Raw genomic sequence first — 56,550 nt, 5'->3', positions numbered from 1 at the left:
AGAGCTGTGGCAGCAAGCGCGCGACGAGGCGATTGACGCGGTACGGGACGATGTACCGCTGAACATTGCCGGCAGCGACATTGACCCGGCCGCGATCGAAATCGCTAAAGCCGCGGCCAAAAGCGCCGGGCTGGCGAACGAAATCCGGTTCGCCTGCATGCCTGCCGCCAAAGTCCAGCCGCAGGGCGATTACGGCGTGATGATCACCAACCCGCCATACGGTGAGCGGATTGGGGAAGAGAAGGAAGTGCGCAAGCTGATCGCCCAGCTCGGGAGAGTGATGGCCGGACTGCCGACGTGGTCTTTTTTCGCACTGACACCAACCAAGCAGTTCGAGCACGAGTTCCAGCGCAAAGCGGACAAGCGCCGCAAGCTGTTCAACGGGCGTATCGAATGCCAATATTTGCAGTATCTCGGGCCCCTTCCTCCGCGCCATTAGGTGCAGAGGGAGGGTCTCTCCCTTTTACACCTTAGCAAGGAAAGGAGCGAATAGGTCGTCATGCTGCGTTTGACATCTCATCGCGGTGGTTCCGGCAATCGATTCCGCCTTCGGCTGCAGTACCGCCATTTTGTTTATTTCTTTTTTGTGGCCGCGATTTTTATGAAACTGGTCATTTTGCATAATAATCTGCATGCCCGTTACATCGACATGAACCTGCTGGACGATCTGATCGCCATCGGTTCCATTCTGCTGGCTTCGTTCTGGACGTTATGGCTGCCCCCACAGGGAAGAAGTATCGCCTTGGGAGTGCTAAACGTGCTGCTCACCGTACTCATCTTCGCCGATTTGGTCTATTACCGCTATTTTGGCGATTTTCTCACTGTGCCCGTCCTGCTGCAAGCTGGACAAGTTGGGGATCTGGGCGGGAGCATCCGCGAGCTGATCCGCGTTGCCGATCTGTGGCTGATCGCCGATTGGGCGGTTTGGGCGGTGTTTATGGCTGTGCGCCGCATAAGACACGGAGGCGGTAACCGCCATCCTTCGGGTTGGCTCCGCAGCACCGGCAGATCCAACGCCTTGGGGCGCGGCTCCTTCTCGCCCATTTCCTTTAGCGGCACCTCTCGCCGCGCGCTCGGCTGGCGCAGATTCCGCCGCCTGTATACGGGGATCGGCATCTTTGTACTTGGCTTTGCGCTTACGTTGGGACCCATTCGCTTTTATACCCAAACCTGGGCGGTCGGGTTGTTCGAAAACAACTGGTGGAACGTCTCCTTATACAACGTGACCGGCTTGCTAGGCTTCCATTACTATGATGCAAGCCGTTACCTCAAGGAGCATCTCGGAGGCGGCCAAACGGTCAGCCCCGAGGAGCAGGAAGAGATCCGCCAGTGGTTCATCGAAGCTAGCCAGCGCCGCCAAGCGGACAATGCCCTGTTTGGGAAGTATGCTGGCAGCAATGTGATCGTCATTCAGGCCGAAGCCTTTATGAATTTCATGATCGGCAAAACCATAAGCGGCCAAGAAATCACGCCGAATTTCAACAAGCTGATGGGTGAGAGTCTCTATTTCTCGAATTTCTATCATCAAACCGGTCAAGGGCGCACCTCGGATGCGGACTTCTCCTCCAACAGTTCCTTGCATCCGTTGCCCACAGGCTCGGTCGCTGTCCGTTATCCGAACCATACGTTTGACGTGCTGCCGCAGATTCTGAAGACAGAAGCCAGCTATACTGCCGATGCTTTTCACGCGTACGAGGGCAGCTTCTGGAACCGGAACAATATGTATCAAGCGATGGGCTACGACCGGTTTTACAGCAAAAAAGACTTCCAGCTGGACGAGCCTCTGGGCTGGTCGCTGGGAGATAAATCCTTCTTCCGGCAGTCGCTCACGATCATGGCTCAGGAGAAACAGCCCTTTTATTCGTTTATGATCACCTTATCGAGTCATCATCCTTATACGCTGCCGGCTGGATTGCAGGAACTGGATACCGGCGAATTCAAGGGCACGATATTCGGCGATTATTTGCAGGCCGTGCATTACGTGGATGCCGCGCTTGGAGAGTTCGTGGAGGGCTTAAAGCAGGAAGGATTGTGGGATCATACGATTTTGGCCTTCTATGGGGATCACGACAACTCGATCACCGACAAAGCGGTGTATGAGCAGTTTTTTGGCGAATCGCTGAGCGAGCTTGATGTGCACCAGATCATGAATCAGGTGCCGCTGCTTATCCATCTGCCGGATGGTCAACATGCCGGTGTCTACGAGGAGCCTGCTGGTCAGCTTGACCTCACGCCGTCGTTGCTGCATCTGTTAGGTTTTTCCTCAGATTCCTACTACATGATGGGGAATAATCTATTTGCCGATCTGGGAAGTGAACGTGCAAGGGATCGGTTGGTCGTGCTGCGCTCCGGCGCGTATACAGACGGCGAGCGCTACTATATTCCATACGACGATAACTTGTTTACGAACGGCAGCTGCTACGACTTGACCAATCGGAAGATTACCGAGATCGAGGCATGCCGCGCGAAGCACGAAGAAGCGATGAAACGCCTGCGCTTCTCAGACGAAATCATCACTTCCGATTTGATTGCGGAGTTCCGCAAGGAGAACTAACGAGCAAGATGGGGGGAGACACTGGATTCGCGGCCGATGCATCCGATCGGCTTGAACCGTCAGTCCCGCACGTCATCTGTCAGTCTGGGCAAGGCGAAATGCTGCTTTGCATGTCATCCCCTCCTTTGGCTGGTTAGATGACTTCCAGCCCATCGTTATCCGGCAGCTGCGGGTAAGCGGCATGCGGCTCGGATTGATACCAGTAGCTGACGGAGGCGATGTCGTCTTGCAGCGGTAAATAGCGGCCGCCGGAGCGCCAGCCCAGCGCCTGAATCGTCACCCGCAAATCCGCTTCGAAGCGGATCGGGTCCATGACATGCCAGCGGTACATGCCAAAGCGCTGCTGGCTTCGGTACAGGCCGTCGGGCTTAATGATCTGATGAAGCCCTAAGTATGGCGTGGAGTAGGAGCCATATTCTCCTTTGGGTTGCTCGAAGTTCCATGCCCCGCCGAAATAGTCCTCCGTGCCAGTGCCGCAAATGGTCGGGAAATCCTGATCTCCATCCATGTAGAACTTGATCTCGCCTTCCCCCCACCAGCCATTATTGTTCACCTGCCACGCCAGATATGTACCGACGTAATGCCCTTTGCCGCATACGCCGTCTAACAGCACATGCACGTCCTTGTAGCAAACCGGGTTGCTTCTTCTCCATTGGGCGTGAAAATACGCAGCATCGTCCGGTACCTCGGTTAAGGTGTAGTCGATTTGGTAATACAAGACAACCGCCGAATCCATCCGGTTTTCGATGGTGATTTTGGCCTTCTTGCGGAACGGCATCACCCAGTAACTGTTCATCCCGCCGGCCGGATTCACCGCGATCGGCAGCGAACTGACGTTGCTGCGCTCGCACCAGCCGTTGCAGAAGAAGTCGCCCAGCGGTGTCTCCACGCTTGGGGTGTCCTCATCGTCCCAGTACATCCGCAAGATCATATGACGCCAGCTTTCTGGAAAACAGGTCAGCCAAATATGCTGAATCGCACCCGGCCCGTCGATCTCCGCCACCGTAAAGGTCTGGCCTGCCGCGATATTTACCGACGGGGAGACCTTCCAGCCTTGCCCAAGATCACTGGCGCACTCCGCCCCGGTTCCTTCTGTCGCCATGCCGCCTTGCCCTTTAGCGCCGGTAAAATTCTCCGCACTGATTGATCTTGTCTTCGCCGGCGACAACCGGTACAAGTTGCCTAATCCTAGATCTAGTCCGTTAAATGGGTTCATCATCGTCCCTCTCCTTCATTATTGATGGAACATATCTCTACGTACGCTTCGTGACTCAGTCCCTAGCCTCATCCGGCCTCAGGCTGTTCCTCTCGCTTCCACCATCTGCAGCCCCTTTCGGTTCGAATCAGATCATGTTATGATGTAAGCGATTTCATATCAAATTTTACATGATCCTATCTCCCGGTTTCCATGTTGGGATTTGTGATTTGTTATCCATTCTTGCTATTGTCCACACAGGAGGTACCGATGGACAATCCGACTTTGACTCCCTCGAACCTGATACATCGCCTGTCACCCAACGTTCGAAGAGCCTGGAACCACCGGGTGGACACGATGAAGCTGGCGCCTCGCATCATTTTTGACTATGAACTGTTGTATATGGAAAAAGGGGAACTCACCATTCGTGTGGAGAACGATACGTTTGTTGCGGTGCCCGGAGATATTTTACTGTTCAAACCGGGGGTGGAACATGAGTTCATAGACTCGCGGGGAGAATGTTGGATGCCGCACATTCATTTTGATGTGCTGTATCATGAGGATTTTGAGCAGGTACCAATCAATTTCAAAAATCGCAGCGAATGCACGGAGGCAGAGCTGGCTTGGCTTCGGCCTGACATACTGGGGCAGGCTTTCGGGTTTCCCAACGTCCTGCGGATCGGCAACCATGCCGAGGTACACAAGACGCTGATGCAAATCATTCATGCCTACGAGCGGCGTGATGCCGACTACCCGTTGATCCAGAAAGCGCTGGTGCTCCGCATCCTTTATTTGCTGCAAAAAGGGCTGAGGGCGAACAACAACGCGCATCTGGTCATGCATCAACGTGCCATGGAGCTGGCGGTCACCTACATCATGGAGCATTACAACGAAACGGTCCCGCTGAAGACGTTATCGAAGCTCGCTTGCCTCAGCGTGTTCCATTTCTCCCGTATTTTCAAGCAAACGTTCGACCTGACCCCTCATCAGTTTCAAATCCGCTACCGGATGGAGAAAGCCAAAGAACTGATGATCTTTCACCGCTTGTCCTTATCCACCATCGCTGAGAAAGTCGGCTACAGCAACATATACTCCTTCAGTAAAGCGTTTAAGCAGGTTGAAGGCATGTCCCCTCGCCAGTTCATGCGCTCGCATTCGAATTCGAGCTAGGCGGATGGGCCCGTCTGGATTTGCTGCACACTTGGCGACTCGATTCCCGGCAAGCTCAATGTCGGACGAGGGGTCCCCTTCATCTCTCCACATGCTATGGCTGCAAATGCTCCCCCAGGAAACCGTAGGCCTTCAACCGATGCTCGTCAGGGCCTTCTTCATGGCCCATAAACGGGTAGAGCAGCAGCTCCTTCCCCGGCGCAGGGTTTCGGTTATAAGCTGCTGCGATCGTTTCCGGCCAGCAGATCAGATCTTTAAAACCTGCGGAGTATAACACCGGGATGTTGATTTTTTCGGCCAAGTTCAGATTGTCAAAATAACTCAATGTCGTTAGGACTTGCTCCAACGATCCCGGGTTACGGGCGACAAATTCAGCGATTTCCGAGACGGAGCCGGTTGAATTCATCAACGCGAACTCCAAATGACACAGATTCGGGACGTTAGCAACTGCCGCCCGTGGTACCTTGCTTAACGCCGCCATCTGCAGCGCCAAGCCGCCGCCCTGGCTTGTTCCGTACACCCCAATTCGCTCTGCGTCGATTTCAGGTTGGGCACTCACCCATTGCAGCGCCTTCCAGGCGTCGATCGTCATCGCCAAGCCGTAGAAGTGCTCCGGCTCCAGCACACCTTGGGTCATCGACCCTTTGAAGATCCCTCGAGCAGAGGCTAAGCGATTCCCCGTTTCCCCTGTCTGGCCGCGCGTATCCACCGCAAAAACGGCATACCCCATCTGCAGCCAAACGGCATAATTTTCCGGAATCCCCCGATGACATTGATATCCTTGATAAATCACCACACACGGAACTTTCCGATTTTGCTCGTCCCCGCCCTTCGGGACCAAAAACCAGCCATACAGCGGCGTATCATCGTATCCCTCAAACTGCACACGCGCCGCAAGGGTTCCCTTCATCAACGTCGCTGCAGGTTCCCGGCGATCATTCAGCGGCTTGGCTGCAAACCGCTCTAACGTCTGACTCCAAAACGCATCAAAGTCCTCTCTTGCCGTACGAGCTGCCCGATAGTTTGCGACATCCTTCATCCGTTCCTGAATCGCTCCCATGATCTAACTCCTTTGTTTGGTGTTTAATCGATTGGCCGTTTTTCTTAAGAATACCCTACCAGAAACGGTTGTCCGAAGGAAGCTTTCAAAACAGCTGATCCCCTAAAAAAAACCGCCGGAGCTCCAGCTCCGACGGCTTCTCATTTCTAATTCTCTCACTTCGGTTTCTTCACAAAAGGCGCAGCCTTCGCCAGCACCTCGTCCTCTGTCGGTGCGCTGACGTATCTGCCGTTGATATATACGAACGCTCTTTTGCCGCACGGACCGCAATACGATTTGCAGCCGATTTTGATCTCGGCATCCGGCGCGAGCTTTTGCAGCTTCGGTACAAACGTCTTCATGCGGATATGATTGCATTTATCGCAAATCCGAATATCGTTAGCCATGCCAGGTCCCTTCTTTATCGTTAGCTAAAGCTTAGCTTAGTGATCCCCGTGATTGCCTTTGGAAGGGTTGGTAATCACGAAGCCTTCCTCCGGAAAATACAAATAATCGATCTTCACGCCATCCAACAACGGATCCGTTCCTTCCACGATGACATCGATGTCCTTATCGGTCTTGACGATTTGGTCGTTCTCGGTAGGCTTGACCAAATCCAGGCCGTAGTGAGCATGGTCGCCATGAGAATGGGTGATGAATACCTTCAGCGTCAACCCTTGGTTTTCTTCCTTGGCCAGTTCCTTTTGTATCACTTTCGCCGCATTGCGGGTAATTTTGACTCTCATATGATCTCTCCTATCGCACAAAATGGCTTCCCCTAACATTCCTATTGTAAAGAAACACAGCTCAACAAGCAAGGCTCAACGCTAAGCACCCGGATATTTCCGCTCTGCCCGGGTCACAAACCAATCCATCAGCAGCATCGTCACCGCCATGTCGTCGATCGGAATCCACGGCAGCACATCCGGCAGAACCCAATAAGCAAGCGCCGGCACGACCAGCAACAGCTTATCGGTAAGCGGAATGTTGCCCGAAGTGAGCAGCGGGAGAGTCCGGCGAAAAATATGGGACCAACGACGAAGCGACCACCAGCTTTTCCATTTCATTTCCATCCCTCCCGTTTCGGCGTAAGTGTTGCGCTGCTACTTAGGATACCCTATTGTACCATGGTTCATGGCCCAATAAAAAAAATCCGAGACAAACCCCGGATTTTTCCACCCCCAAACTTGGCTCCATTCTCTCTTTACAACAGGTACACCAAGATCGCCAGCACCACTAAATGCGCAGGATAAAAAGCTCTCCACACCCAGCGGGGCAGCCGCCAGGTTTCGAGCTTTCGCCACAGCCCCGGCCCGTAGGCAATCACCAGCGTCGGCAGGATGCTGGCCAGCTGAATCACCCAGCCGTAGGCGAACAGATACACGAGGTTCAGGAGCAAGTGCATCGCCACCGTTTTTCCTTGATTGGCAAATTTGAAGATCAGCACCAGCAGCAGACCGTAAGCACCATAATCAAACGGAAGCACCTCCATAATCACGCAGACAACAGCGATAATGATCGCGGACAGCGGCCCCGGCTTCGACGAATCCAGCATGCGTAGCACCAGTAAAGATACGAATAAGGTCGCCACGACGTTTAAACCGTTCGTATCGAAAGCCAGCTGGTAAGGAATTTGTGATAGCACAGCGATCAGTAGCAACCGTGATGCGTACTTCCGGTAATTGGAGGTGTGCTGATAACCCTGGACCAGTGCGTAGGCATAGATCGGGAAAGCAATTCGTCCGATTATCCGCCAGAGAACATCTCCGGGAAAAAACAGCAGCCCAACATGGTCGATCAGCATGGTGATCATGGCGATCAATTGCACGGCCTACACTCCTTTCGTTGATCAACGGGGTTTAAAAATTTTGATTTTCATTTTTTCTAATCTTCAGTAGACTGAAAATAAGCCAAATTAGCGTTGCCATCATAGATAGGGGAGTCATCATGTACTTGTTTATCGTCAATCCAAATGCGGGTAACGGCGAAGGTCGCCGGATTTGGAATAAAATCAGCAAAAAGCTGCAACGGCTTGGTATTCCTTACGAGCACGTCTACACCACAAGCGCCGAGCAAGCGCATACATTCCTTCAGGGCAAGCTAACCGGGGAAGTGTCTTGGCGCGCGGTGGGCGTGATCGGAGGCGACGGCACCATCCATAGCCTGCTGCCTGCGATGCACCAGTCCGGCGTGCCGCTGGCGGTCTTCTCCGCCGGATCAGGCAATGACACTGCCCGCGGATTCGGCATCCCGCGCCGGGTTGGCGGCGCGCTGAAGGTATTGCTGAGCGGCCGGTCAACGGCAGCTGATCTTATCTCCATCGATGGAGATCGCACGCTGACTGCACTGGCGGTCGGCTTTGACGCTCAAGTTGCCAGCAATGTCAATGACAGCCGCTACAAAAAAATATGCAATGCGTTGGGACTAGGCAGGTTAGCTTATATCATCGGTATTTTTCATACCCTTCTTACCTATCGTCCCGGACCGTTAACGCTCGACTGCGACGGAACCACTTACCATTTCGAGTCCGCCTGGCTGACGGCGATTAATAATGTTTCCAGTTATGGGGGAGGCATGACCATCTGTCCGGACGCCAAGCCGGACGACGGGGTGCTCGACCTGTGCGTCGTGCACGATTGCTCCAAGCTGAAGCTGCTCCTGTTGTTTCCTACCGTCTTGTTTGGAGGTCATACGAAGCTCTCCTTCGTCACGATGCTGAAGGGCCAAAACATTACGATTTCCAGCTCTCTGCCGCGTCTTGCTTTAGGTGACGGAGAGCACGTGGCTACTACGCCGCTTCGCGCTACCTTGGAACCCGGCTCTATTCGAATCATTCGTCCGTAACGAAAGACACATGTGCTGCGCGACAGTTTCTATGACGTGGTTCAAAAAAACCTTTGGGCGGGTTGTTAAGCTCCCCCAAAGGTTTTTTTGATTGTTACACCACAGGACTGGATACCTGCCAAACGATGGGACTCAGCTCGACTTGCTCACCCAACCACTGTCTGGCGATCTTGCGGAACATATCGGCTTCCCCGCTGCAGAAGAACTGATGCACGGGAGTACCGTTACCGCGAGCCAAACATCCCCGTTGATGTAGAATCGTGCTGATTTCGCGGGCAGTTTCATCCGCAGAACTAATTAACTTCACATTTGGCCCCATGACACGTTGAATGGGGTCTTTCAAGAACGGATAATGAGTACAGCCTAGAATTAAGCAGTCCATCGGCTGCTTCTTCATCTCCCGAAGAGATCGCTCCACCACATGCAGCGCTTCCTTCGTTTCATACAACCCATGCTCTACTAACGGAACAAATTCAGGACAAGCTTCGCTAACGATTTCGATTTGCGGATTTAACTCACGTAGCGCTACCGTATAGGCCCCGCTACGAATCGTGCCTACCGTCCCGATGACGCCAATCTTTCCGGTCTTCGTCGCGCTGATTGCTGCGCGGGCACCCGGATGAATGACGCCAATGACAGGGATATCCACCTTGGCCTTGATGAAATCGAGTGCAGCCGCTGTGGCGGTGTTGCAGGCAATCACAATCATTTTCGGATGGAACTGGATTAAATAATCGACGATTTGCTCGGTAAACAAGCGGACTTCCTCGGGCGACCTTGGGCCATAAGGAGCCCGGGCCGTATCGCCGAAGTAAATGATTTTCTCTCTGGGAAGCTGCCTCATCACTTCCTTGCAGACGGTGAGGCCTCCCACTCCCGAGTCTAATATGGCGATGGCTTGCTGCACGAACATACCGCTTCCTTTATGTTTAGTGTAAAATCCTTCTCATTACTTTATGACTTCGCACCACAGAGGGTACCTAAATCTTAACTCAATTTGTAGTGCAAGAAAACCCGCAAGGGCGGAGAAAACGGGAAAAAGACCCGGGAGCGGGTCTTTTTCGGGCGATCACTGTGGACAGCCGTTCGAATTATTGGCCTTCCTCTTTGTCGGAAGTTGCCGCTGCTTCCACAGCTGCAGTAGTCGCTTCAACGGCTTCCGTCGTTTCTTCTTCCGTTACGACGCCAAGGGCCACTGTCTCTTCTTCGGTCACCGTCTCCTCTTCTTCATCTGCAAATTCGGAGACTTGAGCAATGACCTCTTCTTCATCGGTGATCTTGTCGGAACGACGGCTTTGGATTTCACTGATCAACACTTCAGCGGCTTCCTTCACCTTGCCGACAAGAACGGTACTTTGCTCCGATACTTTTCCGGCAACCTCTTGCGTCTTCTCTCCGACTTGACGAGCCCCGTTGGCAATATCCTTACGCAGCTCTTTCCCGGCTTTGGGGGCAAATAACAACGCCGTTACCGCACCGGCAACCGTGCCGATGGCGGCCCCCCATATCCAACCTTTGTTTCCTTTGCTCACGACTCATCTCTCCTTTTTGGCTTTCTCCGCGAATGCCCATATCGATAATGTATTATAAGCAGCAAGGGTCTGTCCGGTCACACTTGTAAGGAAAAAAATTGGGCTTGTCTGTCTGAGATTAGACGCCTTCCTGTTCCAGGTACTTCAGCACATTGGCCGAAAAATCCTGCAAAGCCTCGGGCAACCGCCCCCTTAGCCCTTCGACCTCCTGGCGATCCCAAGCAAAATATTCCTGAACTAACGGTTTCCGCAGTCGAACCAGTTCGATGAGCGTAACGTGCAGTTTCGCATCGATGACCGTTTCATCCAAGAGGATGTCTACAATGTCCTCATAGCTGCTGGCGTCACGCATAATAAACCCGTCGATTAAATAGCTGCCGACGTCCGTTACGATTTCCAGCGCCAGATGCAATGCTCGTTCCTCTGCATAACGCCCCAGCAGGGAGGAGTTGGCCTCCGCCGCTTCACGAAGGGCCTGCAGCAATTCTGGCAGCATGTCCAGCCTGCGTTCGATTTGTTCCCGGTTTACATAATACAAGGGGATTCCCTCCTTTGGTCCAGTCTAAAATTCGAAATCGACTGCGACCTGACTCTCGCGTACTTCGCTCATATGCTCGATTACTTTCTTGTGCTCCGGATGAACTTGATATCCTTCCAAATCCGCAAGCGAATCAAAGGTAGCAATGAGCGCAATGTCATAGGAACGAGGGGAACGGATCACGTCGGTGCCCACCTCAAGGCTTCTGAGCTGCTCTACTTTACCCTGCATGCCGCGCAGTATCTCAACCGTACGTGCCACATTTTCCGGAGATGCATCCTTCAATTTAAACAATACGATATGCTTGATCATAATTCACCCTTCTCCTTCTTAACGATTCCGTATCTCATTTCAGCATAACATAAAGGGTATCTGCCGGAAAGTAAGGCACTCCCGAAACTCTATCAATCTAGTTTCATATGATATATTGTCTCATTTACTAGAGACGAGATTTAGAGGGAAAAGAGGTGAATCGCAATGACCCTCCTGCGCTTTCTGCTAAACGAACCGTTGCGAAGGCGAATTCGCCTGCTGCAAGCAGAACTTGAGCTGCTAGCCAGCCGAGTGGAGCATCTGGAGCATGCACTTGATGCCGCCTCCTTCCCGGATTCGGCGACCCGGCAGCAAATGAAAGCCTCGATCGGACTCAGCATCACTATTGAGACGACGGGCTCCGTCATACAAGGCACATTGGTCACCGTGCATAACGATGCCCTGGAAATGATCGATGAGTCAGGTCGGCAGGTGATCGTCCCGGTCGCCAAAATCACGAGCATCAAATTGTAAACCGCGTGAAACCGGCGTGGTCCTCCCATTCGGTAACCGGGATGGCTGGATGGGAGGAGGAACACATTTTTTTCGCTGAAGGGATATTGACAGCTTGACTACGTTTTTATACAATAAAGAAGTCGCTCATACGGGGCCTTAGCTCAGCTGGGAGAGCGCATCGCTGGCAGCGATGAGGTCAGGGGTTCGATCCCCCTAGGCTCCACCATACATACAAATATAACAGTCCATTCGGGGCTGTTTTTTTAATTCTGTGGCGAAAAACGCCCTGAGGATCCTGATTCACGATCAGGAATCCCGGGGCGTTTTTTTCCTCACTCCGTACGAAAGCGTGTTAGCGATTACCGCGCCATTGCCATAGAGTTTACTTCCCCTCAAAAGCCCGTTGCAACTCCGAGAGGTCAAACTTCTTCATCTTCAGAAACGCCTGCGTCACTCGATTCCGTTGTTCCAAGGTTCCCTGGGTCAGCATCTCATCCAAGGCGGACGGAGTGATTTGCCACGAGAGGCCATACCGGTCTTTGAGCCAACCGCATTGTTCGGCCTCAGGAACGGCGGAGAGACTTTCCCAATAATGATCAATTTCCTCCTGCGTGTCGCAATTCACCAAGAAGGAAATGGCTTCGTTGAAGACGAACCCATGAGCGTGCGCACTGTCCATCGCTGCAAACCAGGTATTCTCCAGCATAAAATCGGTGAACATGACCGCCCCTTCCCGGTCCGGTTCTTGTCCGGGGCCATACTTCACGATCGTGCCCGGTTTCGCATTCCGGAAGACGGAGAGATAAAATTCACGTGCTTCTTCCGCTTTGCCACAGTTATCCTCTGTGAACATCATGGACGGAACAATCGGTGGACGCGGCTCCCCCTCCGGATTCGTTAACATCAGCTGCCACGTAACCCCGTACTTGTCCTGAATCCAGCCATACCACTCGCTGAAGGGGTATCGATCCAACGGCATGAGCGCAGTCCCGCCGTCAGACAGCTTGTTCCACACTTCATTCAGCATTTCTCTGGCGTTAGGGTCTCTGGAAGGGTCGAAATTGACGATGCACGAGATCGAAGGATTTAGCTTGAAGTACGGTCCAGCCGAAATCGCCATAAACGGAAAACCCCAAACGGTAAACGAAACCATTTCGGAATCACCCGAAGGGGTATCGTTTAGCGTCGTAACCCCCGTGATTCGGGATTCCGGAAATACGGAGCAATAGAACTCTGCGGCCTCCTTCGCCTGTTTATCGAACCATAGATGCAAGCTGATGGATGTACTCACCTTTTTCCTCCTCTGCATGAATAAGGATATTCTTCTTCATTCTAACATAGTTTATTCCCCTTGGCCTGCGGGTGCTGATGAGTGCTATGAGTGCCTAGAGGTGACTTTGAGTGCCTGCGGGAGCATCCTTTACCTCCTAGTGCTTGCGGGTGCATCCTTTACCTCCTAGTGCCTGCCGGTGCTTTCTTTTACCCCCGTGGGTCTGCGAATCCCCTCCGATTAACCGCTAACGCTTGCCACAGATCTTATTTGCTCCAAAAAGGACACTTTGCGATTCTAACGCTTACTACAGAGCTTATTCCTCTGTTTCCCCCTATTTTTCTCGATTTTCACCTTAATAGAGTGTCTCATCGTCGTTAGAATTTTTTCGAGAGCAAATTTGCCTTAATAGCGTTGCTCACAAGCGTTAGAGTTAGTGTTATGTTAGCACCAGTAATCGCATTAGCACCAGCAATGGCATTCGCACCAGCAGCATTCACACCAGCAACAGCCTCAGCACCAGAAGTGGATTTAGAGCTAGCCTTAGCCCCAGTTACATCCTGCCATCCGAGCGCCTTGCCCCTAACGCGCGTTCGGAAGCCGGAACGTTCGATACCGTTGTCTCCCGCCTACGACCTCCAGCAACTTTCGGTTGTGCATAGCATGTAGAATTGCTCGTGTATGCTGCTTGGATAGACTGAGATGATCCGCGAGCTCTGCCGGCGTAAAGGGGCGCATCAGTCGTCTGGCAAACCTTAGGGTTTCCGCTTCGGCCCAATGAAGGTTAGAAGGTACGGCGTTGGACAGGAACTTACCAACAAAGGATAAGACCAGCTGCTTGCAAACTCCCGGGTCTTCCCGAATGGATAGATAGGCAATCGGTAGGAACAACCAATCGTCTAACGCCAGCAGAGCTTGCTTCATACACAAATCCTTAAACCGCCCGGCCTCGATATCCCGAGCATGGCTTCGATAATCCTGAATCTCGATACATCCTTTGGCGTTGCCCGGTCGATAGGCCAAATCGAGGTAGCGGAAGCCATTATTAAAGTCGCGAACCTCATACTCAGGATAGAGATCATTGAGGTTTCCAATGGCGGGATACCAAATGTACCGCAGAAAATCCGTTGTGCCCCGGCTTAATCCCTTTTTGAGAAACTCCTTTCTTCTTGGGTTGGTCTCCTCGTCGATCTGCCGTTCCAGCCACTCCAAGTAAACATCATCGAACTCACTCATCATGCACACTCCCTTTCCGAGTCAATAAAAAAAACCGCCCCGTTCCCCCTTGCTCCAAGAGCAAGTCAGATCGAAGCGGTATGTGCTTCATACCGAAACATTCATTATGAAAAATAATGTATCATAAGACATATCTTCAAGCAAGTCGTTGCCCGAATTCATCTCGCAGCATGTCCATGCAAAGACATCTTCACCAAATACCGTGGCCTCATCCAGGAATAAAATTTGCAGATGGGACATATACAATTTCCGCGACGACATGCCCACCGTTTTTTCGCACAGCTTCACTAATGGAATCGGCATGTACCGAGAATACGAACGTAGGCGTACGCTCGCTCGATTGCTTCCGCGACATCTGATTTGGATTCACGACCTGGAAGCTGACCTCGTAAAGGTCATCCGCTTTATCGATCCCCATGGCTAGCACGATCGAAAGTTCATTTAATTCATTGCGGTTCCAATAACCTGACAGCAGCAGGATCATCGCGAGGGATATGGGGACAAGAACAAATCGCTTTACCTGTCGGTACACAGGGATCATCTCCTTGATTTCTACGGTCCTTTAGCTCCAGGTTGGTAGGGAAAGCGGAGGATGGCATCCGATTGCTTCCGTGCCTTGTAGGGAGCGACGGGCGATAAATAAGGAACGCCAAAGGAGTGGAGCCCGCTTAAATACACGACAAGCACAATAAAAGCGACGGTCAGCCCATAAATCCCCAGGGTTGAAGCAATCGCCATGAACCCGAAACGCAGCATCCGGATCGGGATCGACATGGAATAGAACGGAATGGCGAAACTGGATATGGCCGTAATCGCTACGACAACCACCATAACGGTAGAGACGATGCCCGCTTCGACCGCCGCTTGTCCTATGACGATAGAACCCACGATGGACACAGCTTGACCAATCGTTCTCGGTATCCGCAGCCCGGCTTCCCGCAAAATCTCAAAAACGACTTCCATGATCAACGCTTCAAGGAAAGCTGGAAAAGGGCCCCCTTCACGTTGGGCCATTAAGCTCAATAACAATACCGTCGGAATTAAGATACGACTGATAATTATCCTCGGCGGACTGAAGAAAGTCGACGAATAAGGTTGGGGCAAGGAGAACGAATGGCGTTCCGTCAATAAAGATGGCAATTCGGCCTTCCATTACGCCCGCTGCGATCGTATCTGGACGATCGGTGTTGTACAGCATAGGAAAAATCGTAAGCTGGTTATCCTGATTCAGAACTTCTTCATCCTTCACCCTATGACGTACTAAGGAAGTGTTCGTACTTATCGCCTCCGTGAATGCGTCCTGAGGCCCCCGATTATTTGGATAGGCCTTCGATTCGGCAATCGCGCGTTCCTCTAACCCGGGAATTGAGACAATCAAACCATCCATATACCCATCGATCAGGATCAGCGCACCGCCAGACAACAATCCGTTGCACGCATCCTCATAGGTGGTCACTGAGCTAACGCCGCCGACGTTGACGACCTTGTCCTTAACCTGAGTTGGCGTCATCTCCCCGTCTGAGGAGGTCTTCAGAATCGGGCGAATCACATCCTGTTGCAAGAGTTGATTGTCGATAAGTCCTTCGATGTAAACGATAGCGAGTTGCGTACAGTCCGCCGGCAAAAGCTGACGGAACACGACATCCGAACTGTTCCCGAGAAGCTCGCGAAGACCTTCCAGGTTTTGCTGCAGTTGTTTCGATAAACTCGTCCGGTTGTTGCATGTCGCTAGCCCCTTTGTTCTGATGGAAGTAGTAAGAGTATGACCAAAATTTTCTTCTCCTACTCTAGAAGTCGGGCTCGTGGGTTGATATTGGGGAAGTCCAGGATTGACATTCCAAATTAAGCGGATATAATAATACAAAATATCCCACATTCGACGATTGGGAGAGTAGCTGGCTGTTCTAGTCCAAGCGAGCCGGGAGGGTGGAAACCGGTACAGGGCTTCCAGTGAAACGGACCCATGAGAATGGTTGCTGAACGTGAGTCGAGTAAGCAGCCACGGCCCAAGACCGTTATCCTTCAGAGTGGTTAAACATGAAGTTTAACAACAAGAGTGGTACCGCGAGCGCGTAATGCCTTCGTCTCTTTGATGAGATGAAGGCTTATTTTTTTGCCAGGGAGGAGTGGATTTTATGATCAGCAGTTGGATGAAAAAATATCTTGAATTGTCCGTACGACAAGTCCTTTCAAGGCTTGGCCACAGCACCGAGGAGCTCCCGGACATTGTGATCGAGCGGCCCGCCCGTGCGGAACACGGGGATTATTCGACCAACATCGCGATGCAGCTGGCCAAAACGCTGCGTCAACCACCGCTGCATATTGCCGCACAACTGAAGAATGAATTGGAACAAACCGGCCGGATGGAGGGGCTATTCCACCAGATCGAAACCGCGCCGCCGGGCTTTCTGAACTTCCGCCTGGATTGGAACGAATGGGCCCGCAAGGATTTTCAACTTCCGCGGGCAGTTCGCGAAAAGGTCGTGATCGAACATACTTCCATCAATCCGAACAAATCCGCTCATATCGGTCATCTAAGAAACGCCTGTATCGGCGACTCGCTGGCGCGGCTGCTCAAGAGGGCCGGATACCAAATCGAAGTGCATAATTACATCGACGATCTGGGTAATCAGTTGGCAGACACCGTCGTTGGGTTGCTGAATGTGGATCATCAGGCTGCCCACGTGAGATTCGGCGATTTCTGTTGGGACATCTATTCCCGGGTTAACAAGGAATACGATGATCAACCGTCGCTGTTGGAGCAGAGAACGAAGGTGCTGCAGGCGCTGGAAGCTGGAGACGGGAACCTGGCTTGGGTTGGCTTGCTTACGGCAGAGCGTATCGTGCGGGAGCATCTGGAGGAAATGAAGGCGTTTGGGATTGATTATGATTTGTTGGTCTGGGAGAGCAACATTGTCCGGCAAGGGTTCTGGGACACGGCCTTCCGTTTGTTGCAGCAGACCGCACTCTTCCATAAGGAAACGTCCGGTAAGCTGGAGGGCTGCTGGGTCCTGAAGCAACCTGCAGCAGAAGATGTGGAGTCTGAAGCCGAGCATCAGGCCGATAAGGTGCTCGTTCGGTCCAACGGAATTTTGACGTATACGGCCAAGGATATCGCCTATCATCTTTGGAAGTTCGGTTTGCTGGGGAACGATTTCAGGTACAAACCGTTTGCAGATGGGCTCTGGACAACCAGTGCAGAAGGTGTCGCCGCCGATTACGGCAAGGCAGATCTCGTCGTCAACGTGATCGACCACAGGCAAGCGTATCCGCAGGCGATGGTGAAGCAAGCGCTGGAGGCGTTAGGCTTCACAGCCCAAGCGGAGAAGCTGCGCCACGTCGGTTACGGCGTCGTATCGCTAAGCCCTGGCGCAGCCCGGGAGCTTGGCCTCGACACCTCGGACGGCAAAGCCTCGTACGCTATGTCCGGCAGACAAGGGATCGGCATCAAAGTGTCCGATTTGCTGGACCTTATGGAAGCGCAAATCGAAGCCAAGCGGTCCGATTCCGAAGGGTTGTCCAGCCGGCTGATCGCAGCAGCGGCGATCCGTTATTATCTGCTGCGATTCGCCTTGCCGACTGAAGTAGTATTCGACATTCAGCAGGCCACGGAAACCACCGGCAACACCGGCGTTTATCTGATGTACGCGCATGCCCGGGCCGCCAGCATCTTAGCCAAAGCCCAAGCCGACGGGCTCCCTCGGATGGAGTCGCTGCCGGAGGACATCGCACCGCAGGAACGTGCCGAACACGCCCTGCTGAGGCAAATCGCAGCATGGCCGGATACGCTGAGCACTGCGTGTGAGGAACTTTCTCCTACACCGATCTGCCATTTCGCGTATGAGCTCGCCACCTTGTTTAATCATTTTTATACCGCCTGTCCGATCCTAAAAGCCGAGCCCGAGCGGCAACCCTACCGTCTGTGGCTTACTGCGAAATTTAAGGAGACCATCGCGGAGGCGCTGGATGTCATCGGATTGCCGGCTCCGGATCGCATGTAAGCAAGGCAAGTGTTTCGCCAAGCAAAAAAGAGGCGCGACCGGATCAACCGGCCGCGCCTCTTGCATGGGCGTTCTAACCGCCACTCGTGCAACGATCAAACGTTTAGTTCTCTTTTGCGATAAGCCGCATAAGTGACAACAACCAGCACCGCCACCAGGAGGAGGGATAGCGCGACAATCCCCGCATGAAGGCCTTCTCCGTTTAAGATACGCTCATAGCTGAAGTATTTGAAGGGAGAGAGCACGTTCAGTGCGTTTAGCTGATCTGTCAAGTCCGTAAGTTTGGAAATCGCAAAGCTTCCCAGCAGGACCGCGTGAATCGCGACCGTCAGCTCAATATACAAAAACAGCATGGCAAAAAATCCACTGATCTGCGTGACTTCAAAAGAGCCGAATACTTGCTCATTCCGCTGACAACTAGCAAGAACATGCATACGCTCCGGATGATCAAGCCTCTAAGGTAGGCCTTAAGTGCGAAATATTTGAAGGGCGAGATGAAGCGGATCATCTCTTTGTCCTCCCCGCTTGCGAGCAAGGCGCCGATCAGATACAATCCGATGACCACGCCCAGCGATAACGGAAGGACGCTCCGGAGTTTGGCAAAAAACACGGACGACGCCATACCAATCGTCAAAAACATCAACTGAACAAAAAATAACGTCATATGGATCAGCAGAAACAGCTTTTGGCTGAAATCCTCCGTTTTGACTCCGTTTGCGATGAGAAACGCTGTTGCATAGAAGACGATATTCGTCGCGATCAGGAGGAGCATCGCAGCCAGCAGCTTGGAGCTGACGATCTTGGCCCGCGGTAATCCTATCCAAATCAATGCCTAACATCGCTTGAACGGATTCCGGATAACTGCCAAAGCAGCTTTTTGAAATCTTCGGCATCGCTCGCTAAGCTGGGATAAATCGATAAGTAGAGGGCGGCCAAGGCGATCATCTCCAAGGTCCAGACGAAGGCCGATTTCCTCAGCGACTTCAACTCATGCATGACCATATTCATGACGGCCTACTCCTCCTTCACGTAGTAATGCAGGAAGATTTCCTCCAGATCGGGCTCCACAATCGAGATGTTGATTAAATCAACGGTAGCGATTCGTTGCAGCAAACGCGTTTAGGCTGCCTTTAAACATGAAGCTGGCCGAAGATCCCCTCAGTTCAAGGTTGCTGACGCCATCCAGCTTCTTAAAGGCGGCCGGATCGATGTCGGACTTGGCTTCCAGGCTGACTTTCTTGTAGCTGTTATCCTGCAAGTCGCTCATCTTCTCCTGCTTGATGATCCGCCCTCCTTAATGAAGGCGACACGGCTGCACATCTTCTGGACTTCGCTCAGAATATGGGACGAGAAAAACACGGTCGCCCCTTTCCGGTGCTCCTCCGCAATCAGCTCGAAGAAGGTCTGCTGCATCAGTGGATCCAGGCCGCTGGTCGGATAAATGAGCCCAAGCAGCGTCCGAATCGTCGTTGACTTCCCCGCCCCGTTGGGACCGATAAAGCCAAAGATCTCCCCCTCCTTCACCTGAAGGTTCACGTCAGTAATCCCTCTGGCCTTGCCCTATCGCTTCGTGAGGTTTCTTAATTCGATCACGCCCATGGAACCCCCTTGTGATTTCCTTGATATCGAGTTTGTTCTCCCTGGACATCTGGTTGGTGAACCCCTCCGCCATCTAAGTCAACATGTTCATGAGAAGCTTCAGATTAATGCCTTCCGTAAACTTCGATTCATCCACGCCGGTCAAAGCGATCCGGTTCCGAACCTCCTCCCCTTTGGCCAAGATCGCCTTAATTTCCGGATGAACCTCCTCATTCGTTTCAAAATAAACGCTGGTCAAGAAAGACAGTAACGCCGGATGCTTATCGATCATCGCGACCTGATGTTCGCGGCTTGTTTGATTCGCTCGAAGAAATCCGTCACCGTGTGATCGTATTTCGCATACTTCCGTAAACCGATTCGGTCAATATTTATTCGTGGAGTTTTTTTGAATAAATTGCTCCTTCGGCAAGTATGTTTTACTGGAAGGGATGTACACAGTATTTTTTTAATGCGTTAAACCATCGGGTTGAGCGCAAAACCCGAATAAGACTACTTACCAGGGAGGGATCACAGCATGGTATTTATGAAAAAAAGAAGTTGGGCCATCGCTTCCGTGTTGTTGTGTACGGCTTTAGGCGGGGCGCTGCTAGCCGGGTGTTCCGGGTCGGGCGACAAGTCGGACAGTTCCGGAAAAACGACGATTACGGTGACCTATCGGGATGACGGAGCCGGAGAAAAAGGCACGTTGTACCGTTGGTTGACAGAGATCGCTGCCGCTTACCCGAACAAGGATGTCGAGATTAAACCAGCACCGATTCAAGCCTCTGAAGGGGACTATTTTGCGAAAGTCGCCTTGTCTCTGAAATCCAAAGACACCGCTCCGGATATCGTGACGGAGGACACATTCATCCTCAATTCGGACGCCAGCGCCGGTTATCTGGAACCACTGGATGAGCGGCTGAAGGACTGGGAGGATTGGTCGAACGGCTCGTTTATCGAGGCGATGAAGAAAGGCGTTACCGCCAGCGACGGCAAAGTGTATGGCGTACCGTACAACACGGATTCCCGTGGCTTTTGGTACAACAAAGAGATCTTTAAGCAGGTCGGCCTTCCCGAAGAGTGGACGCCGAAGAACTGGGAGGAAGTGCTTGATGCGGCTCGCACGATTAAGGAAAAAGCCCCGGACATCGTCCCGATCTGGATGAACATGGGCAAGGCGACTGGGGAAGCCACCTCCATGCAGACGTACGAAATGCTCCTTTACGGTACCGGCGAACGACTGTATGACGATGCAAGCGGAAAATGGATCATCGAAAGCCAAGGTATCTTGGACGCATTAGGGTTTATTGAAACCGTAAACAAGGAAAAGCTCGGACCGCCGCTCTCCAAGGTTCTGAACGGGCAGGCCGGTAACACCGCTTCCCGTGAATATTTGCCTCAAGGCAAGTTGGCCATCTCCCTCGACGGCTCCTGGATTACCGGCAACTATCTGGAAACCGGTGCTTCCCCATGGCCGGAATACAAGGATGTGCTGGGCTTTGCTCCGATGCCGACGAGCCAAGGTCAGGCACCGGGGACCATTACCCTTGCCGGTGGTTGGGCGCTGTCCATTCCGAGCAACGCCAAGCATAAAGACGAAGCCTGGGAGTTTATCAAATACGCATTAAACAAAGAGAACAGCAAGAAGCTCGTCACCTCCTCAGGGAATATTACTGTGCGAGCCGACGTCGCCAAAGATCCGGAATACACGCAAATGCCGTTTAACGAAATCGCTACGGAATATCTGCAGAACGCCGAGTTCCGGCCTGCTCAGGATAAGTACCCGGAAGTATCGACGCAAATTCAGACGATGGTTGAATCCGTCGCCACAGGCACCTCCCCCGCAGAGGCAGCTCAAAAATACGCCCAAGACGTCACCCGCATCGTAGGCGAGGACGCTGTCATAAGAAAATGACCAATCATAACAAGCGGCAAAGCAATGCCTTCCGGAAGGAGAACGAACCATGAGCAGCATGACGGCTGAAGGATATTCCAGAAAACGAAATACGTACACGTGGCTGTACTTCTTGCTCCCTTCGATTGTGATAATGCTGGTGTTTTTTATCACTCCGGTCTTCCTTACTTTCTTCTATTCATTTACGAACCTGGCTTTAACGGGGGAATCGGCAAGAGAGTTAAAATTCGTTGGGTTTGACAACTACCTTCACATGTTCAAGGACCCGACGGTCAAGATCAGCATTTGGAACACGCTGGTCTTCCTGTTTGGCTCCGCGGTGATTGGCCAGCAGCTGCTCGGCCTATTCATCGCCCTGCTGATGAAGCGCAGAAACCGGACGTTCCGGCGGGTGATCGGCACGATCGTCCTCGCCGGCTGGGTAACCCCGGAAATCGTCTGTGCGTTGTGCTTGTACAGCTTCTTCGGCGACGAGGGGACGCTTAACTCGATCATCACCTCATTGGGGATTCCGGCAGTCACCTGGCTGTATACCGTTCCGATGCTGACGATCATCCTCGCGAACATCTGGCACGGCACCGCCTTCTCGATGCTCGTCTTTCAAGCGGCTCTCGACGACGTGCCCAGCGAGGTGGAAGAAGCGGCGGTGGTCGACGGAGCTTCGAAATGGCAGGTACTGATTCGGATCATCATCCCTTATATCAAAGATTCGTTTATGACCAACATGATGCTGGTCACGTTACAGACGTTGGGCGTGTTCGGTTTGATTTATGCCATGACCGGCGGAGGCCCGGGAACGTCTACGACCACACTGCCGATCTTCATGTACAACCAAGCCTTCGTGAACTATCAACTGGGGTACGGAACCGCGATCTCCTTGCTGCTTCTGCTCATCGGAATCGTGCTTAGCCTGTTCTATACCCGCTCGTTGAAATAGTCCAAGAGCAAGGAGAACTCCTTATGAACGCAAAACAACGGAAACTCATCTACCGGATCTTGCCCTATACGATCCTCACGATCATCGGCATCTGCTTCGTCTTACCCTTGCTTTGGGTGATGGTTGCTTCGGTTGATCCCAATGCCATGCAGACGCTGAAAATGCCGCAGCGGATCACGGCGGATAATTATATCAACGTGATCACCAGCCGCGAGAACCAGCGCGCTTTCCTGATCGGTTTGATCATGTCGCTGGGGCAGGCGCTGCTCGTCGTCCTCTTGGCACTGTTAGCCGCCTATCCGTTGTCCCGTTATCAAATGAAATACAAGAAGCCGTTTATGTTGACCATCCTGTTTATGACTTCCTTGCCGATTACGGCGGTGATGGTCCCGGTCTACCAGCTGTTTCTAAGTTTGAAGCTGTATGACCAAATCTTTGGCGTTATCCTGTTCTATGTAGCTTCATCCATGCCCTACGGCATTTGGATGCTAAAGAACTTCATGGATTCCGTCCCTCTGGATCTGGAGGAAGCGGCATGGGTCGACGGGGCCTCGGTATTTACGGGGATTCGCAGAGTCGTAGCGCCGCTGATGGTGCCGGGCATTTGCACGGTGGCCATCTTCACCTTCTCGGGCAGCTGGGGGAACTTCTTTGTCCCGTACATTTTGCTGCAAAATCCGGAGAACTTCCCCGCTTCCCTGAAGTTATACCAGTACTTTGGTCAATACGGGATGATTGAATACGGCAATCTTGCGGCCTTCTCCATCCTGTATGCGATCCCGTCCATCGTGCTGTACATCTTGTCCCAGCGGTTTATGTCCAAGGGGTTTGGTTTACAAGGGGGAACGAAGGGGTGACTTCCACCATTCGTCCGATCAGGACATCCGGCTCCACAATCGTTAGAGCTTTCCCATACGGAAGCAAGTAGTAAGGCACATAGGTATGCAAGGAGGCGTCCTCCAGAGATTCCGGCAATAACTGGAAATAGTTGCTACTTTTGTGACCGCCTGGCCCAGTTTAGGCGAGGGGCTCCATCCCTGGCTCGATCCACGATTCGTAGGTTGGCCCGTAAATATCAGGAACTCGCAGTCCCGCCTGACGCATCAATACCGTCATTTGTCCCCGATGATGCGCCTGATGCATCAGCGTAAACCGGAGCGATGCCCCGTTTGACCAGGGTTCACCTTGCGATCTCCGTTGTGTTCAGGAGCTGCTCGTCCGTCCATTGCGTGCGGATCGCCTCGATGAGTGCCCCGCTGATCCGCTGGTACTCCTCTGCGATTTGCGCCGCTGCCGGGGCTTTAGAGCAATTGTCTAACAAATGCAAAAATGAACAAAGGCCCTGCTGCAGCAGGGCCTTTGCATGAGGTACTATTCAATTAAAAGATAAACGCTTTGGAAACAATGACCAGCAGGATGAAGAGAACCAGAATCGTCCCTGTGGAAGTCCAGAAACCACCATAACCTACGCCACCTACGCCATTTTCATATCCCGACATTGATTTTCCCTCCTTTTTAAATATAGAACATCATATTACAGTTCGTTAGCGAACGATCGGGACATTCGCGGAGAGAGGCAAAAATGGGTATACGTTCACCAGGTACCCATGCTGAATATGAGACGGCGGCTCTAGCCTAGCTCACGCCTAGTCAAGCCAATAGCCATTTGCATAAGATGAAACAAGTAGATTTAAAAGCAGGTGGTGTTCTTGGGAGGAAAAAAGAGGCGTCAATACCAAAGAATCCAAGAAAATGACCTATCCTCGGACGACTTGGCCATTATCGGTGCCGGGTTCACCGTGCTTGGGGATCTTTTCGATTTGCTCTCCCTGTTGAAGCTGAAGGAGGAAAAGGGGCAGAACGGCGGTGATACTGAGGAGACGCTGCTTGACGAGTTCATCTTGCACCAAAGCAAACCCGAAAATAAAAATAAAAAGCGGAAATAAATAAAGGCGCCGGAGCCAGCTCCAGCGCCTTTGAGGTATTACCGGGACAACTTGGCTACCTTCAGCCTCCATCGCCGCCATTTCAAATACACGAGCACCAACAGCAGCGCGCCCAGCCCAATAAAGAAAAACTTTAAATATTTCTCCACCAGGTCGATGGCAACTTGCCACTGTTCGCCAAACACCAATCCGATGCTTACAAAAACAGTCACCCAGAGCGCTGCTCCTGTGTAAGCATACAAGGCAAAGGTTCGAAAAGGAATGCGCATAATGCCAACAAAGTAACCAAAAAACTGCCTTACACCCGGCACAAAGAAACTGATAAGCAGCATTCTATTGCCGTATTTCTCGTAGACCCGCCTCGTTTTGTCCAAATGTGAGGGCTTGACCATAATCCACTTGCCATAGCGTTCGATCAACGGCACACCGACCCGATGTCCGACGAAATAGGTAATCGTCACCCCGATCACCGCCCCAGCATATCCAGCGAAGAGTGCCGGCAGGAAACCTAGCACGCCTTTATATGCCAAATATCCCGTATAGGTCAGAGTCGTTTGACCCGGAGGCAGCGGCAGCGCGATAAAGTCGATGGGAAGTCCGAGCAGCAGAACAAAATAGCCGTAATGCTCAAACATCCTTTCAATCCAATCCAATACGTCCATTATCCAAATCTCCTTTAGCCATTGCAGGCGCTGCCCACGCCAATCAGTCCACTCTTTATGTTATCAGTATATACGGAGATTTTCCAATCTAAAAGGGACCGCGAACGGGGCGGTTCCCCGCCCCGGGTCCAGCCCTGTTCCTAGGTGGCAAAAGGAGAGACGTATCTTATCCGAACCGGCCGCTGATATAATCGTCTGTACGTTTCTCGGACGGATTGGTAAAGATTTTACTCGTATCGCCGTACTCAACCAGCTCCCCCATGAGGAAGAACGCCGTTTTTTCCGACACCCGAGCCGCCTGATGCATATTGTGCGTGACGATGATAATGCAGTATTCCTGCTTCAGCTCGGCGATCAGCTCTTCAATTTTGGCACTGGATACCGGGTCCAGGGCCGAGGCCGGTTCATCCATCAGGATGATGCTTGGATTGACCGCAATCGATCGGGCGATGCACAGTCTTTGCTGCTGGCCGCCGGACAGGGCCAAGGCGGAGCTGTGCAGTCGGTCCTTCGTTTCGTCCCAAAGGGCCGCTTTGGTGAGCGATTCCTCAACGATCTGATCCAGCTTCTTCTTGTCCCGAATCCCGTGGTAACGCGGTCCAAAAGCGATATTTTCATAGATGGACTTATGGAACGGGTTTGGCCGCTGCCATACCATGCCGATCTTTTGGCGCAGCAGCACGACATCGGTCTTCGGATCATTGATATTGTCGTCCCCGATCCAGATTTCCCCCGTGATCTTCGCCCCGCGGATCAAATCGTTCATCCGGTTCAGGCTGCGCAGGAATGTAGACTTGCCGCAGCCCGAAGGGCCAATCAAGGCGGTTACCTGCCGGGAAGCGAAATCGAGCGATATATTTTTAACGGCTTGTTTCTCTCCGTAATAGACGCTTAAGTTTTTCGTAGATAGTTCAATATTTGACACTTGGCTTCGCCCTCCTATTTCGTCGCCGTAAATTTCTTGAGCATCACGCGTCCGAGCCAGCGAGCCAGCAAGTTAAACACCAGCACGGTCAAAATCAGGACGGCCGATGCACCGGCGGCAATTTCAGGCGCATCCGGCGCCAAGCCTTCGGAATTGATCTTCCAGATATGAACCGCCAGCGTCTCCGCCGGACGGAACGGATTCAGCGGGGACGTAGGGCTCAACGGATTCCAGTTGCTAAAGTCGAGCCGCGGACTGCTCATCCCGGCCGTAAACAACAGGGCAGCTGCTTCGCCGAACACGCGGCCCGCCGCCAGGATCGTTCCGGTCAGAATCACCGGCATGGCGATCGGCAGCATCACCGATTGGATCGTTTTCCATTTGGACAAGCCCAGCGCCAAGCTGGCTTCCTTTTGCGCCTGCGGCACGCTGGCTAACCCTTGCTCGGTAATCCGCACCATCAGCGGCAGGTTAAAGATCGTCAAAGCTAACGCCCCTGAGAACAGGGAGAAGCCAAAGCCAAACAGGTTCACGATCACGAGCAAACCAAACAAACCCACGACAATCGATGGAAAAGAGGACAATACCTCAACGATCAAACGGATAAAATCGGTGATTTTCCCCGGTTTAGCGTATTCGCTCATATAGACCCCCGCGCCGATACCGAGCGGAATCGTGATGATCATGGTCAAGACCAAGAGGAACAAGGAATTAAACAATTGCGGGCCGATCCCGCCACCTGCCTTAATCGTTTCAGGAGGTGACGTGAGAAAATCGAAACTGATATGACCCAGCCCCCGGACTAAAATAAAGCCGAGTAACCCCGCCATAATCAAGACAATTAAGCCAGCTAAAGCGATAATAACAACTGTTGCGATTTTGTCGACGGTTTTGGCGCTCATCGTTTTGCTCTCCTTTCCAGCCAACGCACGATAAAGACGAATACAAACGTCATCAGCATCAAGATTAGTGCCAGCGTCCAGAGGACGTTATTCTGCGTCGTGCCCATGACCGTATTCCCCATGCTCAGCGTAATGACGCTGGTCAAGGTCGAGGTGGATTCAAAGAGCGAGCGCGGGATATGCGGCGCGTTCCCGATAACCATCTGCACCGCCAGGGCTTCCCCGAAAGCCCGAGCCATGCCGAGTACAACCCCGGTCAGCAAGGACGGTAAGGTCGTCGGCAATACGGTCCGTGACAAGGTTTGCCAGCGCGTAGCGCCAAGGGCGTAGGAACCTTCTTTCAAGCCGGGAGGCAGGGCAGACAGGGCGTCGGTGGCGATCGACGTGATCGTCGGCAATATCATGATCGACAGTACGGTCGCTCCCGCCAAGATCCCCAGACCTTGTCCCGGAAAAATATCCCTGTAAAAAGGTACGATGATACTAAGCCCCACAAAACCATACACGACCGAAGGTATCCCGGCCAGCAGCTCGATGACCGGCTGCAAATACTTCTTGCCGAACTTCGGCATAATTTCAACCATAAACAATGCTGCGCAAATGCCAAGCGGTGCTGCGATCAGCGCCGCCAGAATCGAAGTGCTGAACGAGCCCAAGATAAACGGCAGGGCGCCAAACATCGGCGGCTCCCCATCCGGCTTCCAGCTCGTGCTGCCGAAAATTTCACCTAGTGAGATTCCGTCTTGAACAAAAGTGCTTAACCCCTTGGTTGCTACGTAATAAACCATCGAGAAGATCGTAACCACCAGCAATACGATACAAAATGAAGCGTAAATTTTGCCGGTCCATTCCTCGACGATATGCGGTTGTATTTTTTTTCTTCCGCCGGACTGAGCCATGAAACCTCTCCCTTTAAGAACAGCACAGAAAGAGGCAGAACCGTCCGCCTCTTGCCGCACTGATATGATGTTATCGAATCTGCTGGTTATTTCTTCGTGATGTTGCCGTCAACATCGCGTTCCACTTGCATTTTGCTGATCGGAATATAGCCAAGCTCTACTACGTCGCCGTTGTCGCCTTGAACATCCGAGGAAACCATGTAGTCCAAGAAGGCTTTCACGACTTCGTTTGGCTCGCCTTTCGTATACATGTGCTCATAAGCCCATACCGGATAAGTTCCGTTTGCTACGTTTTCTTCCGTTGCGTCCACGCCTTCGTACTTCACAGCTTTGACCGTATCGTCAAGGTAGGACAAGGCCAGATATCCGATCGCCCCCGGCGTTTCGCCAACCAGTTTCTTTACCGTACCGGAGGAATCTTCTTGGATCGAACCTTGCAGGTCCTCCGTTTTCGTACCCAACGCGTATTTCTCAAATGTGGCGCGAGTCCCGGAGCTCGACGGACGGTTTACGATTTGAATCGCTTGGTCCGGACCGCCAAGATCTTTCCAATTTGTGATTTTACCCGTGAAAATTTGGACCAGTTGGTCTTTTGTCAAATTGTCGACAGTGATGTCCGGGTTAACGACAGCTGCCATCGCGACGACAGCAACTTGGTGGTCAACCAGTTCACCAGCTTGAGCCGCATCCAGCTTCTCTTCTGCGAAGACGTCGGAGTTCCCGATGTCCGCTTGGCCTCCGGAAACCTGCGTCAACCCGGTGCCGCTTCCGCCGCCTTGAACTTGTATAGAAACATTCGGATTCTGATCCATGAATTTTTTCGAAACTTGGTCTACCAAAGGTTGTAAAGCCGAGGAACCTACAGCCAAGATCGACCCGGAAAGTTCCGATGTCGCTGCATTACCCCCGTTGCTCGCGGATGCTTCATCCGCAGTGCTTCCGTTGGTGCCGGCCGTGTTGTTTGGTGCCGCGTTGTTTTGACCGCATGCTGCCAGCGCGAAGCTCAGCACCAAAGTCAAAATCAATAACATACTCTTTTTCATTGTTTAGGTTTCCCCCTTAATTGATTTACAGTTTGATTATAGAAAGCGAAGATCAATGCTGTGTTCTCGTTTTGTAAACTTTGTGTAAAATAAGAGGGCACCTTAGTCTTTAGGTTTATTCTATGCAAAAAATAAAAAAACACTCCCGCGCCGGCCGGCGAAGAGTGCTTGAGAAGTGAACTATTCCGTGACCCCTGTATTTTTGGACAGCAGGCCTTTGAGTTCTTTCATAAACATGTTGATATCTTTAAATTGACGATAAACCGAAGCAAACCGTACATATGCAACCTCGTCCACCGGATAGAGCTGCTCCATCACCAATTCGCCGATTTGCCGGCTCTCTACCTCGGCGTTCGCCGAGTGGCGCAAGGAACGTTCCACTTCGGATACGATGGATTCCAGCTGTTCGACGGAAACCGGACGTTTCTCGCAGGCTCGAATCAGACCTCGCAGCATTTTCTCCCGGCTGAATTCCTCGCGGCTTCCATCCTTTTTGATCACAATCAACGGCACTTCTTCCACCATTTCAAACGTTGTAAACCGCCGGTTGCATTTCTCGCATTCACGCCGGCGGCGGATCGAACGGTTCTCGTTCGCCGGTCTCGAATCAAGCACTTTGGTGCCTAAATAGTCGCAATAAGGACATTTCAAACTAGAACACCTCCCCTCTAAATGACGTCATCACGGCCTGTCTCACCGGATGGCAATAAATTACTGCAAATTCATGTGATTGAAATTCCTAGTCCAGCACATAATACTGTTACCAACCACAAGGAGGTGAACAAATCATGGCCCAAAATAATAACTCTTCGAACAACCTGGTGGTTAGACAAGCATCCGGAGCTTTGGATCAAATGAAATATGAAATCGCTCAGGAGCTTGGCATCTCTTTCCCACAAGACGGATATGCTGGTAACCTGACTTCTTACGAAAACGGTTCGATCGGTGGTTTCATCACGAAACGTCTGGTGACCCTGGCTGAACAACAGCTGGCAGGTCAATTCAAATAACCGATCAACTGAAGAGAGCATTGGCTGGCGTAAGGTCGGTCAATGCTTTCTTTTGTTATAACCTTAGGCCCCCTTAAAAATCATCATATATCTTTAAATATTGTTTGTAATAGTGGGATACCCGCTGGACGTAATGCCGGGTCTCGCCAAACGGAATATTTTGCACCGTCTCCAGTCGTCCGTCCCATCGCCCGCTCTTCAGCCAATTTTTCACATTGGTTGGTCCGGCATTATACGCTGCGATCATGGCGATGGTGTTACCGTCAAATTGCTGGGAGAGCGATCTCAGATACCAGGTGCCGATCTGGATATTCGTTTCCGTCTCGTTGCGGATGTCTTCCAGCGTTGTATTGGGCAACTTCGCTTTGGAAATCACCCACTCCGCCGTATCGGGCATGATCTGCATAATTCCGAGCGCGCCTTTCCGGGACTCCACGCCCGATTTGTAGTTCGTCTCCACCTTAATGATCGCTGCAACAATAAACGGATCCAGGCCGTTGTTCTTGGCATGCCGCCGGATTTCTTCTTTATAATAAATCGGGTAAAACAACGAAAGCCATGCCGAATTAAAAAAGATGAGGATGATGAAACCGATAAACAACAGAAGCAAGACTCTTTTTTTGCGAAGCCACCTCATCGTAGTCCCTGATCCCGCCAAAAGTCATCTATCTGCCGCTTCGTTTCCTCAAGTCCACCGCTGTTATCAATCAAAATATCCGCCCTCTCTTTCTTGATTTCGATATCCATCTGGGCGCTGATCCGCTGCTCGGCCGCCTCCTTCGATAACCCGTCCCTCAACATCAACCGGGTTAACTGTACCTCGCGGGGGACGTAGACAACCATAATTTGATCGTATAACGGATCAAGACCCGATTCATAAAGCAGCGGGATATCCGCCACCACCAATCTGTGAGGATCCGCTGCTTCCAGCTCTTCCATGCGCCGCTTCATTTCAGCGCGGATCGCCGGATGCGTTAGTGCCTCCAGCGCCTTACGCTCCTCCGGATTCGAGAAGACGATCTCGCCTAGCTTCTTGCGATTCAGCGTTCCATCGGGGTGCAGCACGCCCGGGCCAAATCGTTCGCTAACGGCGGCCAATACCGGATGGCCCGGCTCCATAATCTCCCTGGCGATCACATCCGCATCGATGATGGCGGCCCCACGCTCGGCCAACAATCGGGAAACCGTGCTTTTCCCGGTCGCAATGCCTCCGGTCAGTCCGATGTTCATAACCCTATCCACCTCACACTCATAACTTGGAGCCTCGTTCTATCTCGTTAGCCGTTGCTTGGCGCGTGCAGACCCGCTTGTCCGATAAGGCGGCTGACAATTCGGGCAAAAATGCGTGCCCCGCCCCCCTACAACGGTCTTCATCACCGGCTGTCCGCAGTTCAGACAAGGCTCACCTTGGCGGCCGTACATCCGCAAGGAATGTTGAAACATCCCCATTTCCCCTTGCCCGTTCACGTACGATTTGATGGAGGAGCCACCAGCTTCTACCGCTTCGGTTAACGTCTCAACGATGGCGGCATGAAGCTGCTCCAGCTGCCTCTTGGTCAGCTTGTCCGCCGGATATTCCGGGTGGATGCCTGCCCGAAACAATGCTTCATCTACATATATATTCCCCAAGCCAACGATGTATTCCTGGTTCAGCAAGGCTGGCTTGATTTTCGTGGTTCGCCGGGAAATTTTGTCCTGGAATGCTTGAAGGGTAAACGACTCCTCCAGCGGCTCCAATCCCAGCTTCACCAGCGGCTTGTTCGTAAACTCCTCCCCAGGAGCAAACAGATGCATCGTACCAAACTGGCGTACATCCTTGTAGCGGAGTTCCGTCCCGTCCGTAAACCGGAAAATGACATGGGTATGCTTCTCCACCTCTTCTCCGGGCTGATACAGCCCGTAACGCCCTTCCATCCGCAAATGGGAGACGAGCACCAGCCCATCCATGATAATCCGCAAAAATTTTCCGCGGCGGCCAATCTCTAAGATGGTATGGCCGGCAAGTTCGGCTTCAAACCGTCGGATATCATCCGGCCGTTGGATGATGCGCGGCAGAAACACATGAACACTTTGGATCGTCTTGCCCACGATCAATTGGGTTAAGGTCCGTCGGACCGTTTCCACCTCCGGCAATTCCGGCATATCCTCTCACCTCGATCTAAGTTGTTGTCATGCGCAGAGCTTACTTCGCTTCGTACCAATTTAATCCGCTGGATACTTCGGCTTTCAGCGGTACAGAGAGCTCCAACGCTTTCCCCATCGTCTCCGGAACCAGCTTGCTCATGAACTCCAGCTCCTCCGGCGGCACCTCAAACACCAATTCGTCATGCACCTGAAGCAGCATGCGGCTCTTTAATCCGTGCTTATGCAGTTCCTCATCCATGCGCACCATAGCCAGCTTGATGATATCCGCCGCTGTCCCCTGAATTGGCGTATTCATCGCCGTCCGTTCCGCGAAGGAACGCAGGTTGAAATTCGAGGCGTTGATCTCGGGCAGATAACGGCGGCGCTCCAGCAGCGTCTTAACATATCCGTCACGCTTAGCTGCCTTCACGATCTCATCCATGTAACGCCGAACCCCTTGGAAGGCATTAAAATATTGCTCAATAAAGCGAGCAGCCTCCTTCCGCGTGATGTTCAGGTTCTGGGACAGGCCGTAATCGCTGATCCCATAGACGATGCCAAAGTTGACCGCCTTCGCGGAACGTCGCATATTGGCGTCCACCTGATCCGGTCCTACGCCAAACACGTCCATGGCCGTCTTCGTGTGGATGTCCATATCGTGCAGGAACGCTTCCTGCAGCCCTGGATCCCCGGAAATATGCGCTAACACCCGAAGCTCGATTTGCGAGTAATCCGCGGACAGAATAAACCAGCCTTCCTCGGACGGCACAAACACCTTGCGGATTTTGCGGCCTTCCTCCAGCCGGATCGGGATATTCTGCAGGTTCGGATACTGGCTGCTCAAGCGTCCGGTGGCGGCAATCGTCTGCCGGAAATACGTATGCACTTTGCCCGTTTTCGGCGAAATCTCCTTCAGCAGCCCCTCGACATAGGTCGATTGCAGCTTGGCCAGCTGGCGGTATTCCAAAATAAACTGCACAATCTCATGGTAAGGCGCCAGCTTCTCCAGCACTTCCGCATCTGTGGAGTAGCCGGTTTTCGTCTTCTTGATGACCGGCAGGCCCAGCTTATCAAACAGAATTTCCCCTAACTGCTTCGTGGAATTGATATTAAACTCCTGGCCGGCGATCTCATAAATACGCGCAACCAGTTTATTGATTTGGGCTTCAAATTCCACGCCCAGCTCTTTCAAGGCTTCCTTGTTGACGGCAACGCCTTGCTTCTCCATGTCGGCCAAAATCCGAGATAACGGCATTTCCAACTCATAAAATAACTTCTCCATCTCGTATTTCGCCAAATCCTCACGCTGCAAAGGCAGGATCCGCAGCAAAGCATCCGCCTTGCGAGCCAGATGACGGCTCAATACATCCGGCTCCGGCACTTTGAATTTCGCGCCTTTGCCATAAACTTCATCGTCTCCGGGAACCTGCGGCAGCTGGTATTTCGCGGCCAGCCCGCTGATCGTCTGGTCGCTCTCCGTCGGATCAAGCAAATAGGCCGCCAGTTGCACGTCGTGCTCGGCTCCGGCAAAAGCAACGCCATGCCAGAACAGCACCAAATCCGCCCGGTGCAGATCATACCCGCGCTTCGGCACCTGCTCGTCCGCCAGCCAAGCGCGCACTTCCGCCGCAGCCTCCGATTGCAGCACGTCAAACGACAGGAAGTAGTGGCGGCTGGCCGTAGACAGCACCATGCCCATCATTTCGGCCTGATGCGGGTTCTCCCCGTGGGACTCCACGATGATTCCTTCGATGTTTGGCAAATCGGCCGTAAGCTCCTTAAGGTTGTCCAAGTCCACCGTGGTCACCTGGATGTCAACCTGCTCCGCGCGAGCCGCTTCGCCGGTTGCATTCTCGCCGCCGGCAAAGGACATCCGCTCCAGCAGCGACTTAAACTCCAGCTTGCGCAGCATCGGGACCGCGGTTTCCTCCGGAATGCCGTCAAACTTCATCTCCTCCCAGGAGCGTTCAATAGGAACCTCTCGGAAGATGGTTGCCAGCTGCTTGCTCATGCGGGCGTCCTCTGCGTGGTTCACCAGATTCTCCTTCATTTTGCCCTTCAATTCGTCGGTATGGGCCAACACTTCCTCAACGGAACCGTATTGATGCAACAATTTCAGGGCTGTCTTCTCTCCGATTCCCGGCACTCCCGGAATATTGTCGGACGTATCGCCCATCAGGCCCTTCAAATCGATGATTTGCAGCGGCTTCAGCCCATATTTCTCTTCAATTTGCTGCGGGCCGTAAGGCTCGACTTCACTGACACCCTTGCGCGTTAGCGCCACTTTAACCCGATCGCTGACGACCTGCAGCATATCCTTATCGCCGGTCACGACCAGCACTTCATGACCGGCCTCTTCCGCCCGTTTGCTCAAGGTGCCGATAATGTCGTCCGCTTCGTACCCGGACAGTTCAAACCAGGCGATACCAAAGCTCTCCAGCAGCTCGCGCATCAGCGGAAATTGCTCGGACAGCTCCGGCGGCGTTTTGTCGCGTCCTCCTTTATACTCCTGATAGCCTTCATGCCGGAACGTCACTTTGCCCGCATCAAAGGCAACCAGCATATGGGTAGGGCGCTCCTCTTGGATCAGGCGCAGCAGCATATTGGTGAAACCGTAAACGGCATTCGTATGCAACCCGCTGGAGTTCGTGAGCGGCGGCATCGCAAAAAATGCCCGGTAAATGATGCTGTTCCCATCTATAAGAATCAATTTTTCCATACGACACCTCGTCCACAGTATTCTACCTTATCTTATGATAACACAGGGGCCATCCCGATAACACCAAAGCCGTCCTTGGAAAAGAAAAACCGGTCGCAGCCTGCGTAATTTCGCCAGCTGCGACCGGTTGGACGCACGAAAAACTTCATTTCAAAGTTATTGGTTCAGGTCAGGACGATGCCCGGTCACCAGGTAAACGGCGCTTTCCCCGATATTGGTTGCATGGTCGGCGATTCGCTCGATGTATCGGCCCACCAGCGTCAGCAGCATCGCCTGCTGGAGGGATTCCGGGTTTTCGATCATAAACCCGTACAACTCTTGAATCATCTGGCTGTACAGGTGATCTACCTCGTCGTCATCCTTGGCCATTTTGTAAGCCAGATCGGTATTCTCATCCAAATACGATTGCAGCGATTCCCGCACCATCAGTATGACTAGCTCGGACATCTTCGGGATATCGATGAGCGGCTTGATTAACTGCTGGCCTTCCAGCCGCAGGGTGACCTTCGCGATATCGATCGCCAAGTCTCCCATCCGCTCCAAATCGCTGGAAATTTTAAACGCCACGATAATCCGCCGCAGGTCCTTGGCCACCGGCTGCTGAGTCACGATCAGGCGCGAGCCGAGGTCCATCACTTGCTCTTCCATCCGGTTCAGCTCGACATCGCGTTCAATGATGGTTTTCGCTTTGGCCGAGTCCAAAGCCTGCAGGGCGCTGATCGCCCCCGTCAAGGCATCCTCCACATGCTCGCCCATTTTTCTCAGCAGCTGCCGTAAATCCTCCAGATTCTGATCAAATTCCTTTCTTTGAATCATCTTGCTGCAGCCTCCTTGTTATCCGAAACGACCGGAAATGTAATCTTCAGTGCGTGGATCCTGCGGCGTGGAGAAGAGCTTCTGCGTATCGTCCGCCTCCACAATTTCTCCGTTCAGGAAAAAGACCGTCTTACCCGAGATGCGCGCCGCCTGATGCATGTTATGGGTGACCATAACGATCGTATAGCTATCTTTTAATTGCTGCACCAGCTCTTCAATTTTGAGGGTAGAGATCGGGTCCAGCGCTGAAGTGGCTTCATCCATTAGCAAAATATCCGGCTGCACAGCGATCGCCCGGGCGATGCAAAGCCGCTGCTGCTGTCCGCCGGACAGGCTCAGGGCCGACCGATTCAGGAAATCCTTCACCTCGTCCCACAACACGGCCTGGCGAAGGCTTCGTTCCACGATCTCGTCCAGCTCCGCTTTATTCTTGATGCCGTGTAACCGCGGGCCATAAGCCACATTGTCATAAATCGATTTCGGAAAAGGATTCGGCTGCTGAAACACCATCCCCACCCGTTTGCGCAAAGCCTCCACTTCAACATCGTCGCCGTAAATGTCGGTGTCGGCAATTTGGACAACCCCTTCGATCCGCGTGCCCGGAATCATATCGTTCATCCGGTTCAATGTGCGGAGAAGCGTCGATTTGCCGCAGCCGGAGGGGCCGATGAAAGCGGTAATTGCTTTTTCCGGAATATCCAGAGAAACGTCTTTCAACGCATGGAATCGGTCATAATATAAGTTTAATTTTTGAATCCGGATGATAGGTTTCATTGCAGTTCTCCTTCACCAAAATACGTCTAAGCCACCGGCCGCAGCCTCTAAGCCGTTACGGGCCGGGGAATGCCAAGCAAGCTTGAAGCACGGTACCCGCCTTCCCGCGAGCCCGTGCCAATTCTACATCGATTTAGCTAGTATACGCATATTCGCGAATTGTCTCATGTCAAACAATTGTATTCTATCGCACTTATGTAAAAGCACATGAGCTACATTGTAAACGTGGTGTAAAATTTTACGAAAGTGATGTTAAATGTTGTAACTCCCAGAGCACGGTTCTCGTTCGCTCGGCCGCCGTTTCCGATGAGCGGAACATCTCCTGGCTGCGCTGCTCTGCCGCCCGGGCGGACTCCACCAGCGCTTGGAACGTCCCGTCCGCGTTACCGACCCGTTCGTGGCTTTCCGCCATCTCCTCCGCTGTTGAGGAGACGGTGGCTGCCGTTTGCTGAATCAAGTGATTCACCACCCCTAACGTGTCGCCAATTTCCTCCGAGAATCGCTTGGTCTGCAGTGCAAGCTTACGAACCTCGGAGGCGACGACCGCAAACCCGCGCCCGTGCTCGCCGGCATGTGCCGCTTCGATTGAGGCGTTCATCGCCAGCATGCCGCTTTGGTCCGCGAGACTGCGGATATGATCCGCAACCGATGAGATCTGCTGCATCTGCTCCAGCAGCTTGGCCATTTGCTTCTCTTGGGAACGGGCCATCTCGAGCACGCGGGTAAACGACGCCTTCACGGCCTCCAGCTCTTGCCGCCCCTCCAACGATAAATCATTCATCCGCTCGGTCTCCTGCAAGCTTCGTTTTGCCGATTCCGCCACCGCTGCAATCGACTGCTCGATCTCTACGACCCGGTCGCGGCTGTCACGCACCGCCTCCTGCCTCGCTTCATCCGCCTCCCGCTGCAGCTCCCGGGACATCTGCATCAGATCCTGAATCGTCAGGATTCCGTAATATTTCCCTTGATCGGTTAAGATCAGACCATCGTAGAAGGAGGTTCCCTCCCTTCCCAACGCCAGATCCAGCAGTTCACCAGCAGGCGTATCACCTTCGCAAATCAAAGGTTGCTGCTCGGCAAACTGAAACGATGCGACTTCATAAAATAGATCAGCGGCAAACCGCCCCGCCAAGTGGCGGAAAAACCGATCCCGCATCAGCAGCCCCAACGGTTTGTGATCCTCATCACAAATCACGATGCACGGAAGCTCAGGCTGCCTTTGAAACTCCCCCATCACCTGGCGACAGGGAACCTCCGGGCCAATAACCGGAACCTTGCGACAGAAGGAACGGGCTTCAACCGTTGTTAGCCCCCTACTTCCTGCACCTGCCCGCCCTCCATTCGAGCGATCCTCTTGCCTCACCAACGCCGCACGGTGAATCTCGCCTACTTCGCTGCTTGCTGTCCCGCTCCCTGTCTCTTGATCTGTCGAGCTTTCCAGCAGTGCTATGGCCTGTTTTCCCAACCTGCTTCACTCCCCCATATGTAAACGCTGCGTTCGATCTAATCATAGAGGGATAATGTTAAGCTTATGTTCCCAGGATGTTAGCCCTATGTAAAAAAGAACGTCCACCATAAAAGTTACATGATGGACGCTTGCTTCTTATTCACAACCAGTTTATAGCCAACACCGCGAATGGAATCGATATGCACGGACTGCGGATCCAGCTCAAGCTTCTTGCGCAGCGAACTGACGTGCACATCCACCGTCCGCTGTCCTCCGATATAGTCAAATCCCCACACGGCGTTCATCAGATCGTCTCGGGTCATCACCACGCCGGGCTTGCGAGCCAAGTACAGCAGCACCTCAAACTCCTTAGGTCTCAGCGTGATTGGTTCCCCGTTTAACGTGACCTCGTATTTCTCGGGGTAAATCGTCAAGGCGCCCAGCACGATTTGTGAATTATCCTGCTCAGCCGGCTTCTCGCGTTCTTCCTTGCCGGTGGAACGGCGGAGAACGGCGGCAACACGAGCCAACAGCTCCGCAACGCCAAACGGCTTCGTGATATAATCGTCAGCACCGGATTTCAAGCCCTGGACGACCTCTTCCTCCGCATTTTTGGCGGTCAGGATAATCACCGGCGTCTTCACACCCTCGCTGCGCAGCTTCGACATGATCTCAAAACCGCTCATGCCCGGCAACATCAAATCCAGCAAGATCAAATCAAAATCCTGCCGCAGTGCGGTTTCATAACCGATTTGCCCGTGATCCTCTACGATAACTTCATAGCCTTCGTTCGTCAGGTTGTAAGACAAAAGCCGGGATAACGTCGGTTCATCTTCGATAACCAATAGACGTTGAGTCATAGTACCCTCCATTTGTTTGCGGTACAAGTTCATCTCTGAACCAATATCACTTTAATGACAAGCCCAGCATATCACGGCAATGTTAACGTAGTGTAAAGTTAAACAAAAAACGGTTTACATTTTATTTTTATGATCCCCGGACCGATCCTAATCATCCAGGGAATGCATCAGGGGCAGTTCCAGAATAAACGTTGTTCCTTCGCCAACCTTGCTCTCCACGCGGATCGTGCCGCGGTGCAGATCCACGAGGTGCTTGACGATGGACAGGCCAAGTCCTGTCCCACCTGAGCTGCGGGATCTGGCTTTATCTACCCGATAGAACCGTTCAAAAATTCGCGGTAGATCCTTTTTAGGGATGCCGATACCCGTATCGCTAACGAGAATACGCACCTTCTCCTCGTCCCCGCCTTCGCCTATGATGCTTGCGGAAACGCGCACTTTCCCGCCTTCCAAGGAATAGCTGATCGCATTGGACAGCAAATTCATAAAGATTTGCCGCAGCCGATCCTCGTCCGCTTCGATAAATAAATGCTCGGGCACGTCATGCGACATCGAGATCGACTTCTTCTCCGCAGCCGGGAGAAGCACTTCATAAAGACTGTCAAACAGCTCGCTTAACTGCACGGGCGCGTACTCCAGCGGCACCCGCTTCGATTCGATTTTGGACAGCTCAAGCAGGTCGCCAATCAGCCGGTTCAACCGGTCGCCTTCATCATAGATGATCTGCAGGAAGGAACGGGTGGTCTCCTCGTCCTTCACCCCGCCGGCGAGCAGCGTTTCGGCAAAGCCTTTGACCGCGGCAATGGGCGTCTTTAATTCGTGGGATACGTTGGCCACGAATTCGCTGCGCATCCGTTCCAGCTTGCGGATTTCGGTGACATCCTGCACCAGGAACAACATGCCGCGATAGTTGCCGTTATCCTCAAACATCGGCACCCCGTCGAAATGCAATATTTTCTCCTCGGGATCGTAGACGTTGCGTTCTTCCTGTACCGCTTCTTTCCGGGCGATGCCTTCCTCCATAAATTTAACGAATTCGTAATTTCGCTTGAGCTCCTGATACGGTTTGCCTAACACCAGCTCGCCCTTGGTATGGAGGATGCGTTCCGCTTTCCGGTTAATCAAGGCGATATGCTCGGTGGCATCTACCATAAGAATACCGCCGGTCATATTTGCGAGGACGCTTTGCATCAAATCCTCGTTATCCCGGATCCGCTTGAGCTGCTGCTGCAAGCTGTCCGCCATTCCGTTTATTGCCATGCCCAGTTGACCGATTTCGTCCTTACGGGCCAGCTTGACTCTCGCGTCGTAATCAAATCGAGAGATACGGTGGGCTACGCGAGTAATTTGTTCCAGCGGCTTCGTTAACCCCGCCGCCACCCGGTAACTCACCAGCCCCGCGATGAGGAATAGAACAAGCAACGCGCCAAACAGCCACATCCAGGCTTGGGCTAGCCCCTCCTCCACGTCAGCCAAACTCATCGAAAGACGGATATAGCCGTCAAATTCGCCGGCGGTCACGCGCTGGGCGACGTACAGCATATTTTCGCCGATCGTTTCGCTGTACCGGATCGCACTCCCGACGTTCCCGCCCGCTGCAGATTCAATCTCCTGACGATGGGCATGGTTATCCATATGCTCAGGATTGGATTCCGAATCGCCAACAACGTTCCCGTCCAGGGTAATGAACGTGACTCGGGAACCGGTCAGCTCCTCGAATTGCTTCGCTTGACGTTCGTAGTAGGCCTGGGCCTCGGGATTCCCTTGGGCGGAAACGAAATCCACGGTAGCTTCCAGCAAGTTAATTTCCCGGGCCATATTGTCCTCCAACGCCCGAATATGCATATTCTTAAACATCTGGGCCATCGCCAGGCCGGCAGCCAGCATGGAGATGCCCAGCAAAATCATCAGGATGAGGGTTAGGCGCGAGCGAAAGGTTTTCATGTTTATTTAAACACCGGATCCTTAAATGCGGCGAGCTTCGCCAACGAATCTTTCTCCACGCCTTCATGCAGGCTGTCCCCGTGCGAATCCATCGTTACGATCGCCGCAAAACCTTCGACCTCGAGATGCCACATCGCTTCCGGAACGCCAAATTCCAAGAAATCAACGCCGTTGACTTTCTTGATACATTCCGCATAGTACTGCGCTGCCCCGCCAATCGCATTCAAATACACGCCGCCATGCTCTTTCAAGGCAGCTAGCGTCTTCGGCCCCATGCCGCCCTTGCCGATCACGGCGCGGATGCCAAATTTCTTCATGATATCCCCTTGATACGGTTCTTCGCGGATGCTGGTTGTTGGTCCGGCCGCCTTCACGTGCCAACCTTCCTCGTCTTTCAGCATGACCGGTCCGCAGTGGTAAATGACCGCACCGTTCAAATCCAACGGGGCGTCGTGATCCATTAAATATTTGTGCAGAGCATCCCGTCCAGTGTGCATTTCCCCGTTGATGATCACCACATCGCCCACCCGCAGGCTGCGGATTTGCTCTTCCGTCACTGGGGTTTGCAGCACAACTTCTCTGCTGGCTGGCGCTGGAGTCCCTTCGGCAGCTGCTCCTGTTGCAACCGATTCAAGCTCGCCGTCCACCGGCACCTCGCTGCCGCGTTCATAAAGCCATTCACGGATCGCCCCGGTTGCCGGATCGATCTCCACGCCCTGACGGCGGAACGCCCAGCAGTTATAAGCAACGGAGACAAAGAAACTTGCCGGAAGCCGGTTAATCGCCCCGATTTTGCAGCCTAAGAGAGTGACTTCCCCGCCAAAGCCCATCGTTCCGATACCCAACTGGTTGGCGGTTTCCATAATATATTTTTCAAGTCGGTCCAAATCCGGATTTGGGTTCACGTCATCCAGCGGGCGGAACAGTTGCTGTTTAGCCAGCTCGTATCCCGTCGTACGGTCGCCGCCGATGCCCACGCCAAGAAATCCTGCGCTGCAGCCTTGCCCCTGCGCTTGGTACACGGCATGCAGGATACATTTACGGATGCCGTCGAGGTCCCGTCCGGCACGGCCCAGCCCCTCCAGCTCGGTTGGAAGGCTGTACTGGATATTTTTATTTTCGCACCCGCCGCCTTTTAAGATCAGCCGGATGTCGATCGAGTCCTGCTCCCATTGCTCGAAATGAATGACTGGCGTCCCTGGGCCTAAATTGTCTCCGCTGTTCGCTCCTGTGAGCGAATCTACCGAATTGGAACGCAGCTTGCCTTCTTCCGTGGCGCGCTTCACCGCGGCGTGAATCGCCTTTTTCATTTCAATTTGATTCGCCCCTACCGGCGTGTGTATCATAAACGTGAGCATCCCGGTATCCTGGCAGATCGGTGAAACCTGCTCCTCCGCCATCCGAATGTTCTGCGCGATGGTCGACATGGCCAAACCGGCCCGTGTCGCCCGGTTTTCCAAGGCACGGCCCCGATTCACTGCACGCCGAACGTCGCCCGGCAATTTCGTTGAAGCTTCCACAATCAATTCGTATACGCTTTCTTCAAACTGGTGCATGATCCAAGATTCCCCTCTCCCTGCCATCTTGTTTGACCCTTTGGCGCGTAATATCCTTCATCACATGGTGTCGTTAACCTATCGCATTCTTCAGATTAATAATAACATAAGAACTCGTTTCGGTTGACGATTTCTGTCCAAAATCAGCTCCGAAATGAGTGAGAATTATCACTGAAGAATTCCTTTGAAAGGCTGAATCGGCGAAAAATACGGAAAGAACCCTCAAGCTTGTTCGGTACTGTGCCGAATCTCTTGAGGGTTCGATTGCATGGGTTGATCCAATCTCAGAATCTCAGCCCGAAGGCTAGCCGTTTACAATCTCACCGCCGTTGATATGCAACACCTGGCCGCTCATATACGAGGAGTCGTCCGAAGCCAAGAATACGTAAGCCGGAGCCAGCTCCTCCGGTTGACCGGGACGTTGCATCGGCGTTGTTCCTCCGAACTCGGATACCTGCTTCTCATCAAAGGTAGACGGGATGAGAGGCGTCCAAATCGGTCCAGGGGCAACGGCATTCACCCGGATGCCTTTGCTCCCAACGACGTTCATCGATAACGCCCGCGTGAAGCTGACAATCGCCCCTTTGGTGGCGGAATAGTCAATGAGCTGCGGGTTGCCTTTATAAGCCGTTACCGATGCGGTATTAATAATCGAGCTGCCCTTGCGTAAATGCGGCATCGCTGCCTTGGTCAAATAAAACATGGAGAAGATGTTCGTCCGGAATGTCTTCTCCAGCTGCGCCGACGTAATGGCTGTAATGTCCGGCTGCGGATGCTGCTCAGCAGCATTGTTCACCAGGATGTCCAAGCGCCCGAGCTCCTGTACCGTCTGTTGTACAGCCTTCTCGGCAAACGCTTCGTCGCCGATGTCACCGGCGATCAACAGGCATCTGCGCCCTTCCTGTTCGACTTCCTGCCGAGTCACGTTCGCGTCCTCGTGCTCATTTAAGTATACGATGGCCACATCGGCCCCCTCTTTGGCGTAAGCTACGGCCACAGCCCGGCCAATGCCGCTGTCGCCTCCGGTGATCAGCGCTACTTTGTCCGTCAGCTTGCCGGCAGCCTTGTAATTCCCCTCATAAACCGGGCGCGGGTGCATCTCGGCTTCGACGCCGGGCTGATGATTTTGATGCTGAGGCGGCAAGGTTTGCTTCGCTTGTCCGTTACCTGCCATTGCTGCATCCTCCTTTACGGTAATTGGTGAAATAGGTACGAACGTACCTGTCCACTCACTCACCTCTTAGGATAGCCTGACAGCCCCAGCTTATCCGTCTACGATTTCCAATGGATCCCGAATCGCTTAAACAACCACTCTGCATCGCGCTTCCGCAGGGAGGCAAATTTCTCCTTCCGAGCCAAAGCCCGTTGGCTGAGCTGGTCCGCTTCCAGCAGCTCTCCGCCAAACGCTTGACTCACCTGTTCCCGGCAAACCGAGATCAGTTCATCCCCAAAATGTAAATAAGCAAGGGTCATTAGATCCACACCCCACATTTCCCGGCTATTGTCATAGGGGAAATTCTGACGGAACACCTGCATTAACGTCACATCCGGGACGATGCGACAGGTTCCACCCTGCAGCCAAAGCCTCAAGGAAAATTCAGCCGTCTCCACATCTTTGCCGAAAAAGCCGTCCACCATCCCCTCCATCTCCCGAAACGTATCATGCCGGACCGCAAAGCATTCCCAGGACAACCACGGGATGTCCAGATTCTGACCTGCACTCTGGATCGGGTAGCGGCGCAACAAGCCAATCATCCCTCCGACGTCCTTACCGGCCGGGGCAGTAGAGCGTTCACTCTTCTCAAACGCAGGTGACACGGCATCGGCTTGTCCCTGCATCAGCGGCTCCAGCAGCCGCTCCATCCATCCGTCATCATAATATAAATGAGAGCCACTGAAGATCAGGTAATCCCCTCTCGCATGCGCTGCGCCGAGATTGCGCGCCGATGTTCCGGGCTCTCCCTTGATCCGTTGAATCGGCCGATCGAACCGGTAATTCATCAAAAAATCACAGCACCCGTCAATCGAACCTTCATCAACGATAATCACTTCATAAGGCAAGGTCGTATGCGACACTTTCAAAGATTCCATCGTCGTGTACAAATCGATTCCGTTATTCTTGACAGCGATAATAATTGAAACTGAAGTTGATGAGGAAGACATACATGATCTCCTTATATTTAGTTAGAATAAATAATAGGATATAATTTAAAAAATCCTGTAATTCCATAATAACCCAATTCGTACTTGCAGTAAATACAAACAAAACCTGTAGTTTATTATCTTTCCATCAGGTTCTAACTTAAGGTAAATACAGGAGGGGTAATATGGATTACGAGGCATTGGGGAAAAGGCTGCGTCAAGAACGGCATAAAATGCACTTGACCCAGGAAAAACTCGCCGAACGCATTGAAGTTTCGGACGCATACATAGGACAAATCGAACGGGGAGAACGCAGTTTGTCCCTGGAAACGCTGGTGAAATTGGCGAATCAATTGGGCGTTACCGTTGATTATTTGCTCCACGATTCGATTGAGATCAGTGACGACCATTTCTTGGATCAGATCCAACAGATCGTCATGAACCGTTCTACGAAAGAGAAACAACTGGCGCTCGATATTTTAAAATTAATGTTCACCCATTTGGACGAGTTAAAAAAAGCGAATCAAAGTCCTTCCTAACCAAGCGCCAACGCGGCTTAAAGCAGCGTTCAGCAAAAAGACCTACCGGTAAATCTACCGGCAGGTCTTTGAACTTTTCGATTAAATAATGGTGCTGAACACCATAAAGAACGAAATAAGCAATACCGTCACGGAGAGCAGAGCGCTTAATGTACGCAGCTTCCCTTCCTCCGCCGTCACGGTTTGATTCTTACGAATTCCTTCCAGCGCCAAGCGCAGCGGCTTGGCCATAATTCCGCTAAACGCGCCGATCGCCAGGTACAAGATGACGATCACAATCATCCACGCGACGGAGTAAGTGCCTTGTCCAATCAAATAACCGCCCGTCAACAATTGGATGATCAGCCCGATTTGCGCGTACCGGTTCAGGGAGATCACTGCCGATACCGTCCCTTCCTGAGCCGCCAGCGACAATTTGCCGATTCGGCCGAGCACAAACGGCAGAACCAGATAGAAGCCAAGCGCCAATGCGCCGACAATATGTAGGAATAACATGACTTGGTACATGACCTAACCGTCCTTTCGTGTCAATTACATTTATTATAATCTATTTTATTTATGGATGGAAACAAAGGATGGAAACCAAAGAAATCGCTGAAGGACAAGGCAAAAAAAGCCCTCCCTACCAAACGCTAGGGAGGGTCTACATCAACGGAGATTGCCCTGCTAAAGCTTAAAATGAACGATTACATGTTTTTGATGACATGATCAGCAAACTCGGAGCATTTCACTTCCGTTGCTCCGTCCATCAAGCGGGCAAAGTCGTAGGTCACCGTTTTGTTATTAATCGAAATTTCCAAGCCTTTATAGATCAGATCCGCCGCTTCTTGCCAGCCCAGATGCTCCAGCATCATGACGCCCGACAGAATCACAGAGCCCGGGTTCACCACGTCGAGATCCGCATACTTCGGAGCTGTACCATGCGTTGCTTCGAAGATCGCATGTCCGGTGACGTAGTTGATGTTAGCGCCTGGCGCGATACCGATGCCGCCTACTTGCGCTGCCAAGGCGTCGGACAAGTAGTCGCCATTCAGGTTCAACGTAGCGATGACGTCAAAATCCGTCGGCCGCGTCAATACTTGTTGAAGCGCAATATCGGCAATTGCATCTTTCACGATGATTTTGCCTTCGGCTTCTGCCGCTTTCTGCGCTTGGTTCGCTGCATCCACACCGGACTGTTCCTTAATCCGGTCGTATTCGGCCCAAGTAAACACTTTATCGCCGAATTCGGCTTCCGCCACTTCATAACCCCAATTCTTAAACGCGCCTTCCGTAAACTTCATGATGTTGCCTTTATGCACCAGCGTAACGCTCTTACGGCCATGCTTGATCGCATATTCAACCGCTGCGCGAACAAGACGCTTCGACCCTTCTTCCGAAACCGGCTTGATACCGATACCGGACGTTTCCGGGAAGCGGATTTTCTTCACGCCCATTTCGTTTTGCAGGAAGGCCAGCACTTTCTTAACTTCCTCGGAGCCTTCTTTATACTCGATGCCGGCATAGATATCCTCCGTGTTCTCGCGGAAAATCACCATGTCCACGAGCTCAGGATGCTTCACCGGAGAAGGCACGCCTTGGAAATAACGGACCGGACGAAGGCAGACGTACAAGTCCAGCTCCTGACGGAGCGCCACGTTCAGCGAGCGGATGCCGCCGCCGATTGGCGTAGTCAACGGTCCTTTAATGGCCACAATATATTCACGGATCGCCGTCAGCGTATCCGCTGGCAGCCACTCCCCGTATGTATTGAAGGCCTTTTCGCCGGCGAACACTTCATACCACGCGATTTTCTTCTCACCGCCGTAGGCTTTCTCCACGGCGGCGTCGAGTACGCGTTTCGAAGCTCTCCAAATATCACGGCCAGTCCCGTCGCCCTCAATAAACGGAATGATCGGGTTGTTAGGCACCTGGAGCTTCCCATTCTGAATCGTAATTTTCTCGCCTTCAGTAGGAAGATCAAACTTTTCGAGTTTCAACATTTTTACGTTTTCCTCCTTCAAGTCTGTTTGCTGCATCTCACGGTCTCCATTTTACCACAATGTTCCTTGGAGCTCCCGTATTGCTGTTTATCTTAATTCGATAGGAACGTATTTCTGATTGGTAGCACCGGTATATTCCGCACGAGGACGGATCAAGCGGTTATCTTCCAACTGCTCCAGAATATGAGCTGTCCAACCGGACAAGCGGCTGATGGCAAAAATCGGCGTAAACAGGTCACGCGGAATGCCCAGCATCGTATATACGGAAGCGGAATAGAAGTCAACGTTCGGCTTCAGCCCTTTTTGCGCGGTGACCAGCTGTTCCACTTTGACGGACATATCGTACAACGTGGTATCGCCCTTCAGAATGCTCAGCTGACGGGACATATTTTGCAGGTGTTTTGCGCGCGGATCGCCGTTTTTGTATACCCGGTGGCCAAAGCCCATAATTTTCTCCTTATTGGCCAGCTTCTTCTGAATATACGGCTCTACTTGATCGAGCGTCCCGATCTCGGCCAGCATATTCATCACCGCTTCATTGGCGCCGCCGTGCAGCGGTCCCTTCAAGGTGCCAATCGCGGAGGTCACTCCGGAGTAAATATCAGACAGCGTTGCAATCGTTACCCGTGCAGAGAACGTCGAAGCGTTCAACTCGTGGTCGGCATGCAGCACCAGCGCTTGATCCAAAGCGCGAACGGCAATCGGATCCGGTTCCTCGCCGGTCAGCATGTACAAGAAGTTGTGTGCGATCGATACGTTCTTCAGCGGAGCGACAGGCTCCTTACCTTCCCGGATCCGGGCAAACGCGGCAATCAGGGTCGGTATTTGGGTTTGCAGCTTAATCGCCTTTAATTGGTTGCTTTCGCGGGAGTTGTCATTGGCGTTCTCATCATACAAAGCAAGAGCCGATACGGCAGTACGAAGCACTGCCATCGTGTTAGCAGTCTGCGGATACAGCTTCATCTGTTCTAGCACCGCTTCAGGAACTTCGGCGTAATCGCTGAATTGCTGCTGCAGGCGGTCCAATTCGGCTCGATTAGGCAATTTGCCGTACCACAACAAATAAGCTGTTTCTTCAAAACTCGCACGTTCCGCCAATTCGTCGATATTGATACCACGATAAGCGAGAACGCCATCATGAATGGAGCTGATCGAAGAGGTTGCCGCAACAATGCCTTCCAGGCCTTTCGTAGCTGTCATGATTCATCTCTCCTTTGTTAACATTTTGTGAGCAAACAAGCCCATGAAACACTCTCAAAATTGAAAGTTTTAAATTTTCGAAGTTAACCAATAACAGGCCTATAATTGCAAAAATAGAGCTCCACCGCTTACTTCTTCATCATACTGGATTTCCGAAAACATGGGAACCGCTTCAGCACCGCCGGGTACATTAAATGATTTTATCACAACAATAAAGAAATTTTGTAAACGATTGCAGTTGTGCAATGAATTATATCACAACTTCCAAAAAATGTGCACTGCGGAATATTCGAGGTGGACAAATCATAGAGTTGAACTAGGACAGGTTTCTGGGAAAAAGGGGAGATGCCACTTGGATCACGTGATCGTCAAGCGCGTGCTGCGCGGCAGCTGGATATGCATTGTCCTCATCGTCTCCGTCCTGGCGATCTACTGGCTCCTCCCGCTCGGTTATCCATTTCTTATCGCCTGGCTGATCGCCTATGCGATGAATCCGTTGGTCCTGTGGTTCCAAAGACACTTGCAAGTGCCTAAATGGCTGGCCGTGACGCTTTCATTGTTCATTTATGTAGGCAGTGCAGGAATCATTGTGTCAGCGGCCTTAACGCGGCTGGTCAAAGAGCTCATTCATTTCGCCGAATCCTTTGATCACCGGATCGCCGAGTGGAGGAATCTGCTCATCTCATGGACGCAAAGCGAAGGCATTCAGTCGATCATTACCGAAATCAACCGGTTTATTGCGGATAACCCTGGCTATGAAAATACGATCCACAAAAACATCGACAATACCGCTGAAAGGTTCGGATCGTTTGTATCCCGTCTTATCAATCACGTCTTGGAAACGATCGTCAACCTGCTCTCCTCGCTCCCGAATTTAGGGGTGATCCTCGGGGTGATCCTGCTGGCCACCTTTTTTATCAGCAATCATTGGGAGCGGGATATGCGATTTCTGGCCGCCTCGGTCCCTGCGCCGTTCCGCAAAACCGTAGGCGCCATCTGGCGCGACCTCCAGCGGGCGTTATCGGGTTATCTGCGCGCGCAATTTATCATGATCTCGATCACCGCATTTATCGTTCTCATCGGCTTGCTCATCCTCGGCGTCGATTCCGCCTTCACCTACGCCCTGCTGATCGGCCTTGTCGACCTGTTGCCCTATCTCGGTGTCGGTACAGTGATGATTCCTTGGCTCATCTACGCCTTTGCCACCGGTCACGACACGCTGGGGATTGGACTGGCCGTCTTGTACGGCGTCATCCTGCTGGCCCGTCAGCTCATTGAACCAAAGGTCCTGGCCAGCAGCGTAGGACTTGATCCCCTGCCCACGCTGATCGCCATGTTTGTTGGGCTCAAGCTGTTTGGCGTATTGGGACTGATCATCGGTCCGGTGACGCTGGTCATCCTGGGTGCTGCCGTCCGTGCAGGTGTTGTCCGGGATTTGCGGAACTATATTTTGCATGGTCGATTGAGATAGAATTAGCTTCACGCTTGAAAAAAAAAAAGGCATCCCGTCCCTCCGAGACGAGATGCCTTTCTTGACTTGTTTAGGGGCTGCCTGCCACCAGAGTTAACGGCGGAAATACGTAATCGTTCCGTCCTTGATCTTCTTGCTGACCCATTTCATCAGCGGGATCCGATAGAGAATACGCGTCAGCGGAAACACCATCGTAAACCCAATGATATCGGTAATGAAGCCAGGGATCAGCAGCAGAATCCCGCCGGCAAATACGCATAAGCCATCTAGGACCATTCGTCCCGGAAGTTGGCCGCCGCTCATCTGAGCTCGGGCATCCGCGAGCACCTTACGTCCTTCAAATTGCATCATCAACCCGCCGATGACCGAAGTCGCCAGCGTCAAAAATATCGTCTTCCCAACGCCCAGCTTCTCGCCGACGTACATATACCCCCAAAACTCAACAATCGGAATCAACACGATGAGAGCGGCTATCCATTTACGCATATCAGGACTCCTTTATCACATTCCTGTACTTGTATTTTACCGCCTCCGCGTCACATAATCAAAATTTTACGGTTTTCGGGCTTCCTCCAACGCCGCGTACCATTCCGGGAACACCTTCTTGAACTGCACCGGTTTGAAATCCTCGCGGCGAACGACATAATGCGAAGAAGAACCCTCGACGCACAACGTGCCTTCCCCGTTATACACCTCATATCCGTAGGCCGTTTTAACCCCGTTGTTCTCAATGACCCGGGTCTTAAGCAGGACGGTATCCCCGTACCGGATCCCGCGTTTATATTCTACTTTCATTTCGTGAACGGGCGAGATATACCCCGCCTGCTCCATATCGAAATAATCGAAGCCGAGATTCCGGCTCAGATGCAGCCTCCCCTGCTCGAACCACTCGATATAACGGGCATGGTAAATGATCCCCATCATGTCAAACTCCGAATATTTCGGCTCAATAGACAGTTCGCATACGTACACGATTCTCCGCTCCTTTCTGATTTGCCTGATGCTGCCGCAGGTACAGTTCCCGTTCCCGCGGCAAAAAAAGCAATGGTCCCTCAGCGGGCCCCATTGCTTTCTTTGTGACTTGAAGTCGATGTATATAAACCTTAAGCTACTTGCGGATTTGCCCGATTTTCACCAGATTCGTGGAACCGGAACGTCCGAGCGGTACCCCGGCAGTAATGACTACGAGGTCGCCTTCCTTCACCAGTCCGGAATCCAAGCCGCCCTTCATCGCTTTGTCGAACATTTCGTCCGTCGTGCTGGCGATATCGCCTTTCACCGGCGTTACGCCCCAGTTCAGGGCCAGGCGGCGCAAGGTTTGATCTTCCGTCGTCACAGCGATAATTGGTGCTTTCGGACGATATTTGGAGACCATCCGTGCCGTATAACCGGTTTCCGTCGAAGTAATGATCGCTTTCGCGTTCAGCTCCAGCGCCGAGTTGGCAACTGCTTGGCTGATCGCTTCGGTTACGGTCGTTTGTTGGGCATTGCTTTGCTTCAAGAAGATTTCACGATATTCCAAAGCGGATTCTGCTTTCTCTGCGATGCGGGACATCGTTAGCACCGATTCCACCGGATATTTCCCGGCAGCCGTTTCACCGGAGAGCATAATTGCGTCCGTACCGTCAAAAATCGCGTTAGCCACGTCGCTGGCTTCTGCGCGCGTAGGTCTTGGGTTGCGTTGCATGGAGTCAAGCATTTGCGTTGCTGTGATGACCGGTTTGCCAACACGGTTACATTTCTCGATCATGCGTTTTTGCACGAGCGGTACATCTTCCGCAGGAATTTCCACGCCGAGGTCACCGCGAGCAACCATCAGGCCGTCAGATACTTCCAGGATTTCATCAAGGTTGTCCACACCTTGTTGGTTTTCGATTTTAGAGATGATTTGAATATGAGTTGCGTTGTGTTGCTCCAGCAGTTGACGAATTTCAAGCACGTCGCTCGCTTTACGAACGAAGGAAGCGGCAATAAAATCGATGCCTTGCTCGATCCCGAACTTAATGTCGTTAGCGTCTTTCTCAGTGATGCCTGGCAGGGAAATGTTTACGCCGGGTACGTTCACGCCTTTTTTGCTCTTGATCGTTCCGCCATTGACGATGCGGCATTTGATTTCCGTTCCTTGAATGTCAACGACTGTCAAACCAATCAAACCGTCGTCGATCAGAATCGTCGAACCGACTTCCACATCTCCAGGAAGATCTTTGTATGTGATGGAAATCCGGTTCTTATCGCCGAGAATTTCTTCGGTCGTCAAGGTAATGAATTCATCCTGTACCAGCTCGATAGGCTCTTCTTTCAATTTACCGGTACGGATTTCAGGACCTTTGGTGTCCAACAGTATGGCGATCGATTTCCCCAGCTCCGCACTCGCTTGACGAATATTCTTGATCCGGTTCCCATGCTCTTCGTAATCACCGTGGGAGAAGTTCAAGCGAGCGACGTTCATTCCGGCCATGATCAGCTTCTTGATGTTTTCTAACGATTCACTAGAAGGACCGATAGTACATACGATTTTTGTTTTGCGCATTTGGGTTTCCTCCGTTTAAAATAGTTCTCTCTATATAATCTTTTCCAACAACTAAATTTACTACAGTTTTGTCGATTTGTATAGGAAGTTTATCATATTGTAACGAACTATCCATGATTACGCGCCTAACGACTTGGCTAAGCGCAGGGATTCTCGGCATCTAAACTTCCAGTATTTCCTGAAAACAGCGAAAATAACCTTACCGCAGGTCCCGTAGGTTCCCCCGTAAGGTTATCGCTGTGAAACTTTAACTTGGCTTGGCAGTTTGAACTTTCGAAGCCGCCTCCGGTTCGCTTGGCGCTTCTGAAGACTTCTCATCCTCAGGGATGCCGGCGACCTCAGCCACCGTTTCCGGCACCACAGTTTCCTGTGCCTTCGGCTCTTCTGCCTTGCCTGCCACCTGAAACTCGCCGATTTTGCGGAACTTCCGATAACGGTCCTCCACCAGCTCATCGGGATTCAAGTTGGACAGTTCTTCCAAATGACGAAGCAACGCCTCTTTGATCGAGGCGGCTGTCGAATCGTAATCCCGGTGCGCGCCGCCGCGCGGTTCGGGAACAATCTCTTCAATGACGCCCATCGCGAGTAGATCTTGGGCGGTGATCTTCATCGCTTCCGCCGCCTGATCCGCCTTGGAGGCATCCTTCCAAAGGATCGAGGCCGCTCCGTTTGGCGAAATAACGGAGTAAATGGCATTCTCCAGCATCAGCACGCGGTTGCCTACGCCAAGGGCGAGCGCGCCGCCGCTTCCGCCTTCTCCGAGAACAACGCAGATGATCGGTACCCGCAGCATCGACATCTCGCGCAAATTCCGAGCGATCGCTTCCGATTGCCCGCGCTCCTCCGCCGTAATTCCCGGATAGGCGCCCTTCGTATCGATAAACGTAATGATCGGCCGCCGGAACTTGTCCGCCTGCTGCATGAGTCGCAGCGCCTTGCGGAAGCCCTCCGGATGAGCGCTGCCGAAGAAGCGGGCGATATTATCCTTCGTATCCTTGCCCCGCTGCTGTCCGATCACCGTTACCGGTACGCCGCCCAGCTTGGCGAGCCCGCCAACGACGGCCAAATCGTCACCAAACACCCGGTCCCCGTGGAGTTCGATGAAATCTTCAAAGATCAGGCCGATCATATCCAGGGATGTCGGTCGCTGATGATGGCGGGCCAGGTGCATCTTTTGGGAGGGAGAAATGTTGCTGTAGATCTCTTCCTCCAGCTGCCGGTAACGCTCTTCCAAGCGCGCGATTTCTTCTGTAAAATCGATTCCCTTCTCTTTGCCAAACTGCTCCAATTCGGAAATCTTCTCACGCAGCTTCACAAGAGGCGTCTCAAAAGGCAATTCGCCTGCCATTTATACTCCTCCCTTCACGCCGTGCAATTCTAGCAATTTCGCCAGCGTCGATTTCATATCCTTGCGGTGCACGACAAGATCGATCTGACCATGCTGCAGGTTAAATTCCGCCGTCTGGAAGTCGTCCGGAAGCTTCTGACGGATCGTCTGCTCAATAACGATTCTTCCGGCAAAACCAAACACGGCCCCGGGCTCGGCCACAATAATGTCGCCAAGCATGGCAAAACTAGCCGATACACCACCCGTCGTCGGGTCTGTAATGACTGAGATATATAAACCGCCATGTTCGCTTAATCGGGCCAAAGCGGCGCTCGTCTTGGCCATCTGCATCAAACTTAGGATACTCTCTTGCATCCGCGCTCCGCCAGATGTGGAGAAAATGATCATCGGCAGGCGTTTTTCGATGGCCGTCTCGATCGCACGCGTAATTTTCTCCCCTACAACCGATCCCATGCTCCCGGTGAAGAAATCGAAGCTCATCACGGCTGCCACGGCAGGATAGCCATGGATGGTCCCCTCGCCGGTCACCACCGCTTCGCGTAATCCCGATTTCAAAGCCTGCTGCTCCAGCTTGCTGGCATACCCCGGGAACTTCAGCGGATCGACCGAGATCAGGTCGGCATCGTACTCCGTAAAGCTGCCTTCATCAAAGGTATAGCGAATCCGATCCAGAGCGTTCAGCCGCATATGGTGTCCACAGGAAGGGCACACCATCAAATTCTTCTCCAGTTCTTTGCTGTACTGAATCGCGCCGCAGCGGCCGCATTTATTCATCAGGCCTTCCGGAATTTCGCGTTTGGGGCGATCTGCCTGCGGCGAGCCCTCTTCATTGCCGGTTCGTCCTGAGGGAATGGTCGCGTACTTCCTCTTCTTCTGAAACAAATCTTTGAACACAACTACACCTCTTCAGCCGTTTATTTATCGTAGCAGTTCCACAAAGTCTATAAAAACCCAGACGACCCTATATGAACCCGCACTTCTAGGCCTCATCTGCACTAGGAATCTCGAATCCCTTTGCTATGGATGCAAAATCGAATTCAACACTTCTTGCACTTCTTCCAGTTCCCCGGAAGGTACTAAAATCTCATATTGCTGTTTGGATAAATTAACAGGACGTGTTTGGACAAGGAAGCCTTCTTCGGTGAGTTTCGTCTTGATCATGTCCGCAACTTTCGCGGTAGGCGCAATATACATAACAGTCCACATGCCCTTTTCAAAGCCCCCTAACCTAATCTTTGAGCCCGTATAATAGAGTAATGATAACATAATTTTCAAAAATCCCGCAACAAAAGGAAACCCGCGCCGAAAGCGGCTCGCGGCACGGATTTGCCGCAGAGCCCGGCGCTAGGATCAAAGTTACAGGGGGCATTTCTCTGTAAGCTGTTATCAGAGGAAATGGGTTAAGGGCGTTGGATTAGGGAGGCATCTCGTCCAAAGGCAAGCTGCTCTAGTTCGTTTAAGAGGGACTGGATGGGTACGTAGCGGCCTGTTCATGCTTATGGGCGATCCGGGCGGAAGCCGCGGCAGCGAGACCGGCGACTAAATCGTCGAGAAAGACGTGAATCCGTTCGCCGCGATTGTTCAGCTTCCCAATGATCTCCGGTTTGACCTTGTCCAAATAGCCGAAGCTCGTCAGGCCAATCATCCCAAACACGCTCGTTATGCCGAGCGCCATCGTCTCATCCACGCCATAGAGCGGTTCGTCGGCCTCCAGGATTGCCTGCAGCGGCTCTGGAAGCCGCTTCTGTTCGGCCAGCTCATCGAGGGCGATTCCCGTAAACAGGGTATATTGAACCTCTCTCTTCTGCAGCACGGCTTTGACGCTCTCCAAGCATTGGTCCAGCGTCAGATCGGCATGATACGCCGTTTGCAGCGAATGCACAATTTGAGCGATATCCTCCAGCTTCACTCCGCGGCGCAGCAGCTGCGCTTTCGCCAATTCATATGTCATCGTATCTTCCTCCCTTGATCCCGGCGCAACCGCCGCTGCCGGTATTTGTCGCGATGGGGTTGTAGTCACGCTGCGGGGTGCTGTCCATCTGTCGATTGTCTACGCGTTGTGAACGTAACTTCCAGTTGTTGATGTCAAGCAGGTGCTGTTGCAAGATAGTTGCTAGTTGCTGATGTCCGATAGTTGCTGACATCAGACATGTGCTGGCGTCAGAAAGGTGCTAGCACCATACAAATGCTGGCGTTAATCAGGTGCCAATGTCAATCAAGTGCGAGCGTTACTCAAATGTCAACGTCAAATAGCCGACGCACCTCTTGAGCAGCGGTACCTGCTCATTTACTGATTCCAATCGATGTGGACCGTTGTGGCCAGTTGTGGAGCCCCCGCTTGTTGACGATGCCGGAATTCATTTCATGATCGATTCTTGGTCATTCGTGTTCCTAAGTGTATGCACCACCCTCCGAAAATGTTCGTTAAAACTTGTCCCTTGCTGCGGATCTGCTCACCAAGCGCTAATGGCATGTCCCTTTCTCCCGTCGCCCACCAACCGCTCCTCGCCAAGACGAAGCTTACCGGCGCTAACGGACCTCAGCGACGCTATTTGCCCATTTCCCGCACATTTCCCGATGTAACGGACTCCACGGTCGTTATTTAACTCTAAACAGGAGATTCCAGGCGCTATGAGAAGAAATAAGGTCTCTCAGGTCCGTTATTTTGCCTGTCTTCTCGTAAATGCTGGAATAACGTCGCTGGAGTCCGTTGCAACTGATGTGGGGGTCCGGCAAATTAAAAACCCGGCACTGCACACATGTGCAGAACCGGGTTTTGGCAACCGGGTAATGGCGACTCTAGATTGGCAGATCGCCGTCATTTGATTTTGACCGTGTCGGGGCCAAGCATCTGCTCCATTTCACGGATCAAAGCGGGCGAAGGCTTGATGCTGTAGCGCTCGTTCAAGGCCAAGAGCTTACCGGTGCTTTCGTAGAACAGCACCGTCGCGATCGGGCCGGGATGCCGCTCCAGCAGCAACTTGAGCCGCTCCAGCAGGCGCGCGTTCTCCGCCGCGGCCGTGATCTTGATGAAGACGCGCTGCGCCGGCGTCTTCTCCCGCTCGCGCCGCGCGCCCGACGCGGGCGCGGCCCCCGCCGCCGCGGCCGGGGCGGTCGGCCGCGCAGCGGCGCCT

Annotated in this window: 62 protein-coding genes, 1 tRNA gene, 2 pseudogenes and 1 other annotated feature (1 of these 66 only partly in view); of the genes and pseudogenes, 14 read left to right on the top strand and 51 right to left on the bottom strand. The window is 52.5% G+C overall.

Annotated elements, in window-relative coordinates; translation table 11 throughout:
* Both M3G15_RS03005 and M3G15_RS03000 read left to right on the top strand, forming a co-directional pair.
* Positions 1-439, top strand: partial view of a THUMP domain-containing class I SAM-dependent RNA methyltransferase gene (locus M3G15_RS03005; RefSeq protein WP_028538777.1) — the final stretch only. 707 nt of this gene lie to the left of the window's left edge; the window shows 439 of its 1,146 coding nt (coding positions 708-1,146); the start codon falls outside the window, past its left edge; its stop codon occupies positions 437-439.
* A gap of 60 nt (positions 440-499) precedes the next feature.
* Entirely contained in the window at positions 500-2,554 is a 2,055-nt protein-coding gene (locus tag M3G15_RS03000) for an LTA synthase family protein (protein ID WP_260070015.1), read from the top strand.
* 133 nt (positions 2,555-2,687) lie between these two features.
* Here the strand turns inward: M3G15_RS03000 and M3G15_RS02995 are convergent, their stop codons facing one another.
* Positions 2,688-3,773: a glycoside hydrolase family 172 protein gene (locus M3G15_RS02995; RefSeq protein WP_260070014.1), complete on the bottom strand. Its 1,086-nt coding sequence runs from the start codon at positions 3,771-3,773 to the stop codon at positions 2,688-2,690.
* A 246-nt stretch (positions 3,774-4,019) separates the two neighbouring features.
* Between M3G15_RS02995 and M3G15_RS02990 the strand changes: the two genes are divergently transcribed.
* Positions 4,020-4,919: an AraC family transcriptional regulator gene (locus M3G15_RS02990; protein ID WP_260070013.1), complete on the top strand. Its 900-nt coding sequence runs from the start codon at positions 4,020-4,022 to the stop codon at positions 4,917-4,919.
* A gap of 94 nt (positions 4,920-5,013) precedes the next feature.
* On the opposite strand, the gene M3G15_RS02985 is transcribed toward M3G15_RS02990, so the two are convergent.
* The 5 genes from M3G15_RS02985 to M3G15_RS02965 all read right to left on the bottom strand — a co-directional run bounded on the left by M3G15_RS02985 (position 5,014) and on the right by M3G15_RS02965 (position 7,786).
* On the bottom strand, positions 5,014-5,979 hold the full coding sequence (locus M3G15_RS02985) for an acetylxylan esterase (RefSeq protein WP_260070012.1): 966 nt from the start codon (positions 5,977-5,979) through the stop codon (positions 5,014-5,016).
* Positions 5,980-6,134: 155 nt separating this feature from the next.
* The gene (locus M3G15_RS02980; RefSeq protein WP_009222730.1) at positions 6,135-6,365 is read right to left on the bottom strand and encodes a YuzB family protein; all 231 of its coding nucleotides are present in this window, start codon (positions 6,363-6,365) and stop codon (positions 6,135-6,137) included.
* Between the two features lie 36 nt (positions 6,366-6,401).
* Positions 6,402-6,704: a heme biosynthesis protein HemY gene (locus tag M3G15_RS02975; RefSeq protein ID WP_009222729.1), complete on the bottom strand. Its 303-nt coding sequence runs from the start codon at positions 6,702-6,704 to the stop codon at positions 6,402-6,404.
* 81 nt (positions 6,705-6,785) lie between these two features.
* Entirely contained in the window at positions 6,786-7,025 is a 240-nt protein-coding gene (locus tag M3G15_RS02970; protein ID WP_009222728.1) for a hypothetical protein, read from the bottom strand.
* 137 nt (positions 7,026-7,162) lie between these two features.
* A complete protein-coding gene (locus M3G15_RS02965; RefSeq protein WP_260070011.1) occupies positions 7,163-7,786 on the bottom strand; it encodes a conjugal transfer protein TraX in 624 nt (207 codons plus the stop codon).
* Between the two features lie 119 nt (positions 7,787-7,905).
* On the opposite strand from M3G15_RS02965, the gene M3G15_RS02960 reads away from it, so the two are divergent.
* The gene (locus M3G15_RS02960; protein WP_016312797.1) at positions 7,906-8,802 is read left to right on the top strand and encodes a diacylglycerol/lipid kinase family protein; all 897 of its coding nucleotides are present in this window, start codon (positions 7,906-7,908) and stop codon (positions 8,800-8,802) included.
* Between the two features lie 94 nt (positions 8,803-8,896).
* On the opposite strand, the gene racE is transcribed toward M3G15_RS02960, so the two are convergent.
* The 4 genes from racE to M3G15_RS02940 form a co-directional block, all read right to left on the bottom strand.
* Positions 8,897-9,715 (bottom strand): glutamate racemase, encoded by an 819-nt coding sequence (gene racE, locus M3G15_RS02955; RefSeq protein ID WP_016312798.1) that lies wholly within the window; start codon positions 9,713-9,715, stop codon positions 8,897-8,899.
* Positions 9,716-9,893: 178 nt separating this feature from the next.
* The gene (locus M3G15_RS02950; RefSeq protein WP_016312799.1) at positions 9,894-10,334 is read right to left on the bottom strand and encodes a YtxH domain-containing protein; all 441 of its coding nucleotides are present in this window, start codon (positions 10,332-10,334) and stop codon (positions 9,894-9,896) included.
* A 118-nt stretch (positions 10,335-10,452) separates the two neighbouring features.
* Complete coding sequence (locus M3G15_RS02945; RefSeq protein ID WP_016312800.1) at positions 10,453-10,872, bottom strand: DUF86 domain-containing protein; 420 nt, start codon at positions 10,870-10,872, stop codon at positions 10,453-10,455.
* Positions 10,873-10,896: 24 nt separating this feature from the next.
* Positions 10,897-11,184: a Dabb family protein gene (locus M3G15_RS02940; protein WP_016312801.1), complete on the bottom strand. Its 288-nt coding sequence runs from the start codon at positions 11,182-11,184 to the stop codon at positions 10,897-10,899.
* 165 nt (positions 11,185-11,349) lie between these two features.
* Here M3G15_RS02940 and M3G15_RS02935 point away from each other — a divergent pair, with 165 nt between their 5' ends.
* Together M3G15_RS02935 and M3G15_RS02930 are read left to right on the top strand one after the other, a co-directional pair.
* Positions 11,350-11,658, top strand: coding sequence for a hypothetical protein (locus tag M3G15_RS02935; RefSeq protein ID WP_260070010.1), 309 nt, complete (start codon positions 11,350-11,352; stop codon positions 11,656-11,658).
* 132 nt (positions 11,659-11,790) lie between these two features.
* Positions 11,791-11,866: transfer RNA gene (locus M3G15_RS02930), tRNA-Ala, on the top strand.
* 156 nt (positions 11,867-12,022) lie between these two features.
* Here M3G15_RS02930 and M3G15_RS02925 read toward each other — a convergent pair.
* From M3G15_RS02925 to M3G15_RS02910, 4 genes and pseudogenes are all read right to left on the bottom strand, one after another.
* Entirely contained in the window at positions 12,023-12,949 is a 927-nt protein-coding gene (locus M3G15_RS02925) for a VOC family protein (RefSeq protein WP_050769828.1), read from the bottom strand.
* Between the two features lie 543 nt (positions 12,950-13,492).
* Entirely contained in the window at positions 13,493-14,146 is a 654-nt protein-coding gene (locus tag M3G15_RS02920) for a transcriptional regulator (RefSeq protein WP_036646488.1), read from the bottom strand.
* A gap of 208 nt (positions 14,147-14,354) precedes the next feature.
* Positions 14,355-14,678, bottom strand: coding sequence for a Ger(x)C family spore germination protein (locus M3G15_RS02915; protein ID WP_260070009.1), 324 nt, complete (start codon positions 14,676-14,678; stop codon positions 14,355-14,357).
* 20 nt (positions 14,679-14,698) lie between these two features.
* Positions 14,699-16,022: pseudogene (locus M3G15_RS02910) on the bottom strand (spore germination protein).
* Positions 16,017-16,238, top strand: a binding site (T-box leader). It overlaps the preceding pseudogene by 6 nt.
* A 43-nt stretch (positions 16,239-16,281) precedes the next feature.
* On the opposite strand from M3G15_RS02910, the gene M3G15_RS02905 reads away from it, so the two are divergent.
* The gene (locus tag M3G15_RS02905) at positions 16,282-18,147 is read left to right on the top strand and encodes an arginine--tRNA ligase (protein ID WP_036646481.1); all 1,866 of its coding nucleotides are present in this window, start codon (positions 16,282-16,284) and stop codon (positions 18,145-18,147) included.
* A 95-nt stretch (positions 18,148-18,242) separates the two neighbouring features.
* On the opposite strand, the gene M3G15_RS02900 is transcribed toward M3G15_RS02905, so the two are convergent.
* From M3G15_RS02900 to M3G15_RS02880, 5 genes and pseudogenes are all read right to left on the bottom strand, one after another.
* Entirely contained in the window at positions 18,243-18,500 is a 258-nt protein-coding gene (locus M3G15_RS02900; protein ID WP_050769827.1) for a hypothetical protein, read from the bottom strand.
* Positions 18,476-18,976 (bottom strand): hypothetical protein, encoded by a 501-nt coding sequence (locus M3G15_RS02895; RefSeq protein ID WP_260070008.1) that lies wholly within the window; start codon positions 18,974-18,976, stop codon positions 18,476-18,478. Before M3G15_RS02895 ends, M3G15_RS02900 begins: the two co-directional genes overlap by 25 nt.
* On the bottom strand, positions 18,973-19,155 hold the full coding sequence (locus M3G15_RS02890; RefSeq protein WP_260070007.1) for a hypothetical protein: 183 nt from the start codon (positions 19,153-19,155) through the stop codon (positions 18,973-18,975). Before M3G15_RS02890 ends, M3G15_RS02895 begins: the two co-directional genes overlap by 4 nt.
* A 6-nt stretch (positions 19,156-19,161) precedes the next feature.
* Positions 19,162-19,692: pseudogene (locus tag M3G15_RS02885) on the bottom strand (ATP-binding cassette domain-containing protein).
* A 127-nt stretch (positions 19,693-19,819) separates the two neighbouring features.
* Positions 19,820-20,017, bottom strand: coding sequence for a hypothetical protein (locus M3G15_RS02880; RefSeq protein ID WP_009226778.1), 198 nt, complete (start codon positions 20,015-20,017; stop codon positions 19,820-19,822).
* Positions 20,018-20,269: 252 nt separating this feature from the next.
* On the opposite strand from M3G15_RS02880, the gene M3G15_RS02875 reads away from it, so the two are divergent.
* Genes M3G15_RS02875 through M3G15_RS02865 form a run of 3 tightly spaced genes read left to right on the top strand, consistent with a single transcriptional unit; the run spans position 20,270 to position 23,434 of the window.
* Positions 20,270-21,640 carry an ABC transporter substrate-binding protein gene (locus tag M3G15_RS02875; protein ID WP_397376580.1) on the top strand — a complete coding sequence of 457 codons (1,371 nt, stop codon included), beginning with the start codon at positions 20,270-20,272 and terminating at the stop codon, positions 21,638-21,640.
* Between the two features lie 49 nt (positions 21,641-21,689).
* The gene (locus M3G15_RS02870; protein ID WP_009226776.1) at positions 21,690-22,577 is read left to right on the top strand and encodes a carbohydrate ABC transporter permease; all 888 of its coding nucleotides are present in this window, start codon (positions 21,690-21,692) and stop codon (positions 22,575-22,577) included.
* Positions 22,578-22,600: 23 nt separating this feature from the next.
* A complete protein-coding gene (locus tag M3G15_RS02865) occupies positions 22,601-23,434 on the top strand; it encodes a carbohydrate ABC transporter permease (protein WP_009226775.1) in 834 nt (277 codons plus the stop codon).
* Positions 23,435-23,594: 160 nt separating this feature from the next.
* Here the strand turns inward: M3G15_RS02865 and M3G15_RS02860 are convergent, their stop codons facing one another.
* The 3 genes from M3G15_RS02860 to M3G15_RS02850 are packed head-to-tail and all read right to left on the bottom strand — an operon-like array spanning position 23,595 to position 24,076.
* Entirely contained in the window at positions 23,595-23,720 is a 126-nt protein-coding gene (locus tag M3G15_RS02860) for a DinB family protein (RefSeq protein WP_232282365.1), read from the bottom strand.
* A gap of 37 nt (positions 23,721-23,757) precedes the next feature.
* Positions 23,758-23,904, bottom strand: coding sequence for a hypothetical protein (locus M3G15_RS02855; protein WP_260070005.1), 147 nt, complete (start codon positions 23,902-23,904; stop codon positions 23,758-23,760).
* A gap of 52 nt (positions 23,905-23,956) precedes the next feature.
* A complete protein-coding gene (locus M3G15_RS02850) occupies positions 23,957-24,076 on the bottom strand; it encodes a sporulation protein YjcZ (protein WP_198136240.1) in 120 nt (39 codons plus the stop codon).
* 204 nt (positions 24,077-24,280) lie between these two features.
* Between M3G15_RS02850 and M3G15_RS02845 the strand changes: the two genes are divergently transcribed.
* Positions 24,281-24,523 carry a hypothetical protein gene (locus M3G15_RS02845; protein WP_260070069.1) on the top strand — a complete coding sequence of 81 codons (243 nt, stop codon included), beginning with the start codon at positions 24,281-24,283 and terminating at the stop codon, positions 24,521-24,523.
* 38 nt (positions 24,524-24,561) lie between these two features.
* Here the strand turns inward: M3G15_RS02845 and M3G15_RS02840 are convergent, their stop codons facing one another.
* From M3G15_RS02840 to nrdR, 6 genes are all read right to left on the bottom strand, one after another.
* The gene (locus tag M3G15_RS02840) at positions 24,562-25,185 is read right to left on the bottom strand and encodes a DedA family protein (protein ID WP_036646478.1); all 624 of its coding nucleotides are present in this window, start codon (positions 25,183-25,185) and stop codon (positions 24,562-24,564) included.
* Between the two features lie 166 nt (positions 25,186-25,351).
* Positions 25,352-26,110 carry a phosphate ABC transporter ATP-binding protein PstB gene (gene pstB / locus M3G15_RS02835; protein ID WP_009226770.1) on the bottom strand — a complete coding sequence of 253 codons (759 nt, stop codon included), beginning with the start codon at positions 26,108-26,110 and terminating at the stop codon, positions 25,352-25,354.
* A 14-nt stretch (positions 26,111-26,124) separates the two neighbouring features.
* The gene (gene pstA / locus M3G15_RS02830; RefSeq protein WP_260070004.1) at positions 26,125-27,012 is read right to left on the bottom strand and encodes a phosphate ABC transporter permease PstA; all 888 of its coding nucleotides are present in this window, start codon (positions 27,010-27,012) and stop codon (positions 26,125-26,127) included.
* Positions 27,009-27,911: a phosphate ABC transporter permease subunit PstC gene (gene pstC / locus M3G15_RS02825; protein ID WP_009226768.1), complete on the bottom strand. Its 903-nt coding sequence runs from the start codon at positions 27,909-27,911 to the stop codon at positions 27,009-27,011. The genes pstA and pstC overlap by 4 nt, the downstream gene beginning before the upstream one ends.
* An 86-nt stretch (positions 27,912-27,997) precedes the next feature.
* Entirely contained in the window at positions 27,998-28,954 is a 957-nt protein-coding gene (locus M3G15_RS02820; RefSeq protein WP_260070003.1) for a phosphate ABC transporter substrate-binding protein, read from the bottom strand.
* A gap of 180 nt (positions 28,955-29,134) precedes the next feature.
* Entirely contained in the window at positions 29,135-29,605 is a 471-nt protein-coding gene (gene nrdR / locus M3G15_RS02815; RefSeq protein WP_009226766.1) for a transcriptional regulator NrdR, read from the bottom strand.
* A 137-nt stretch (positions 29,606-29,742) separates the two neighbouring features.
* Between nrdR and M3G15_RS02810 the strand changes: the two genes are divergently transcribed.
* Complete coding sequence (locus tag M3G15_RS02810; protein WP_009226765.1) at positions 29,743-29,964, top strand: alpha/beta-type small acid-soluble spore protein; 222 nt, start codon at positions 29,743-29,745, stop codon at positions 29,962-29,964.
* 73 nt (positions 29,965-30,037) lie between these two features.
* Here the strand turns inward: M3G15_RS02810 and M3G15_RS02805 are convergent, their stop codons facing one another.
* The 12 genes from M3G15_RS02805 to M3G15_RS02750 form a co-directional block, all read right to left on the bottom strand.
* Positions 30,038-30,601: a lytic transglycosylase domain-containing protein gene (locus M3G15_RS02805; protein ID WP_009226764.1), complete on the bottom strand. Its 564-nt coding sequence runs from the start codon at positions 30,599-30,601 to the stop codon at positions 30,038-30,040.
* Positions 30,598-31,194, bottom strand: a complete 597-nt coding sequence (gene coaE, locus M3G15_RS02800) for a dephospho-CoA kinase (RefSeq protein WP_260070002.1) — start codon at positions 31,192-31,194, stop codon at positions 30,598-30,600. Before coaE ends, M3G15_RS02805 begins: the two co-directional genes overlap by 4 nt.
* A gap of 39 nt (positions 31,195-31,233) precedes the next feature.
* On the bottom strand, positions 31,234-32,106 hold the full coding sequence (gene mutM / locus M3G15_RS02795) for a DNA-formamidopyrimidine glycosylase (RefSeq protein WP_260070001.1): 873 nt from the start codon (positions 32,104-32,106) through the stop codon (positions 31,234-31,236).
* Positions 32,107-32,146: 40 nt separating this feature from the next.
* Positions 32,147-34,807 carry a DNA polymerase I gene (gene polA / locus M3G15_RS02790; RefSeq protein WP_009226761.1) on the bottom strand — a complete coding sequence of 887 codons (2,661 nt, stop codon included), beginning with the start codon at positions 34,805-34,807 and terminating at the stop codon, positions 32,147-32,149.
* 156 nt (positions 34,808-34,963) lie between these two features.
* Positions 34,964-35,623: a phosphate signaling complex protein PhoU gene (phoU, locus tag M3G15_RS02785; protein WP_009226760.1), complete on the bottom strand. Its 660-nt coding sequence runs from the start codon at positions 35,621-35,623 to the stop codon at positions 34,964-34,966.
* An 18-nt stretch (positions 35,624-35,641) separates the two neighbouring features.
* Positions 35,642-36,397 carry a phosphate ABC transporter ATP-binding protein PstB gene (gene pstB / locus M3G15_RS02780; RefSeq protein WP_009226759.1) on the bottom strand — a complete coding sequence of 252 codons (756 nt, stop codon included), beginning with the start codon at positions 36,395-36,397 and terminating at the stop codon, positions 35,642-35,644.
* Positions 36,398-36,635: 238 nt separating this feature from the next.
* Positions 36,636-37,862, bottom strand: coding sequence for a methyl-accepting chemotaxis protein (locus M3G15_RS02775; protein WP_260070000.1), 1,227 nt, complete (start codon positions 37,860-37,862; stop codon positions 36,636-36,638).
* Between the two features lie 116 nt (positions 37,863-37,978).
* A complete protein-coding gene (locus tag M3G15_RS02770; RefSeq protein WP_260069999.1) occupies positions 37,979-38,704 on the bottom strand; it encodes a response regulator transcription factor in 726 nt (241 codons plus the stop codon).
* Positions 38,705-38,851: 147 nt separating this feature from the next.
* The gene (pnpS, locus tag M3G15_RS02765) at positions 38,852-40,648 is read right to left on the bottom strand and encodes a two-component system histidine kinase PnpS (protein WP_036646475.1); all 1,797 of its coding nucleotides are present in this window, start codon (positions 40,646-40,648) and stop codon (positions 38,852-38,854) included.
* Positions 40,649-40,650: 2 nt separating this feature from the next.
* Positions 40,651-42,204 (bottom strand): fumarate hydratase, encoded by a 1,554-nt coding sequence (locus M3G15_RS02760; protein WP_009226755.1) that lies wholly within the window; start codon positions 42,202-42,204, stop codon positions 40,651-40,653.
* A gap of 304 nt (positions 42,205-42,508) precedes the next feature.
* Positions 42,509-43,378 carry an SDR family oxidoreductase gene (locus tag M3G15_RS02755; protein WP_260069998.1) on the bottom strand — a complete coding sequence of 290 codons (870 nt, stop codon included), beginning with the start codon at positions 43,376-43,378 and terminating at the stop codon, positions 42,509-42,511.
* Positions 43,379-43,476: 98 nt separating this feature from the next.
* Positions 43,477-44,367 carry a glycosyltransferase family 2 protein gene (locus M3G15_RS02750; protein WP_260069997.1) on the bottom strand — a complete coding sequence of 297 codons (891 nt, stop codon included), beginning with the start codon at positions 44,365-44,367 and terminating at the stop codon, positions 43,477-43,479.
* 164 nt (positions 44,368-44,531) lie between these two features.
* Between M3G15_RS02750 and M3G15_RS02745 the strand changes: the two genes are divergently transcribed.
* Positions 44,532-44,885 (top strand): helix-turn-helix domain-containing protein, encoded by a 354-nt coding sequence (locus tag M3G15_RS02745; RefSeq protein WP_009226752.1) that lies wholly within the window; start codon positions 44,532-44,534, stop codon positions 44,883-44,885.
* 81 nt (positions 44,886-44,966) lie between these two features.
* On the opposite strand, the gene M3G15_RS02740 is transcribed toward M3G15_RS02745, so the two are convergent.
* The 3 genes from M3G15_RS02740 to citZ all read right to left on the bottom strand — a co-directional run bounded on the left by M3G15_RS02740 (position 44,967) and on the right by citZ (position 48,067).
* Positions 44,967-45,392 (bottom strand): hypothetical protein, encoded by a 426-nt coding sequence (locus M3G15_RS02740; RefSeq protein WP_009226751.1) that lies wholly within the window; start codon positions 45,390-45,392, stop codon positions 44,967-44,969.
* Positions 45,393-45,571: 179 nt separating this feature from the next.
* A complete protein-coding gene (gene icd / locus M3G15_RS02735; RefSeq protein WP_260069996.1) occupies positions 45,572-46,867 on the bottom strand; it encodes an NADP-dependent isocitrate dehydrogenase in 1,296 nt (431 codons plus the stop codon).
* Between the two features lie 87 nt (positions 46,868-46,954).
* Entirely contained in the window at positions 46,955-48,067 is a 1,113-nt protein-coding gene (citZ, locus tag M3G15_RS02730; RefSeq protein WP_009226749.1) for a citrate synthase, read from the bottom strand.
* A 352-nt stretch (positions 48,068-48,419) separates the two neighbouring features.
* Between citZ and ytvI the strand changes: the two genes are divergently transcribed.
* Positions 48,420-49,538, top strand: a complete 1,119-nt coding sequence (gene ytvI, locus M3G15_RS02725) for a sporulation integral membrane protein YtvI (RefSeq protein WP_009226748.1) — start codon at positions 48,420-48,422, stop codon at positions 49,536-49,538.
* A gap of 93 nt (positions 49,539-49,631) precedes the next feature.
* On the opposite strand, the gene M3G15_RS02720 is transcribed toward ytvI, so the two are convergent.
* The 8 genes from M3G15_RS02720 to M3G15_RS02685 all read right to left on the bottom strand — a co-directional run.
* The gene (locus tag M3G15_RS02720) at positions 49,632-50,024 is read right to left on the bottom strand and encodes an FxsA family protein (protein WP_009226747.1); all 393 of its coding nucleotides are present in this window, start codon (positions 50,022-50,024) and stop codon (positions 49,632-49,634) included.
* A 66-nt stretch (positions 50,025-50,090) separates the two neighbouring features.
* Positions 50,091-50,510: an acyl-CoA thioesterase gene (locus tag M3G15_RS02715; RefSeq protein WP_009226746.1), complete on the bottom strand. Its 420-nt coding sequence runs from the start codon at positions 50,508-50,510 to the stop codon at positions 50,091-50,093.
* 136 nt (positions 50,511-50,646) lie between these two features.
* Positions 50,647-52,068 (bottom strand): pyruvate kinase, encoded by a 1,422-nt coding sequence (gene pyk, locus M3G15_RS02710; protein WP_009226745.1) that lies wholly within the window; start codon positions 52,066-52,068, stop codon positions 50,647-50,649.
* A 247-nt stretch (positions 52,069-52,315) separates the two neighbouring features.
* Positions 52,316-53,416 (bottom strand): acetyl-CoA carboxylase carboxyltransferase subunit alpha, encoded by a 1,101-nt coding sequence (locus tag M3G15_RS02705; RefSeq protein ID WP_009226744.1) that lies wholly within the window; start codon positions 53,414-53,416, stop codon positions 52,316-52,318.
* Positions 53,417-54,310: an acetyl-CoA carboxylase, carboxyltransferase subunit beta gene (gene accD, locus M3G15_RS02700; protein WP_009226743.1), complete on the bottom strand. Its 894-nt coding sequence runs from the start codon at positions 54,308-54,310 to the stop codon at positions 53,417-53,419.
* A gap of 123 nt (positions 54,311-54,433) precedes the next feature.
* Complete coding sequence (locus tag M3G15_RS02695) at positions 54,434-54,622, bottom strand: hypothetical protein (RefSeq protein WP_009226742.1); 189 nt, start codon at positions 54,620-54,622, stop codon at positions 54,434-54,436.
* Positions 54,623-54,872: 250 nt separating this feature from the next.
* Positions 54,873-55,367 carry a phosphatidylglycerophosphatase A family protein gene (locus M3G15_RS02690; protein WP_009226741.1) on the bottom strand — a complete coding sequence of 165 codons (495 nt, stop codon included), beginning with the start codon at positions 55,365-55,367 and terminating at the stop codon, positions 54,873-54,875.
* A gap of 867 nt (positions 55,368-56,234) precedes the next feature.
* A partial coding sequence (locus M3G15_RS02685) for a hypothetical protein (RefSeq protein ID WP_260069995.1) occupies positions 56,235-56,550 on the bottom strand: 316 nt, incomplete at its 5' end.

It is taken from the genome of Paenibacillus sp. p3-SID1389 (assembly GCF_025151705.1).
Lineage (GTDB): Bacteria > Bacillota > Bacilli > Paenibacillales > Paenibacillaceae > Fontibacillus > Fontibacillus phoenicis.
This window is presented reverse-complemented; position numbering and strand designations above follow the sequence as displayed.

Coding starts and splice junctions, on each gene's coding strand:
- M3G15_RS03000 (WP_260070015.1), top strand. CDS start 500: ATGCTGCGTTTGACATCTCATCGCGGTGGTTCCGGCAATCGATTCCGC.
- M3G15_RS02995 (WP_260070014.1), bottom strand. CDS start 3,773: ATGATGAACCCATTTAACGGACTAGATCTAGGATTAGGCAACTTGTAC.
- M3G15_RS02990 (WP_260070013.1), top strand. CDS start 4,020: ATGGACAATCCGACTTTGACTCCCTCGAACCTGATACATCGCCTGTCA.
- M3G15_RS02985 (WP_260070012.1), bottom strand. CDS start 5,979: ATGGGAGCGATTCAGGAACGGATGAAGGATGTCGCAAACTATCGGGCA.
- M3G15_RS02980 (WP_009222730.1), bottom strand. CDS start 6,365: ATGGCTAACGATATTCGGATTTGCGATAAATGCAATCATATCCGCATG.
- M3G15_RS02975 (WP_009222729.1), bottom strand. CDS start 6,704: ATGAGAGTCAAAATTACCCGCAATGCGGCGAAAGTGATACAAAAGGAA.
- M3G15_RS02970 (WP_009222728.1), bottom strand. CDS start 7,025: ATGAAATGGAAAAGCTGGTGGTCGCTTCGTCGTTGGTCCCATATTTTT.
- M3G15_RS02960 (WP_016312797.1), top strand. CDS start 7,906: ATGTACTTGTTTATCGTCAATCCAAATGCGGGTAACGGCGAAGGTCGC.
- racE (WP_016312798.1), bottom strand. CDS start 9,715: ATGTTCGTGCAGCAAGCCATCGCCATATTAGACTCGGGAGTGGGAGGC.
- M3G15_RS02940 (WP_016312801.1), bottom strand. CDS start 11,184: ATGATCAAGCATATCGTATTGTTTAAATTGAAGGATGCATCTCCGGAA.
- M3G15_RS02935 (WP_260070010.1), top strand. CDS start 11,350: ATGACCCTCCTGCGCTTTCTGCTAAACGAACCGTTGCGAAGGCGAATT.
- M3G15_RS02925 (WP_050769828.1), bottom strand. CDS start 12,949: ATGCAGAGGAGGAAAAAGGTGAGTACATCCATCAGCTTGCATCTATGG.
- M3G15_RS02920 (WP_036646488.1), bottom strand. CDS start 14,146: ATGAGTGAGTTCGATGATGTTTACTTGGAGTGGCTGGAACGGCAGATC.
- M3G15_RS02905 (WP_036646481.1), top strand. CDS start 16,282: ATGATCAGCAGTTGGATGAAAAAATATCTTGAATTGTCCGTACGACAA.
- M3G15_RS02900 (WP_050769827.1), bottom strand. CDS start 18,500: ATGCTGTTTTTGTATATTGAGCTGACGGTCGCGATTCACGCGGTCCTG.
- M3G15_RS02890 (WP_260070007.1), bottom strand. CDS start 19,155: ATGAATATGGTCATGCATGAGTTGAAGTCGCTGAGGAAATCGGCCTTC.
- M3G15_RS02880 (WP_009226778.1), bottom strand. CDS start 20,017: ATGATCGATAAGCATCCGGCGTTACTGTCTTTCTTGACCAGCGTTTAT.
- M3G15_RS02875 (WP_397376580.1), top strand. CDS start 20,270: ATGAAAAAAAGAAGTTGGGCCATCGCTTCCGTGTTGTTGTGTACGGCT.
- M3G15_RS02870 (WP_009226776.1), top strand. CDS start 21,690: ATGAGCAGCATGACGGCTGAAGGATATTCCAGAAAACGAAATACGTAC.
- M3G15_RS02865 (WP_009226775.1), top strand. CDS start 22,601: ATGAACGCAAAACAACGGAAACTCATCTACCGGATCTTGCCCTATACG.
- M3G15_RS02860 (WP_232282365.1), bottom strand. CDS start 23,720: ATGCATCAGGCGCATCATCGGGGACAAATGACGGTATTGATGCGTCAG.
- M3G15_RS02850 (WP_198136240.1), bottom strand. CDS start 24,076: ATGTCGGGATATGAAAATGGCGTAGGTGGCGTAGGTTATGGTGGTTTC.
- M3G15_RS02840 (WP_036646478.1), bottom strand. CDS start 25,185: ATGGACGTATTGGATTGGATTGAAAGGATGTTTGAGCATTACGGCTAT.
- pstA (WP_260070004.1), bottom strand. CDS start 27,012: ATGAGCGCCAAAACCGTCGACAAAATCGCAACAGTTGTTATTATCGCT.
- pstC (WP_009226768.1), bottom strand. CDS start 27,911: ATGGCTCAGTCCGGCGGAAGAAAAAAAATACAACCGCATATCGTCGAG.
- M3G15_RS02820 (WP_260070003.1), bottom strand. CDS start 28,954: ATGAAAAAGAGTATGTTATTGATTTTGACTTTGGTGCTGAGCTTCGCG.
- M3G15_RS02810 (WP_009226765.1), top strand. CDS start 29,743: ATGGCCCAAAATAATAACTCTTCGAACAACCTGGTGGTTAGACAAGCA.
- M3G15_RS02805 (WP_009226764.1), bottom strand. CDS start 30,601: ATGAGGTGGCTTCGCAAAAAAAGAGTCTTGCTTCTGTTGTTTATCGGT.
- coaE (WP_260070002.1), bottom strand. CDS start 31,194: ATGAACATCGGACTGACCGGAGGCATTGCGACCGGGAAAAGCACGGTT.
- mutM (WP_260070001.1), bottom strand. CDS start 32,106: ATGCCGGAATTGCCGGAGGTGGAAACGGTCCGACGGACCTTAACCCAA.
- polA (WP_009226761.1), bottom strand. CDS start 34,807: ATGGAAAAATTGATTCTTATAGATGGGAACAGCATCATTTACCGGGCA.
- phoU (WP_009226760.1), bottom strand. CDS start 35,623: ATGATTCAAAGAAAGGAATTTGATCAGAATCTGGAGGATTTACGGCAG.
- pstB (WP_009226759.1), bottom strand. CDS start 36,397: ATGAAACCTATCATCCGGATTCAAAAATTAAACTTATATTATGACCGA.
- M3G15_RS02770 (WP_260069999.1), bottom strand. CDS start 38,704: ATGACTCAACGTCTATTGGTTATCGAAGATGAACCGACGTTATCCCGG.
- pnpS (WP_036646475.1), bottom strand. CDS start 40,648: ATGAAAACCTTTCGCTCGCGCCTAACCCTCATCCTGATGATTTTGCTG.
- M3G15_RS02760 (WP_009226755.1), bottom strand. CDS start 42,204: ATGCACCAGTTTGAAGAAAGCGTATACGAATTGATTGTGGAAGCTTCA.
- M3G15_RS02755 (WP_260069998.1), bottom strand. CDS start 43,378: ATGGCAGGTAACGGACAAGCGAAGCAAACCTTGCCGCCTCAGCATCAA.
- M3G15_RS02750 (WP_260069997.1), bottom strand. CDS start 44,367: ATGTCTTCCTCATCAACTTCAGTTTCAATTATTATCGCTGTCAAGAAT.
- M3G15_RS02745 (WP_009226752.1), top strand. CDS start 44,532: ATGGATTACGAGGCATTGGGGAAAAGGCTGCGTCAAGAACGGCATAAA.
- M3G15_RS02740 (WP_009226751.1), bottom strand. CDS start 45,392: ATGTACCAAGTCATGTTATTCCTACATATTGTCGGCGCATTGGCGCTT.
- icd (WP_260069996.1), bottom strand. CDS start 46,867: ATGTTGAAACTCGAAAAGTTTGATCTTCCTACTGAAGGCGAGAAAATT.
- citZ (WP_009226749.1), bottom strand. CDS start 48,067: ATGACAGCTACGAAAGGCCTGGAAGGCATTGTTGCGGCAACCTCTTCG.
- M3G15_RS02720 (WP_009226747.1), bottom strand. CDS start 50,024: ATGCGTAAATGGATAGCCGCTCTCATCGTGTTGATTCCGATTGTTGAG.
- pyk (WP_009226745.1), bottom strand. CDS start 52,068: ATGCGCAAAACAAAAATCGTATGTACTATCGGTCCTTCTAGTGAATCG.
- M3G15_RS02705 (WP_009226744.1), bottom strand. CDS start 53,416: ATGGCAGGCGAATTGCCTTTTGAGACGCCTCTTGTGAAGCTGCGTGAG.
- M3G15_RS02695 (WP_009226742.1), bottom strand. CDS start 54,622: ATGTGGACTGTTATGTATATTGCGCCTACCGCGAAAGTTGCGGACATG.
- M3G15_RS02690 (WP_009226741.1), bottom strand. CDS start 55,367: ATGACATATGAATTGGCGAAAGCGCAGCTGCTGCGCCGCGGAGTGAAG.